Origin of the sequence: Xanthomonas albilineans (assembly GCF_002939705.1) — a bacterium.
GTDB classification, from domain to species: Bacteria; Pseudomonadota; Gammaproteobacteria; order Xanthomonadales; family Xanthomonadaceae; genus Xanthomonas_A; species Xanthomonas_A albilineans.
In genome coordinates this window covers 1-57,249 of record NZ_MDCB01000011.1, presented here as the reverse complement: position 1 = coordinate 57,249, position 57,249 = coordinate 1, and the positions used below count along the sequence as shown (strand labels likewise).

At 63.5% G+C, this 57,249-nt stretch carries 50 protein-coding genes and 2 tRNA genes (1 of these 52 only partly in view); 33 read left to right on the top strand and 19 right to left on the bottom strand.

From position 1 onward, the window contains the following. The 3 genes from XalbCFBP2523_RS10930 to parE all read right to left on the bottom strand — a co-directional run. Positions 1-401: the 5' end (the start) of a glycosyltransferase gene (locus tag XalbCFBP2523_RS10930; protein WP_045765558.1), read on the bottom strand. The gene continues 937 nt to the left of window position 1, outside the view; only the first 401 of its 1,338 coding nucleotides appear in the window; it begins with the start codon at positions 399-401; the stop codon falls past the left edge of the window. Beyond that, complete coding sequence (locus XalbCFBP2523_RS10925) at positions 394-4,398, bottom strand: non-ribosomal peptide synthetase (RefSeq protein ID WP_045765559.1); 4,005 nt, start codon at positions 4,396-4,398, stop codon at positions 394-396. The genes XalbCFBP2523_RS10930 and XalbCFBP2523_RS10925 overlap by 8 nt, the downstream gene beginning before the upstream one ends. 1,238 nt (positions 4,399-5,636) lie before the next feature. Next, positions 5,637-7,526: a DNA topoisomerase IV subunit B gene (gene parE, locus XalbCFBP2523_RS10920; RefSeq protein ID WP_045765560.1), complete on the bottom strand. Its 1,890-nt coding sequence runs from the start codon at positions 7,524-7,526 to the stop codon at positions 5,637-5,639. A 168-nt stretch (positions 7,527-7,694) separates the two neighbouring features. On the opposite strand from parE, the gene XalbCFBP2523_RS10915 reads away from it, so the two are divergent. The 8 genes from XalbCFBP2523_RS10915 to truD all read left to right on the top strand — a co-directional run bounded on the left by XalbCFBP2523_RS10915 (position 7,695) and on the right by truD (position 14,947). After that, complete coding sequence (locus XalbCFBP2523_RS10915) at positions 7,695-7,949, top strand: hypothetical protein (RefSeq protein WP_012915667.1); 255 nt, start codon at positions 7,695-7,697, stop codon at positions 7,947-7,949. Positions 7,950-8,085: 136 nt separating this feature from the next. After that, positions 8,086-9,750 carry a CTP synthase gene (gene pyrG / locus XalbCFBP2523_RS10910; RefSeq protein WP_012915668.1) on the top strand — a complete coding sequence of 555 codons (1,665 nt, stop codon included), beginning with the start codon at positions 8,086-8,088 and terminating at the stop codon, positions 9,748-9,750. Positions 9,751-9,962: 212 nt separating this feature from the next. Further along, on the top strand, positions 9,963-10,799 hold the full coding sequence (gene kdsA, locus XalbCFBP2523_RS10905) for a 3-deoxy-8-phosphooctulonate synthase (protein ID WP_045765561.1): 837 nt from the start codon (positions 9,963-9,965) through the stop codon (positions 10,797-10,799). Between the two features lie 158 nt (positions 10,800-10,957). Continuing rightward, the gene (eno, locus tag XalbCFBP2523_RS10900) at positions 10,958-12,250 is read left to right on the top strand and encodes a phosphopyruvate hydratase (RefSeq protein ID WP_045765562.1); all 1,293 of its coding nucleotides are present in this window, start codon (positions 10,958-10,960) and stop codon (positions 12,248-12,250) included. A gap of 2 nt (positions 12,251-12,252) precedes the next feature. Beyond that, entirely contained in the window at positions 12,253-12,606 is a 354-nt protein-coding gene (ftsB, locus tag XalbCFBP2523_RS10895) for a cell division protein FtsB (protein ID WP_045765563.1), read from the top strand. Continuing rightward, complete coding sequence (ispD, locus tag XalbCFBP2523_RS10890; RefSeq protein ID WP_196296900.1) at positions 12,603-13,307, top strand: 2-C-methyl-D-erythritol 4-phosphate cytidylyltransferase; 705 nt, start codon at positions 12,603-12,605, stop codon at positions 13,305-13,307. Before ftsB ends, ispD begins: the two co-directional genes overlap by 4 nt. An 87-nt stretch (positions 13,308-13,394) precedes the next feature. Next, positions 13,395-13,886 carry a 2-C-methyl-D-erythritol 2,4-cyclodiphosphate synthase gene (gene ispF, locus XalbCFBP2523_RS10885; protein ID WP_407070974.1) on the top strand — a complete coding sequence of 164 codons (492 nt, stop codon included), beginning with the start codon at positions 13,395-13,397 and terminating at the stop codon, positions 13,884-13,886. After that, positions 13,883-14,947, top strand: coding sequence for a tRNA pseudouridine(13) synthase TruD (gene truD, locus XalbCFBP2523_RS10880; RefSeq protein WP_080928069.1), 1,065 nt, complete (start codon positions 13,883-13,885; stop codon positions 14,945-14,947). Before ispF ends, truD begins: the two co-directional genes overlap by 4 nt. Before the next feature lie 10 nt (positions 14,948-14,957). Here truD and XalbCFBP2523_RS10875 read toward each other — a convergent pair whose 3' ends face one another. Then, entirely contained in the window at positions 14,958-15,491 is a 534-nt protein-coding gene (locus XalbCFBP2523_RS10875) for a Smr/MutS family protein (protein WP_045766681.1), read from the bottom strand. Between the two features lie 226 nt (positions 15,492-15,717). Here XalbCFBP2523_RS10875 and surE point away from each other — a divergent pair, with 226 nt between their 5' ends. From surE to XalbCFBP2523_RS10855, 4 genes are read left to right on the top strand one after another with little or no spacing between them, the layout of a single operon-like run. Then, positions 15,718-16,497 (top strand): 5'/3'-nucleotidase SurE, encoded by a 780-nt coding sequence (gene surE / locus XalbCFBP2523_RS10870; protein WP_045765566.1) that lies wholly within the window; start codon positions 15,718-15,720, stop codon positions 16,495-16,497. Beyond that, the gene (locus XalbCFBP2523_RS10865) at positions 16,494-17,171 is read left to right on the top strand and encodes a protein-L-isoaspartate(D-aspartate) O-methyltransferase (protein ID WP_012915677.1); all 678 of its coding nucleotides are present in this window, start codon (positions 16,494-16,496) and stop codon (positions 17,169-17,171) included. The genes surE and XalbCFBP2523_RS10865 overlap by 4 nt, the downstream gene beginning before the upstream one ends. 19 nt (positions 17,172-17,190) lie before the next feature. After that, on the top strand, positions 17,191-17,805 hold the full coding sequence (locus tag XalbCFBP2523_RS10860) for a YqaA family protein (protein WP_012915678.1): 615 nt from the start codon (positions 17,191-17,193) through the stop codon (positions 17,803-17,805). After that, on the top strand, positions 17,784-18,605 hold the full coding sequence (locus XalbCFBP2523_RS10855; protein WP_045765567.1) for a peptidoglycan DD-metalloendopeptidase family protein: 822 nt from the start codon (positions 17,784-17,786) through the stop codon (positions 18,603-18,605). The genes XalbCFBP2523_RS10860 and XalbCFBP2523_RS10855 overlap by 22 nt, the downstream gene beginning before the upstream one ends. A 232-nt stretch (positions 18,606-18,837) precedes the next feature. Here XalbCFBP2523_RS10855 and XalbCFBP2523_RS10850 read toward each other — a convergent pair whose 3' ends face one another. Together XalbCFBP2523_RS10850 and yhbY are read right to left on the bottom strand one after the other, a co-directional pair. Continuing rightward, complete coding sequence (locus tag XalbCFBP2523_RS10850) at positions 18,838-19,212, bottom strand: Mth938-like domain-containing protein (RefSeq protein WP_045765568.1); 375 nt, start codon at positions 19,210-19,212, stop codon at positions 18,838-18,840. 18 nt (positions 19,213-19,230) lie between these two features. Next, complete coding sequence (gene yhbY / locus XalbCFBP2523_RS10845; RefSeq protein WP_012915681.1) at positions 19,231-19,536, bottom strand: ribosome assembly RNA-binding protein YhbY; 306 nt, start codon at positions 19,534-19,536, stop codon at positions 19,231-19,233. Between the two features lie 66 nt (positions 19,537-19,602). Here yhbY and rlmE point away from each other — a divergent pair, with 66 nt between their 5' ends. From rlmE to XalbCFBP2523_RS10775, 14 genes are all read left to right on the top strand, one after another. Beyond that, positions 19,603-20,235: a 23S rRNA (uridine(2552)-2'-O)-methyltransferase RlmE gene (gene rlmE / locus XalbCFBP2523_RS10840; protein ID WP_045756790.1), complete on the top strand. Its 633-nt coding sequence runs from the start codon at positions 19,603-19,605 to the stop codon at positions 20,233-20,235. A gap of 59 nt (positions 20,236-20,294) precedes the next feature. After that, complete coding sequence (ftsH, locus tag XalbCFBP2523_RS10835; RefSeq protein WP_045760589.1) at positions 20,295-22,229, top strand: ATP-dependent zinc metalloprotease FtsH; 1,935 nt, start codon at positions 20,295-20,297, stop codon at positions 22,227-22,229. A gap of 274 nt (positions 22,230-22,503) precedes the next feature. Beyond that, positions 22,504-23,406 (top strand): dihydropteroate synthase, encoded by a 903-nt coding sequence (folP, locus tag XalbCFBP2523_RS10830; protein ID WP_045757923.1) that lies wholly within the window; start codon positions 22,504-22,506, stop codon positions 23,404-23,406. Continuing rightward, the gene (miaA, locus tag XalbCFBP2523_RS10825; protein WP_045757924.1) at positions 23,406-24,356 is read left to right on the top strand and encodes a tRNA (adenosine(37)-N6)-dimethylallyltransferase MiaA; all 951 of its coding nucleotides are present in this window, start codon (positions 23,406-23,408) and stop codon (positions 24,354-24,356) included. The genes folP and miaA overlap by 1 nt, the downstream gene beginning before the upstream one ends. A gap of 120 nt (positions 24,357-24,476) precedes the next feature. Then, the gene (gene hfq, locus XalbCFBP2523_RS10820; protein ID WP_012915686.1) at positions 24,477-24,752 is read left to right on the top strand and encodes an RNA chaperone Hfq; all 276 of its coding nucleotides are present in this window, start codon (positions 24,477-24,479) and stop codon (positions 24,750-24,752) included. 26 nt (positions 24,753-24,778) lie between these two features. Next, positions 24,779-26,104, top strand: a complete 1,326-nt coding sequence (gene hflX, locus XalbCFBP2523_RS10815) for a ribosome rescue GTPase HflX (protein ID WP_045766682.1) — start codon at positions 24,779-24,781, stop codon at positions 26,102-26,104. Between the two features lie 180 nt (positions 26,105-26,284). Beyond that, positions 26,285-26,779: a CinA family protein gene (locus tag XalbCFBP2523_RS10810; protein WP_045757925.1), complete on the top strand. Its 495-nt coding sequence runs from the start codon at positions 26,285-26,287 to the stop codon at positions 26,777-26,779. Positions 26,780-27,217: 438 nt separating this feature from the next. Further along, on the top strand, positions 27,218-27,853 hold the full coding sequence (lexA, locus tag XalbCFBP2523_RS10805; RefSeq protein WP_045765569.1) for a transcriptional repressor LexA: 636 nt from the start codon (positions 27,218-27,220) through the stop codon (positions 27,851-27,853). A 192-nt stretch (positions 27,854-28,045) separates the two neighbouring features. Continuing rightward, positions 28,046-29,083, top strand: coding sequence for a recombinase RecA (gene recA / locus XalbCFBP2523_RS10800; protein WP_045757927.1), 1,038 nt, complete (start codon positions 28,046-28,048; stop codon positions 29,081-29,083). A gap of 113 nt (positions 29,084-29,196) precedes the next feature. Then, a complete protein-coding gene (gene recX / locus XalbCFBP2523_RS10795) occupies positions 29,197-29,688 on the top strand; it encodes a recombination regulator RecX (protein ID WP_012915691.1) in 492 nt (163 codons plus the stop codon). A gap of 105 nt (positions 29,689-29,793) precedes the next feature. Then, positions 29,794-32,445, top strand: coding sequence for an alanine--tRNA ligase (gene alaS / locus XalbCFBP2523_RS10790; protein WP_045765570.1), 2,652 nt, complete (start codon positions 29,794-29,796; stop codon positions 32,443-32,445). A 129-nt stretch (positions 32,446-32,574) separates the two neighbouring features. After that, positions 32,575-32,790, top strand: coding sequence for a carbon storage regulator CsrA (gene csrA, locus XalbCFBP2523_RS10785; RefSeq protein ID WP_012915693.1), 216 nt, complete (start codon positions 32,575-32,577; stop codon positions 32,788-32,790). A gap of 81 nt (positions 32,791-32,871) precedes the next feature. After that, positions 32,872-32,964 (top strand) — tRNA-Ser (locus XalbCFBP2523_RS10780). 783 nt (positions 32,965-33,747) lie between these two features. Further along, entirely contained in the window at positions 33,748-34,737 is a 990-nt protein-coding gene (locus tag XalbCFBP2523_RS10775; RefSeq protein WP_045765571.1) for a DedA family protein/thiosulfate sulfurtransferase GlpE, read from the top strand. Between the two features lie 164 nt (positions 34,738-34,901). Here XalbCFBP2523_RS10775 and XalbCFBP2523_RS10770 read toward each other — a convergent pair. The 7 genes from XalbCFBP2523_RS10770 to XalbCFBP2523_RS10740 form a co-directional block, all read right to left on the bottom strand. Then, positions 34,902-34,978: transfer RNA gene (locus XalbCFBP2523_RS10770), tRNA-Arg, on the bottom strand. 201 nt (positions 34,979-35,179) lie between these two features. Next, on the bottom strand, positions 35,180-35,989 hold the full coding sequence (thiD, locus tag XalbCFBP2523_RS10765) for a bifunctional hydroxymethylpyrimidine kinase/phosphomethylpyrimidine kinase (RefSeq protein ID WP_045766683.1): 810 nt from the start codon (positions 35,987-35,989) through the stop codon (positions 35,180-35,182). Between the two features lie 146 nt (positions 35,990-36,135). Continuing rightward, complete coding sequence (locus tag XalbCFBP2523_RS10760) at positions 36,136-36,810, bottom strand: YoaK family protein (protein ID WP_012915696.1); 675 nt, start codon at positions 36,808-36,810, stop codon at positions 36,136-36,138. Positions 36,811-36,861: 51 nt separating this feature from the next. Next, positions 36,862-37,311, bottom strand: coding sequence for an ABC transporter C-terminal domain-containing protein (locus XalbCFBP2523_RS10755; RefSeq protein ID WP_045757233.1), 450 nt, complete (start codon positions 37,309-37,311; stop codon positions 36,862-36,864). 38 nt (positions 37,312-37,349) lie between these two features. Then, entirely contained in the window at positions 37,350-38,750 is a 1,401-nt protein-coding gene (locus XalbCFBP2523_RS10750; protein ID WP_045765572.1) for a PhoH family protein, read from the bottom strand. 82 nt (positions 38,751-38,832) lie between these two features. After that, on the bottom strand, positions 38,833-39,312 hold the full coding sequence (locus XalbCFBP2523_RS10745) for a peroxiredoxin (protein WP_012915699.1): 480 nt from the start codon (positions 39,310-39,312) through the stop codon (positions 38,833-38,835). A gap of 61 nt (positions 39,313-39,373) precedes the next feature. Further along, entirely contained in the window at positions 39,374-39,949 is a 576-nt protein-coding gene (locus XalbCFBP2523_RS10740) for a glycine cleavage system transcriptional repressor (RefSeq protein ID WP_104629953.1), read from the bottom strand. Between the two features lie 144 nt (positions 39,950-40,093). On the opposite strand from XalbCFBP2523_RS10740, the gene dapA reads away from it, so the two are divergent. Continuing rightward, entirely contained in the window at positions 40,094-41,002 is a 909-nt protein-coding gene (dapA, locus tag XalbCFBP2523_RS10735; RefSeq protein WP_045766684.1) for a 4-hydroxy-tetrahydrodipicolinate synthase, read from the top strand. Positions 41,003-41,019: 17 nt separating this feature from the next. Further along, entirely contained in the window at positions 41,020-41,538 is a 519-nt protein-coding gene (locus XalbCFBP2523_RS10730; protein ID WP_045765573.1) for a hypothetical protein, read from the top strand. Between the two features lie 186 nt (positions 41,539-41,724). Here the strand turns inward: XalbCFBP2523_RS10730 and fdxA are convergent, their stop codons facing one another. From fdxA to XalbCFBP2523_RS10705, 5 genes are all read right to left on the bottom strand, one after another. After that, positions 41,725-42,048, bottom strand: coding sequence for a ferredoxin FdxA (gene fdxA, locus XalbCFBP2523_RS10725; RefSeq protein ID WP_012915703.1), 324 nt, complete (start codon positions 42,046-42,048; stop codon positions 41,725-41,727). Between the two features lie 92 nt (positions 42,049-42,140). Then, the gene (locus XalbCFBP2523_RS10720) at positions 42,141-43,040 is read right to left on the bottom strand and encodes a 2-dehydro-3-deoxygalactonokinase (RefSeq protein ID WP_045765574.1); all 900 of its coding nucleotides are present in this window, start codon (positions 43,038-43,040) and stop codon (positions 42,141-42,143) included. Further along, positions 43,037-43,960, bottom strand: a complete 924-nt coding sequence (locus tag XalbCFBP2523_RS10715) for an SMP-30/gluconolactonase/LRE family protein (RefSeq protein ID WP_045765575.1) — start codon at positions 43,958-43,960, stop codon at positions 43,037-43,039. The genes XalbCFBP2523_RS10720 and XalbCFBP2523_RS10715 overlap by 4 nt, the downstream gene beginning before the upstream one ends. Positions 43,961-43,964: 4 nt before the next feature. Next, complete coding sequence (gene dgoD / locus XalbCFBP2523_RS10710) at positions 43,965-45,116, bottom strand: galactonate dehydratase (protein ID WP_045765576.1); 1,152 nt, start codon at positions 45,114-45,116, stop codon at positions 43,965-43,967. Further along, complete coding sequence (locus tag XalbCFBP2523_RS10705; protein WP_045760611.1) at positions 45,113-45,733, bottom strand: 2-dehydro-3-deoxy-6-phosphogalactonate aldolase; 621 nt, start codon at positions 45,731-45,733, stop codon at positions 45,113-45,115. Before XalbCFBP2523_RS10705 ends, dgoD begins: the two co-directional genes overlap by 4 nt. 279 nt (positions 45,734-46,012) lie before the next feature. On the opposite strand from XalbCFBP2523_RS10705, the gene XalbCFBP2523_RS10700 reads away from it, so the two are divergent. Beyond that, positions 46,013-46,975, top strand: coding sequence for a LysR substrate-binding domain-containing protein (locus tag XalbCFBP2523_RS10700; RefSeq protein ID WP_045760612.1), 963 nt, complete (start codon positions 46,013-46,015; stop codon positions 46,973-46,975). 6 nt (positions 46,976-46,981) lie between these two features. On the opposite strand, the gene XalbCFBP2523_RS17340 is transcribed toward XalbCFBP2523_RS10700, so the two are convergent. Then, positions 46,982-47,104 carry a hypothetical protein gene (locus XalbCFBP2523_RS17340; RefSeq protein ID WP_268989559.1) on the bottom strand — a complete coding sequence of 41 codons (123 nt, stop codon included), beginning with the start codon at positions 47,102-47,104 and terminating at the stop codon, positions 46,982-46,984. Positions 47,105-47,397: 293 nt separating this feature from the next. Between XalbCFBP2523_RS17340 and XalbCFBP2523_RS10695 the strand changes: the two genes are divergently transcribed. The 4 genes from XalbCFBP2523_RS10695 to xylB all read left to right on the top strand — a co-directional run bounded on the left by XalbCFBP2523_RS10695 (position 47,398) and on the right by xylB (position 57,106). After that, positions 47,398-50,238, top strand: a complete 2,841-nt coding sequence (locus XalbCFBP2523_RS10695) for a TonB-dependent receptor (RefSeq protein WP_230599252.1) — start codon at positions 47,398-47,400, stop codon at positions 50,236-50,238. A gap of 191 nt (positions 50,239-50,429) precedes the next feature. Next, positions 50,430-52,355 (top strand): sialate O-acetylesterase, encoded by a 1,926-nt coding sequence (locus XalbCFBP2523_RS10690; RefSeq protein WP_045765577.1) that lies wholly within the window; start codon positions 50,430-50,432, stop codon positions 52,353-52,355. Positions 52,356-52,450: 95 nt separating this feature from the next. Beyond that, complete coding sequence (locus XalbCFBP2523_RS10685) at positions 52,451-55,342, top strand: TIM-barrel domain-containing protein (protein ID WP_045766686.1); 2,892 nt, start codon at positions 52,451-52,453, stop codon at positions 55,340-55,342. Between the two features lie 270 nt (positions 55,343-55,612). Beyond that, on the top strand, positions 55,613-57,106 hold the full coding sequence (gene xylB / locus XalbCFBP2523_RS10680; protein WP_045765578.1) for a xylulokinase: 1,494 nt from the start codon (positions 55,613-55,615) through the stop codon (positions 57,104-57,106). The last annotated feature ends 143 nt before the right edge of the window (positions 57,107-57,249 follow it).

The following is a 57,249-nucleotide window of genomic DNA, read 5'->3' as shown; positions in this document are numbered from 1 at the left end:
AACACCACCGGAATTGCAAAGGCTTCGCCAAGTAGCTTGGCCAGCAGGTTGGCATTGCCAACACCGATCAGCAGGTCTGCCCCATTGCACGCCAATTGCCCTTGCGTGGCCCAATCCTTGGCCCAACATGTCATGCGCTCGCGAAACATCCTGGCTACCGCCAGCATCTCCAGCCCGAGATCGCCCAGGTTCGGATTGTCGTTGAGGGTGGACTGAAAATCGCCGCTCAATTCGAAGAAGACAAAACCTGCCGCACGAATCTGCTCGGCGAAGTTGACACTGGTGGCGATACGCACGGTGTGGCCACGTTGTTGTAGTCCCTGGCCCAGCGCCAATAGTGGCTGGAGATCGCCACGCGTACCCAGGGTGAAGATGGTGACGGTTGAGCCGGACTCAGCCATGGGCCAGTATCTCGCTGACGGGGTGCGCTGTGATCACTGGCCTGCCTGCTGCATGCGTGCGTCGATGCAGGCGCGCATCCACGATCCGGGCGATCTGCGCTGCTGTCGCAGGCTGCAGCATCGATTGGTGGTCGCTGTGGATCGAATGCACGTCCAATTCACCAACGAAATCGCGCCAGCTATCGGGACGCTGATCCAGCATCGACGACAGGTCAAGCGCTGGCTTGATTTCCGCATCGAAGAACAGCACATCCACGTCCACGCATTGCGGCCGATAGTGGCTGGCCAGTGCTATTTGCTGATCTGCCAGCACGGCGATGCGGTTCAGCAACTGTGGGTCTTTCTTCAGAAATTGCTCCATCAACGGCAGCGACAGCAAGCCATAGTGTTCGCACACCAGCATCGATAGATCGGTCACATGCACTGGAGCCGGCTGGTCGGGAGATAGGCGGATCCCGAGGAATTCCATGGTGGCTTGTATCCTGGCCGCATCGTCGCCCAGCGCATTGATGTGCTGACGGTAAGGGTATGCATCAAGCATGACCAGCAGTTCCACCTCCTGGCCGTCGGCATGCAATTGAGCGGTCATTGCGTGGGCAATCAACCCGCCCAGCGACCAGCCCAGTAACCGATACGGTCCCTGTGGCTGGATGCCGCGGATGCGTCGCAAGTATTCGCTGGCGATTGTCTCGATGCTGTCCGGCAATGCCACGCCACTACGCAAGGCCGGTGCTTGCAATGCATAGACCGGATAACTTGGATCGAGTTGGCCGAGCAAGGCAAAATACGACCAACCCAGCCCGACCACCGGATGGATACAGAATAGCGGTGGATTGCTCTCATCGCCCTTGCGTAGCCGCAGCAAGGGGGCGAGCGGATCGCTGTGTACGTTGTCGTCACTGACGATCAGCGTCGCCAGCCCGGCCACGGTGGATGCCTGGAACAGGCTGCCCAGCGGTAGTTCGATCCCGAATTGGCTGGGAAACCGCGCCAGTAGTTCGGCTGCGGTCAACGAATTGCCGCCCAGTTCGAAGAAGTTGTCGTGGATGCCGACCCGCTCCACTTTCAGCATGCTCTGCCATAGCGCGACCAGGCGTTGTTCCAGTTCGTTGCGCGGCGCCACGTAGCGCTGTGCGCTGGTCTTTTCCGGTAGCGGCAGTGCCTTGCGGTCGAGCTTGCCGTTCGGAGTCAGCGGCAAGGTCGGCAAGGTTATGCAGGTGGAGGGCATCATGTGGTCCGGCAAACGCCCTTGCAACTGCTTGCGTAGCGCGTCCAGTGCCGGCAGCGTCGCACCGTCGGCCGCCACCAGATAGGCCACCAGGTGCATCGTGCCATTGCTATCGCGGTGGCCTAGGACAGCCGCTGAGGCAATCGCCGGATGGTGCAGCAAGGCCGCTTCCACTTCTCCCGGCTCCACCCGGTATCCGCGGATCTTCAATTGCGCATCGGCGCGGCCGATGAATTCCAGTACCCCATCCTCGCGCCAGCGTCCGAGGTCGCCGGTGCGGTACATGCGTCCGCCATCGGTGGCGAATGGATCGGGCATGAAGCGCGCGTCACTGAGTTCCTTCCGGTTGCGGTAGCCTCTTGCTACGCCGGCGCCGCCGATGTAGATCTCGCCGCTGACGCCGGTGGGCACCGGCTGCTGTTGGGCATCAAGGACATAGATGCGCGTGTTGTACACCGGTCGACCGATCGGCAGTGACCCTGATGCCACATCGTCCAGGGTCAGGGGCATCATGGTGGACCAGACCGTGGTTTCGGTGGGGCCGTACATTTGCGTCAACCGCTCGGCACGCTGCAGTAGTTGGGTCGCCAACGGAGCGTTGAGTGCTTCGCCGCCGATCAGCGCATGCACATGCTGCAACGGTAACTCCACGTTGGCGAGCAGCACTTGCCACATCGAGGGCGTTGCTTCTATCAAGGTGATACGTTCGCTGGCGATTAATCGGGACAGACCGATCGGGTCATGTTGCATATTATCTTCGGCCATGACTAAGCTTGCGCCGCAGATTAGCGGCAAATACAGCTCCAACGCAGCGATATCAAAATTGATCGTGGTTAGTGCCAGCACCCGGTCGCTCGTCTTCAATTGCAGTTCGTGCTGCATCGCGAACAAGAAGTTGGCCAAATTATGATGGCTGATTTCCACGCCCTTCGGGAGTCCGGTGGAGCCGGAGGTGTAAAGCACGTAAGCAGCGCCATCGGCCGAGGTACGCGGCGCGGTCAACGGCGTGATGTCGGTGGTCGCATGTGGGTCGAGCCAGATCAGGCCGGTTTGCGCATAGTGCGGCCAGTGCGTGGACTCGCACACCATGGCGGTCGCGCCGGATTCGCGTAGCATCGTCGCATTGCGCTCGGATGGTCCGGACAGATCCAGTGGCATATAGGTGGCGCCGCTCCACATTACCGCCAATAACACCACCAGCAACTGTTCGGTGCGTGGCAGGGCCACCGCGATGACATGACCAGCCGATATTCCTTCCTTGACCCATAGCGCGGCCAGTTGTGCGCTGCGCTGATGCAAGGTACGGTAATCCAGAATCCTGCCATCGTAGCGCACGGCCGCTGCATTGGGGGTGGCGGCGGCCTGCTGTGCGAACCAGTGCGGCAGGGTGCTCGGTTCGGGCAGTGGGGTATCGGTGCGGTTCCAGTCGTAGAGCAGGCGCGCGCGCTCCTGCTCACCCAGGATGTCCAGCTGGCCTAATGTCTGGCCGGGATCCTCCAGCACCGATTCGATCAGTTGCAGCAGGCGCCGACGGTGTTCGTCCAGCTCCTCTTGCGCATACAGCGCGGGATTGGCATCGAGATCGAAGTAAACGCCGCCATGATCGCCACGATCATAGAAGAAGATGGTCAGATTATGGGCCCCTCCATTGGATAAGTTATGCGGGATCGCCTTGACACCAGCGAAGTCCAATACGTAATCGAATGGCTCGATGTTCACTCCCAGCGCTGCCAGTTGCTGGTTAGTGTAGGCAAGGTCCAGGTCGCGATGGATATCTTCGCCGGAATATTGTTGATGCCGCAACGCTGATTTGACCACCGACGCCACCTGTGGAAACAGGGTATGGAACGGCACCTGTGGTGCCATCGCCAGGCGGATTGGCACCGCATTGGACATCATTCCCGGTATGTCGCGGTGCTGGCGACGGGTGCGTCCGGTCACCGGCATGTTCATGATGAGATCCTCGGCGCCGGTATTGCGATGGTAGAAGGTGGCGACCAAGGCGATCAGTACCTGCGGCAACGAGGCAGCATAGCGCGCGCCGAGTTCGTGCAGACGCGTTATCTGATCACTGGATAGATGCCCCCTGCTGCGTAGTAAGCCTCGGCATTGCGACATGCCGGGACGGCGCGACAGCGTCACTGGTGGCGACGGATTGGCCAGTGCTTGCATCCAGTATTCGCGGTCGCGTTGGTAGCGTTCCGACGCGCGGTAGGAGGCTTCCTGTTCGACCAGGTCACGCATGGTGCCAATGGGATTGGCAGGCGGTTCGATGCCGGCGACATAGCTGCTGTACAGCGTGGCCAGACGCTGCACGCTGATCGCGCTGTTGTAGCCATCGGTTATCAGATGGTGCCCGCCTTGCGCATATAGGTAGTGCGCGTCGTCCAGTCGGAAAAGCACGCACTGCCATAGCGGATCGCGCACTAAATCAAATGGCCGATCGAATTTCTGCATGATCCAATCCTGGGCTGCCTGCCATGGCGAAGCGGCGTCGCGCATATCCACATACGGAAAATCGCCTTGGTATTCGGCCGCAACGTATTGCCGCGGCAAGCCGTTTTCTTCGACAATGGAAGTCCGGCCATTTTCACATTCGCGTACAAGCTGTCGTACTGCCTGGAAAAATAGTTCGGGTTGGATTGGTCCTTGTAACTCCAGTGCCTCGATTAAATTCATCGGATAATAGGGGTGGATTTTTTGCCACACCCATAATGCACGCTGGTTGGTGGTCAAAGGCAGTGAATCGCTGGGGTAGGGGGAGTTCATGAAATATGCATCCTTGTTGGAGTCGCTTGCATAGCATCTCGGTCACAACCGAAATTGCTGCCCGGTAGGGGCGCGAATTGATGGGGATGATGGGTGTTTTTACTTATTTTTAATTAATTGCAGAGCCGCCATTTACATGATTTTGGGTAAGTCACAAGCTAGGCAAATCGGCGCGTTGACGCTGATTGCGCAACACGCCAATCGCACAGTTGAAGGTCAACGTTATCTCATCAAAGTGCATGTAACATGATGAAGATCATTGCGTTGATCGAGAGGCGCTGAGATATACAGCCATCACACATCGCCTCAGGAAAAAAGTCTGTTTCTTGGAGTGCGTGGCTGGTTTTCATGCATCAATGAGAGTTGTCTACCGAAGTCTAGGGCGGCAATCCAAATCTACATGTTGTGCGATGTAGGTGCGTTGATGGATGTGTGAGTTCGCGCACCTTTTTCATCCTTGTGCAAGATTCTGTCCGGCGGATAAGGAATGGTGAACTCTGGATGTTCCAAACTAACGTTGTCCCCTGGTCGGCGCATCTTGTGTTCGTTGGCGTGCGGTTTTCGTTGAACATCGCCTGGATGTTTTGCGGAGTTGTTCCTCGCGTCGGATTGACTTGTCGTTGATCGGATGCGTTCTGCATGACCAGTGTCCGCGATGCGGGCGTGGTATCGTCGTTTTCATGCATGCGTCAGCATGCGGCCGAGCTTGCGTATGAGCATTTGTAATGTGTGATGGTGTTGACTGCGTATACCGCCGTCTTGGGTCTGTGCGAAGCGCATGGGAACTAATTGAGCGACTGTCCCAATGGCCGCCTATAGGCAGATGGGCGCGCGGTACGTTCCACCTCACGGTGCTTTCAATACGCTTCGTTTCGCTGTCGTTTCCTTGACTGTGGCGATGTGGTGGGGCGCTTGAGCGCCTCGCCTCGCCTCGCGCGATACTGTCGTTGGTCTCTACAGTCCTTACCCTCCGTCTCGATGTCCATCCCAATGTGGCACGCGACGATGTCCGCGCTACGGTGGCGTCAGGATCCGTTCCTGCGTTGCGGCTTGTCGCACTTGGGCTTCCTGGAGCGTGCTGTTCCCTGCTGAAGTGCGATGCGTTGGTTGTCGCTGGTGCGCAGGTGGTGTTGCGTGGCGCCGCCCAGGCGGACTCTGCCTGTCTACACAAGATGCGCAACGTCGTTGCTGCGCGCTCCAGGCGACTTGGCATTCACTTCAGTGGTGCATCATGCGGCCTAGACATCCAGCGACGCCAGGTCGCCCTTGGTCTCCAGCCATTGCTTGCGGTCGCTGGCGCGTTTTTTGGCCAGCAGCATGTCCATCAACGCGCGGGTGTCGTCGCCTTCGTCCACGGTCAATTGCACCAGTCGGCGGGTGTCGGGGTGGATGGTGGATTCGCGCAACTGCTGGGGATTCATCTCGCCCAGGCCCTTGAAGCGGGTCACGCTGACTTGGCCCTTGATCTTCTCGCGCGCGATCTTTTCCAGCAGCGAGCGCTTTTCTTCCTCGTCCAGCGCGTAGAACACTTGCTTGCCTACGTCCACGCGGAACAGCGGCGGCATCGCCACGAAGACATGGCCGGCCTTGACCAGTGACGGGAAGTGACGCAGGAACAGTGCCGTCAGCAGCGTGGCGATGTGCAGACCATCGGAGTCGGCGTCGGCCAGAATCACCACCTTGCCATAGCGCAGACCATCGATCTCTTCCTTGCCCGGGTCGCAGCCGATGGCGATGGCCAGATTGTGCACTTCCTCGGAGGCCAGCACGCTACCGGAGGCCACTTCCCAGGTATTGAGGATCTTGCCGCGTAACGGCAGGATCGCTTGGAAGTCCTTGTCGCGCGCCTGTCTGGCGCTGCCGCCTGCGGAGTCGCCTTCCACCAGGAACAATTCGGTGCGCGAGAGGTCCTGGCTGATGCAGTCGGCCAACTTGCCCGGCAGCGCCGGGCCCTGGGTCACTTTTTTGCGGGTGATCTGCTTTTCGGTTTTCAGGCGTGCGCTGGCGCGGTCGATCGCGATCTGCGCGATGCGCGTGCCGGTCTCCACGTTCTGGTTCAGCCATAGGCTGAAGGCATCGTGCGCGGCGCCCTCGATGAAGCCGGCGGCCTGGCGCGAGGACAGGCGTTCCTTGGTTTGCCCGCTGAACTGCGGGTCGGTCATCTTCAGCGACAGCACGAAGGCGACGCGATCCCACACGTCTTCCGGCGCCAGCTTCACCCCGCGCGGTAGTAAGTTGCGGAAATCGCAGAATTCGCGCAGCGCATCGGTCAAGCCGCTGCGCAGGCCGTTGACGTGGGTGCCGTGCTGTGCGGTGGGAATCAGGTTGACGTAGCTCTCCTGCACCAGGTCGCCATCGACCACCCAGGCCGCCGCCCAGTCGACGATTTCGCGGTCCTTCTTGAGGCTGCCAACGAAGAGATCGGCCGGCAGTAGTTCGCGTTCGGCCAGTTCTCCGCGCAGGTAATCGCGCAGACCATCCTCGAAGTGCCAAGTGTCATGCTCGTCTGTCGCCTCGTCGTGCAGCTTGACGGTCAGGCCGGGGCATAGCACGGCCTTGGCGCGCAGCAGGTGGCGCAGCGCGCGCACGGCGAACTTGGGTGTGTCGAAGTAGTTGGGGTCGGGCCAGAAGCGCAAGCGCGTGCCGGTGTTCTTCTTGCCGACGCTGCCGACGATTTCCAGCTTGGAGGCCGCATGGCCGTCGGCGAAGGCCATGCGGTACTCGTTGCCCTCGCGCCGGATGAACAGTTGCACCTGCTTGGACAGGGCGTTGACCACGCTGACACCGACGCCATGCAGGCCGCCGCTGAAGGTGTAGTTGCGGTCGCTGAACTTGCCGCCGGCGTGCAGCCGGGTGAGGATCAGTTCGACACCGGAGATTTTTTCTTCCGGGTGGATGTCCACCGGCATGCCGCGGCCGTCGTCGGAGACTTCGCAACTGCCGTCCTTGTACAGCGTCACCTCGATGTGCCGGGCATGGCCGGCCAGCGCCTCGTCCACGGCGTTGTCGATGACCTCTTGCGCCAGATGATTGGGGCGTGAGGTGTCGGTGTACATGCCGGGCCGGCGTTTGACCGGGTCCAGACCAGAGAGAACTTCGATGTCGGCAGCGTTGTAGCGGGTGTTCATGCGTCTCAACAGGTGGCGCGAAGCAGAGTCGGAAGTGTGCGGGCTGCGGGGTTTTTTTGCACGTGGCCCGGTATTCAGGGCGGGTGTGGCGCTGTTGCGCTAGGCTGACCATGGCAAAAGCGCGACGGCATTCCCATCTCCGTCGCAGGTTTCAAGAGGAGTCCTGCCATGTACATTCGCAAGCTGTTGATCCTGTCAGCCCTCTTCGCCGCTGCGGTCGCCATGCCAGTGGCGATGGCCCAGGCGCAGAGCGCCGATCCGGCCGCCTCCGGTGCCGCCGCCTACGAGGCACAGGTCGCCAAGGAAAAGGCCCAGGCCGACGCCAAGGCCAAGCGGCGCGCCGCTGCGGCCGCCGAACACAACGTCGGTAAGGGCGCGGCGGCGCCAAAGAAAGAGGAAGAGGAAGAAGCGCGCAAGTCCTGATCGCGCATGGCATCGCGCGTGCCCGACGCCTCGGCTGCGGCCGGGGCGTCTGTTTTTGTGTGGCCGATGTCGCCGAAAGCGCTTGGGCAAATCCGCATCAGCCGTTAAACTATGGCTTTCCGGGAGGCCTAGAGCCATGACCCCCCTGATTTTCGTGACTGGCGGCGTAGTGTCCTCGCTTGGCAAGGGCATCGCGGCCGCCTCGCTTGCGTCCATTCTCGAAGCGCGTGGCCTGTCGGTCACGATGATGAAGCTGGACCCCTACATCAATGTGGATCCGGGCACGATGAGCCCGTTTCAGCACGGCGAGGTCTATGTCACCGACGATGGCGCCGAGACCGACCTGGATCTGGGCCATTACGAACGTTTCGTGCGCACCCGCCTGTCGCGCAAGAACTCGGTCACCACCGGGCGCATCTACGAGAACGTGATCCGCAAGGAGCGCCGTGGCGATTACCTCGGCGCCACCGTGCAGGTGATCCCGCATATCACCGATGAGATCCGTCGCTGCGTGGACGAGGCCACCGCCGGCTTCGATGTGGCGCTGGTGGAGATCGGTGGCACCGTCGGCGATATCGAGTCGTTGCCGTTCCTGGAGGCAATCCGTCAGGTGCGCACCGAACGCGGCGCCGAGAAGGCGATGTTCATCCATCTGACCCTGGTGCCGTATATCGCCGCTGCCGGTGAATTGAAGACCAAGCCGACCCAGCACTCGGTCAAGGAATTGCGTTCGATCGGTATCCAGCCGGACGTGTTGCTGTGCCGTTCCGAGCAGGCGATTCCGGATTCGGAGCGGCGCAAGATCGCGCTGTTCACCAATGTCTCCGAGCGCGCGGTGATCAGCGCTGCCGACATCGACGTGCTTTACGGCATGCCGCTGGAATTGCGTCGCCAGGGCCTGGACGAGATCGTCATCGAGCAGTTCAAGCTGCACAACAAGGTCGGCCCGGCCAACTTGTCGGAATGGGAGGCGGTGGTCGATGCCATCCAGCATCCGCTCGATGAGGTCACCATCGCTGTGGTCGGCAAGTACGTCGATCATCAAGACGCGTACAAGTCGGTCGGCGAGGCGCTCAAACATGGCGGTTTGCGCCAGCGCACCAAGGTCACCTTGAAGTGGCTGGAGGCGCAGGATCTGGAAGGTAGCGACATGGCCGCGTTAGCCGATGTCGATGGCATCCTGGTGCCTGGTGGCTTCGGCGACCGTGGCTTCGAAGGCAAGGTGATGACGTCGCGTTACGCGCGTCAACACGGTGTGCCGTACTTCGGCATTTGCTATGGCATGCAGGCGGCGGTGGTCGATTACGCGCGGCATGTTGCCGGCCTGGATGCGGCCAACAGCACCGAAAACGATCGCCAGTCGCCGTATCCGGTGATCGGTTTGATTACCGAATGGCGTACCGCCAGCGGCGACGTCGAGAAGCGCGACGAGAAGTCCGAACTCGGTGGCACCATGCGCCTGGGGTTGCAGGAACAACGGCTCAAGCCGGGCACCCTCGCGCGTGAACTGTATGGCAAGGATGTCGTGGCCGAGCGCCACCGCCACCGTTACGAGTTCAACAACCGTTACCGTACCCAGCTTGAGGACGCCGGCTTGGTGATCTCGGCCAAGTCCATGGACGACACCCTGGTGGAGATGGTCGAACTGCCGCGCGACACGCATCCCTGGTTCCTGGCCTGCCAGGCGCATCCGGAATTTTTGTCCACGCCGCGCGACGGCCATCCGCTGTTCATCGGATTCGTCCGTGCTGCGCGCGAGCGCAAGGCGGGTGGCAAGCTGTTGAAGGAAGCGCGTGCCTGAGTGTTCGTCGGCGCATGACTCCCTTTTCGCGGACAGTAAACGCCAGTTGCCGAGTGCGCGCACATGTGCCGTCTTGCGCCTTCGCCTTCACCGGGCTGCGCCCGCGTTTCCACGCCATCCCTTCTTCCGGCGGGAGGGGGGAGTGATTTCGCGGTGCTTCGCGCCCGCATCCCTCTCCCGTTGGGAGTAGGGTTCAACCGATAGGTGATCTGATGAAACTGTGTGGCTTCGATGTCGGTCTGGATCAGCCGTTGTTTCTGATCGCCGGCCCATGCGTGATCGAGTCGATGCAGCTGCAGCTCGACGTCGCCGGCAAGCTCAAGGAAATCACCGACAAGCTGGGCATCCATTTCGTGTTCAAGTCCAGCTTCGACAAGGCCAACCGCACTTCCGGTACCAGCTTCCGTGGCCCCGGCCTGGAGCAGGGGCTCAAGGTGCTGGAGGCGGTGAAGCGCCAGATCGGCGTGCCGGTGTTGACCGACGTACACGAATACACCCCGCTGCACGAAGTGGCGGCGGTGGTGGATGTGTTGCAGACCCCGGCGTTCCTGGTGCGGCAGACCGATTTCATCAAGAACGTGTGCGCCGCCGGCAAGCCGGTCAACATCAAGAAGGGCCAGTTCCTGTCGCCATGGGACATGAAGCCGGTGGTGGAAAAGGCCAAGTCCACCGGTAACGCGCAGATCATGGTCTGCGAGCGCGGTGCCAGCTTCGGTTACAACAACCTGGTCAGCGACATGCGCTCGCTCAGCGTGATGCGCGAGACCGGCTGTCCGGTGGTGTTCGATGCCACCCATTCGGTGCAGTTGCCTGGCGGGCAGGGCAGCAGTTCCGGCGGCCAGCGCGAGTTCGTGCCGGTGCTGGCGCGCGCGGCGGTCGCGGTGGGCGTGGCCGGCGTGTTCGCCGAGACCCATCCCGATCCGGCGAAGGCCCTGTCCGATGGCCCCAATGCCTGGCCGCTGGAGCGGATGGAAGGCTTGCTGGAAACCTTGCTGGCGCTGGATGCCATCGCCAAGCGCAGTGGCTTTCCCGAACACGACCTGGGCTGACCCGGTGCGCCGCACACTGGGCGCCTGCGCTGTCGAGCCTCGCCCCTGCATGGGTCACGTTGCAGCAACGCGTGACGTATTTGGCAAGCTGCGGCACTACGGCGATAATCCGATGGTTTGCCGCCTTCCCCCTTTATTCCTGGTAACCGACTGCACTTATGACCACTATCGCCAAGATCCACGCCCGCGAGATCCTCGACTCGCGCGGCAATCCCACGCTTGAAGCGGAGGTGACGCTGGCTGACGGCTCCCTGGGCCGCGCCGCAGTGCCCTCGGGCGCATCCACCGGCACCAAGGAAGCGGTCGAACTGCGCGATGGCGACAAGACCCGCTATTTGGGCAAGGGTGTGCGCAAGGCGGTGGAGAACGTCAATACGATCATCGCCAACGCACTGCAGGGCTTCGACGCGGCTGATCAGCAAGGCCTGGACCGGCGCCTGATCGATCTGGACGGCACCGAGAACAAGGGACGCCTGGGCGCCAATGCGCTGCTCGGGGTGTCGCTGGCCAATGCCCATGCGGTCGCCGCCTCACGCAAACAGGCGCTGTGGCAGTCGTTGTCCGTCGCTCACCCGGAAAACGTGGCGCTGCCGGTACCGATGATGAACATCATCAATGGCGGCGCGCATGCCGACAACAACGTCGACTTCCAGGAGTTCATGGTGCTGCCGGTCGGCGCCGGCTCCTTCTCCGAGGCGCTGCGCGCCGGCACCGAGATCTTCCACGCGCTGAAGTCGGTGCTGAAGGGTCATGGCCTGTCCACCGCGGTCGGCGACGAGGGCGGTTTCGCTCCGGATTTTCGCAGCAACGTCGAGGCGCTGGACACCATCCTCGAAGCCATCGGCAAGGCCGGCTACACCGCCGGCGACGATGTGCTGCTGGGCTTGGACGTGGCTTCCAGCGAGTTCTACGACAACGGTAAATACCACTTGGTGGGCGAGGGCAAGCGCCTGACCAGCGAGCAGTTCGTCGATTTCCTTGCCGACTGGGCCGCGCAGTATCCCATCGTCAGCATCGAAGACGGCCTGGCCGAGGACGACTGGGCTGGTTGGAAGTTGCTCACCGATCGCATCGGCGGCAAGGTGCAACTGGTCGGCGATGACTTGTTCGTGACCAACCCGAAGATCTTCAAGCAGGGGATCGCGTCCGGCACCGCCAACGCGATTCTGATCAAGGTCAATCAGATCGGTACGCTGACCGAGACGCTGGAAGCCATCGCCATGGCCGACAAGGCGGGCTATGCGGCCATCGTGTCGCACCGCTCCGGCGAGACCGAGGACACCACCATCGCCGACATCGCGGTGGCGACCACCGCTACCCAGATCAAGACCGGCTCGTTGTGCCGCAGTGACCGTGTTGCCAAATACAACCAGTTGTTGCGGATCGAGGAAGTGCTGGGGAGCGCGGCGCGCTATGCGGGGCGTCGCGCGTTCGTCTCGCTCAAGCGATAGTCGTGCGCAACTGGCGCTGGCTGTTGCTGGTGCTGGCGGGACTGCTGGCGTGGTTGCAGTACCGCTTCTGGTTCGGTCCGGGAAATTCCGGCGAGGTGCTGGTGCTCGAGAGTCAGGTCGAGCACCAGAAGCGCGATAACGAAGGATTGCAACAACGCAACGCCGCGCTCGCCGCCGAGGTCAAGGATCTCAAGGACGGCGAGGCGGCCATCGAGGAGCGCGCGCGCAGCGAACTGGGCATGATCAAACCTGGCGAGAAGTTCTACCGCGTGGTTGAGAACGCGCCGGTGCCCAATGCGCCGGACGCTGCCGCGCCCGCTTCGCCGGAGTCCCCGGCCCCAGGCGAGCAACCCTGATGGCGGCGGTCTGGGCGGTGGTGCCGGCGGCTGGTCGTAGCACTCGATTCGGGGGTGTCACACCCAAACAGTATCTGCAGGCGGGTGGGCGTCCTTTGCTCGCGCACGCGCTGGAGGCGCTGTTGGTGCATCCGGCGGTGGCGGGGGCGATGGTCGCGCTCGGCGTCGACGATGTGCAGTGGCCCGGCTGGACCGAAATGGCCGGCAAGCCGGTGCTGACCTGCCTCGGCGCGGGCAGTCGGGCCGGCTCGGTGCTGGCCGCGCTGCATGCCTTGCCGGAGACGGTCAAGCCGGACGATTTCGTGCTGGTGCACGACGCGGCGCGTCCCAATCTGGCGCTGGCCGATCTGGACCGCTTGCTGGAGACCGGGCGCGGGGATCCCGTCGGTGCGATTCTGGCCGCGCCGGTGCGCGACACGCTCAAGCGCGCTGGCGACGATGGTGGCATCGACGGGACCGAGCCGCGCGAGCGCCTGTGGCGCGCGCTGACCCCGCAATTGTTTCGTCGTTTGCAGTTGAGTCGTGCGCTGGAGCAGGCCGAAGCGACTGGGGTGGAGGTCACCGACGACGCGATGGCAATGGAATTGCTGGGGCTGCGGCCGCTTCTGATCGAGGGGGCGGAGGACAACTTCAAGATCACCACCCCGGCCGATCTGGCGCGCTTCGAATTCGCGCTGTTCCAGCGCGAAGGGCAACCGTGACCGGCCCGTTGTGCACGACCGGCGCTGCGCTCCGGTGCGGCGTGCGAACTTCTCTCTTTTCCGGACGACGTTTCCATCTCTATGTCGATGTCTGACTTGCCTCCCTTCCGTATCGGCCAGGGTTACGATGTCCATGCCTTCGGCGATGGCGACCACGTGATGCTGGGCGGCGTGCGCGTCCCCCACGCGCACGGCGTGCTGGCCCACAGTGACGGCGACGTGGTGATACATGCGTTGTGCGATGCCTTGCTCGGTGCATTGGCGCTGGGCGATATCGGCCAGCATTTCCCGCCTTCCGATCCGCGTTGGAAAGGTGCCGACAGCGCGCAGTTCCTAGTCCATTGCGACAGCCTGTTGCGCGAGCGCGGCTGGCGCCTGGGCAATGCCGACATCACCGTGGTCTGCGAGTTGCCGAAGGTCGGCCCGCATGCGCTGGCGATGCGCACGCGTCTGGCCGGCTTGCTCCAGGTCGAGGTGGATTGCGTCAGCGTCAAGGCCACCACCAGCGAAAAGCTCGGCTTCACCGGTCGCGGTGAAGGCATCGCGGCCCAGGCGGTGGTGCTGCTGGTGGCGCGGTGAGCGCATTGCCGCGCGCGTTCGGCGTGGCGTCGCTGCAGGCGCGCATGCGTTGTGCGGCGGAAGACTTTCAGGTTGACGAAATGCCCGCATTCGCGCCGAGCGGCGAGGGCGAGCACTTGCTGCTGCGCGTGCGCAAGCGCGGCATGAACACCGCGTTTGTCGTGCGCCGCCTGGCGCAGTGGGCCGGCGTGGCAGAGATGGCGATCGGCTATGCGGGCATGAAGGATCGTCATGCGGTCACCACCCAGCGTTTCTCGGTGCATTTGCCCAAACGCGTGGCTCCAGCACTGGAGACGTTGCACGATGCCGACCTGCAAGTGCTGGAAACGCACTGGCACAATCGCAAGTTGCCGCGTGGCGCGCTGGCCGGCAATGCCTTTATTTTGGTGTTACGCGAAGTGCGTGGCGCGCGCGCCGCGATCGATGCGCGGCTGGCGCAGATTGCCGCGCGCGGCATTCCCAACTGGTTCGGCGAGCAGCGCTTCGGCCGCGACGGTGGCAACGTCGCGGCCGCGCTGGCAATGTTCGGCGGGCGTCGGGTGCGTCGCGAGCAGCGTGCGCTGCTGCTGTCCGCGGCGCGTTCGGAATTGTTCAATCGGGTGCTGTCGGCGCGCGTGAGCGCTGGCAACTGGGATGGCCCGCTCGACGGCGAGGTGTGGATGCTCGATGGCAGTCGCAGCGTGTTCGGTCCGGAGCCATGGACCGAGGCGCTGGCCGCGCGGTTGCAGTGCTTCGATATCCATCCCTCGGCGCCACTGTGGGGAAGCGGCGCACTGCGCAGCGCCGATGCGGCGCAAGCACTGGAACTGGCGGCATTGGACGATACGCTTGCGCTGCGCCTACGCGAGGGGCTGGAACGTGAGGGATTGAAACAGGAACGGCGTGCGACTCGTTTACGTGTGGCCGATCTGCATTGGCGTTGGCTGGACGGGCACGATGATGTGCTGGAGTTACGCTTCGCACTGCCACCGGGCAGTTACGCCACGGCGCTGCTGCACGAACTGGGCGAGGTCGTCGACGCCGGCCAGACGCGCGACGACTCGCCCGCTGCATTGCCGTGACCGCGCGGTGTCAGCGCCGCGCCAGCAGCACCAGCAGCGCGCCGGTGCCGCCCTGGGCCGGTGGCGCGGAATGGAACGCCAACACGTCGTTGCGCTGGCGCAACAGGCGGTCCACCAGGTTCTTCAACAAAGGCGTGCTGCCCGATTGCAGACCCTTGCCATGCACGATGCGCACGCAACCCAATTCGTGCGCGTGCGCTTCGATCAGGAACTGGCGTAGCAGCGCCTCGGCTTGCGTGGTGGTGGCGCCGTGCAGGTCCAGCTCGTCCTGGACCGAGAACTGGCCCTTGCGCAGGCGTTGGAACAGCCGCGCCGGCAGATGCGCGCGGCGATAGCTGGCGATGTCGCCGGCCTCCAGCGGCGCACGTTCGCGCAGCAGCGTGTGGAACTCACTTTGCGCTTGGGCATCGTCGTGTTCGGCCATGCGCGCACGCGGTTTGGGCCGTGGCTTGGTATTGGCCGGCGGCGTCGCGTTGAGCGGCGTTACCGGCCCGATCGCCGCGCGGAACAAGGCGGTGGAGTCTTGGTCTTCGGGGTGCGACATGCGCACAGCTTAGAGTGTGTCGTGTAGGTTGAGGGGAAATGGCGCCGTCCGGGGGCAAGCTGGTGCGCCAACGCTAGCGCGAAGGTGGCGCTGGGGGGCCGCTAACGGGCATTATGTGCGACTTGCCGACGCATTCATTTCATCGAAACAAGGTGTTGGTACCAGCGTTGGTACGCTCAGGTTTCGTCTGTATGTGTTGCTTTAGAATCAATTAGTTAGAGGTGAAATGCGCGTTCTAGTCAGCAACGACGATGGCGTCGACGCTCCCGGCATCCGCATGCTGGCCGAGCATCTGCGCAGTGCCGGCCATCAGTTGACGGTGGTCGCGCCCGACCGCGATCGCTCCGGCGCGAGCAACTCGCTGACCCTGGATCTGCCGATCCGACTCAAGCGCATCGACCGCGACACGTACAGCGTTGCCGGGACGCCGACCGACTGCGTGCATCTGGCGCTGACCGGCATGCTCGACTTCGAGCCGGACATGGTGGTCTCCGGGATCAACAATGCGCCCAACCTCGGCGACGACGTGATCTATTCCGGGACGGTGTCGGCGGCGATGGAAGGCCGCTTTCTGGGTCTGCCCGCGGTGGCGGTGTCGCTGGCCGCGCGTAACCACGCACCGCAGCATTTTCAGACCGCCGCGCGGGCCGCCATTGAGATCGTGGCGCGACTGAAGGCCGATCCGCTACCGGCGGACACCATCCTCAACGTCAACGTGCCCGACCTGCCGTGGCAGGAAATCAAAGGGTTCGAGGTCACCCGGCTCGGCAATCGCCACCGTTCCGAAGCGTGCCTGCCGCAATCGGACCCGCGCGGTTGCACCGTGTATTGGATCGGCCCCGCCGGACGTGAGCAGGATGCTGGCCCGGGCACCGATTTCCATGCGGTGCGCACGGGCTTCATCTCGATCACCCCGATTCAGGTCGATCTCACTCGCTATCAGGCGCTGGAAACGCTCGCCGGTTGGGTTGGTGGCCTCAGCGCGGCGTTGGGTCAGCCGACATGACCCCACGGTTGCGTCTGCAATCGGAAGCGATCGGTATTGGCATGACCTCGCAGCGTGTGCGCGACCGTCTGGTCGCGCGTCTGCGCGAGTCGGGCATTGGCGACGAGCGCGTCCTCAACGCCTTGCGCACCGTGCCGCGGCATCTGTTCATCGATGAGGCGCTGGCGTCGCGGGCTTACGAGGACACCGCCTTGCCGATCGGTCACGGGCAGACCATTTCCCAGCCCTGGGTGGTCGCACGAATGACCGAGGCCGTGCTCCACGTCGCGCCGAAGAAGGTGCTGGAAGTCGGTACCGGCTCCGGCTATCAGGCGGCGGTTCTGGCCGCGCTGGGGCTGGAGGTGCATACGGTCGAGCGCATCGGCGACTTGCTGCGGCAGGCGCGCAAGCGTTTCCGCCAGCTCGGCATGAACGTGCGCAGCAAGCACGACGATGGCCGTATCGGTTGGCCCGAGCACGGCCCCTACGATGCGATCGTGGTCACCGCGGCGGCACCGGCGCTGGTGGATGCGCTGGTCGAGCAACTGGCTCCGCGTGGCTGCCTGGTGGCGCCGGTGGGTGAGGCATCAGCGCAGTCGCTGGTGCGCCTGCGCCGCGATGCCGAAGGCGTCATCGAACACGACGTGCTGGCGCCGGTGACCTTCGTCCCGTTGCTGTCTGGCATGCTGGATTGAACCGTCGGAGCCACGCTGCATGAAAATATTCGGGCCGCTGTACGAACGTGCCATCCTCTGGTCGCGGCATCGTCACGCACCGGTGCTGCTGACCGGGCTCAGCTTCGCCGAAGCCATCGTGTTTCCGGTGTTGCCGGAAGTCATGCTGGCGCCGATGTCGCTGGCGCAGCCGCGGCGTGCATTGTGGTTTGCCACGTTGAGTCTGATCGGTTCGATCGCCGGTGCCATGATCGGGTACCTGCTTGGTCACTTCGCGTTCGCCGCAGTGCAGCCGCTGATCGATTGGCTGGGATGGAGGCAGAAAATCGATGCGCAGGTCAGCCACTTGCGCGAGGTGATCGTCGCCTCGCCCTGGCAGGCGTTCTGGCTGTTGGTCCTGGCCGGCTTTATGCCCATTCCGCTGAAGATATTCACCTGGGCCTCAGGCATTGTCGGAGTGCCGCTGCTACCGTTTCTGGCGAGCATGCTGGTTGGGCGCGGCAAACGCGTCTATCTGTTGGCAGGCGCGATCCGTCTCGGCGGGCCGCGCGCGGAAGCTGCGTTGCGCCGCTGGATCGAGCCGCTGGGCTGGGGCGCGATGGCGATTCTGGTGCTTTTGTTCCTGTGCGTCCTATGGAGAGCGAAATACGGATGAGCGTTGATCGGATCGTGGGGAACGGCCTGCGCGGTGGTGCCGTGGTGCTGGTCGCTTTAGCGCTCGGTGCCTGCAGTAGCGCCACGGTGGTGCGGACTTCCTCCTCTGCTGAGACATCCGTGCGCTCCAGCGTCGCGACGCCACGCGTGTCCGCCGTCAAGCCCGGTGTGAGCGCGACCGTGCGCCACGGCGACACCCTGTACGCGATCGCCCGCGCCAACAACGTCACTCCGCAGGATCTGGCCGGCTGGAACCGATTGTCGCCGCCGTACACGATCTATCCTGGGCAGTCGTTGAAGCTGTATCCACCCGGGGCGACGATTGCGGCACAGCCCGGGAGTGCGTCGGTGGTATCGACGTCGACGGGAGCCACGGCCCCGGAGGCTCGGTCTGCGAGCGCGTCCCCGGTTGCGACCCCGGCGAGCAGCGCTTTCAATTGGCGCTGGCCGGCCGATGGTGCGATCGTCAGCCGTTTCGTCGGTGGCGAGGCGACCAGGCAGGGTGTGGATATCGCCGGCAGCAGCGGTCAACCGGTGCGGGCCGCCGCCGACGGCGTGGTGGTGTACTCCGGTGCCGGCCTGGTCGGCTATGGCGAGCTGATCATCGTCAAGCATAACGAGCAATGGCTGTCGGCCTACGGCCATAACCGCAAGCGTCTGGTCAACGAAGGCCAGAACGTGAAGGCCGGCCAACAGATCGCCGAAATGGGCCGTAGCGGCGCGGCGCGCGACATGCTGCACTTCGAGATTCGCTACAACGGCAAACCGGTGGACCCGCTGCTGTACTTGCCGCCCAGGTAGCTGCTGCTGTCTCGCGCTGCCTGCTCTCAGCCCAGTTCAAGCTATGCCGGCTGTGCTCGAACGGTGCAACCCAATGAGTCGCCGTGCGCTTGCGCCTCGATCAAACCCTATCGGTTTAGGCGCAAGTGTGTCGTGCTGGTCGCCAATGCGTCAGCCGCAAAGGGGGATCGCAGAGCAGCGTGGGACGCCGCCGCGCGCCGCCGGACGATGTCCTGGCGTGCAAGGTTTGCGCTCAGCCTTCGAGTAGGAAACCGACCGCCACGCGCCGACCCTCGGCGGCGAGGACGTTGTAGGTGCGAGCGGCGGCGGCGTTGCTCATCGCCTCGATGCCGATGCCGCGGGTGAGGAACAGGGCCATCACCGCCGCTGAGGGAAACACCTGGTGTTCGCCGGTGCCGAGAATGACCAGGGTCGGGTTCAATGCCAGCACAGGTTGCAGATGCCGCGGGTGCAATTCGCTTGCCGCCGGCGTATCCCAGTCCTCGACAAGGGTGTCCGGGGCCAAGATGAAGCTGCGGGTCAGCAGGCGTTCGTTCACCTTGGCCTGGTGGCCATCGGCCATGCGCAGGGCGTAGCTGTAATCGGGCAGCTCCTGGGTCAGTTGCATGACGTCACCGTGCTGCGGTCAGCCGCGCGGCAGCACGATCTGGCGGTCTTCCTTGGCCGGGCGGTACAGGATGGCGGTGTGGCCGATCCGCTGCACCAGTGCGCTGTGCGACTGCTCGATCAAGCTGCCGATGGCGCTGTCGCGGGTCTCGCGGTCGTCGCTGCCGACTTTCACCTTGACCAGTTCGTGACGTTCCAGAACCTCGTCCAGTTCCGCCAGGAACGCCGTGGTGACGCCTTTGCTACCGATCTGCAACAGGGGTTTGAGGTCGTGCGCCAGGCCGCGCAGGAAGCGGTTCTGGGACGGGGTCAGACGGATCGACATGCAAGTGGCAGCAGGGTTGGCAGGGGCGATCAGGGTATCATGGTCACCCTTTCCGTCCGCCCGTCCATGGCCACCCGCAGCAAAAGCAGCCAACGTTGGCTCCGCGAACATTTCGCCGACCCCTTCGTGAAGAAGGCCCAGGCCGAAGGCATGCGTTCGCGCGCTGCCTACAAGCTCGAAGAGCTCTTGCAACGCGACAGGCTACTGAAGCCGGACATGGTCGTGGTCGATCTTGGCGCAGCCCCCGGTGGCTGGTCGCAGCAGGTGCGCAAGTCGATGGGCGATCGCGGTCGAGTGCTGGCGCTGGACATCCTGGAGATGCCGCCGTTGGCCGGTGTGGAATTCCTTCATGGCGACTTCAGGGAGGAAGCCGTGCTATCGCAATTGGAGGCCATGCTGGGCGAGACTGCGGTGGACCTTGTGCTGTCGGATATGGCCCCAAATAAGAGTGGAATGGATGCGGTGGATCAGCCGCGCATGATGCATCTGGCGGAATTGGCGATGGCGTTCGCCGATAGCCACCTGAAACCGAACGGTGTGTTCCTGATCAAGCTGTTCCAGGGTGTCGGGTTCGATGACTACATTCGCGCGATGCGCCGCCGCTATGAGAAGGTGACCATCCGCAAACCGGCCGCGTCGCGCAAGCGCTCGCCGGAGGTTTATGCCCTGGGACAGGGTAAGCGCACCCAAATTAAGTAAGCTGAACACGCTATGTTACGCATCGAGACAGAGTTGAAGGGGCACCGGAGCCAATGAGGATGAACGACTTGACCAAAAATCTGCTGTTGTGGGTAGTCGTTGCCGTCGTGCTGATGGTGGTGTTCCAGAGTTTCTCGCCGCGGCTGGCCGGTGGCGGGGGCAACGACACCGTGACCTACACGCAGTTCCTGAAGGACGTGGATGCCGGCCGGGTGAAGTCGGTCGATTTCACCGACGACACTGGGCTGTCGGTCACGGCGATCCGCTTCAAGCGCGACGACAACAGCGAGGCCACGGTCTATGGCCCACGCGACGACAAGCTGGTCGACGTGCTGTACAGCAAGAATGTGGAAATGACCCGGCAGAAGCCGACCAGCGGGCCGGGCTTTTGGTCGTTGGTGCTGAATTTCCTGCCGGTCATTCTGATCATCGGCTTCTGGTTGTTCATCATGCGCCAGATGCAGGGCGGCGGCGGCGGTGCCAAGGGGGCGATGTCCTTTGGTAAATCGCGGGCCAAGCTGCAGGGCGAGGACCAGGTCAAGATCACCTTCGCCGACGTCGCCGGGTGCGACGAGGCCAAGGAGGAGGTCGGTGAACTGGTCGACTTCCTGCGCGACCCGACCAAATTCACTAAGCTCGGCGGCAAGATTCCGCGCGGCGTGCTGATGGTGGGCCCGCCCGGCACCGGCAAGACCCTGCTGGCTAGGGCAATCGCGGGCGAGGCCAAGGTGCCGTTCTTCAGCATCTCCGGTTCGGACTTCGTGGAGATGTTCGTTGGTGTCGGCGCCAGCCGCGTGCGCGATATGTTCGAGCAGGCCAAGAAGCACGCGCCGTGCATCATCTTCATCGACGAGATCGACGCGGTCGGCCGTCATCGCGGCGCCGGCTTGGGTGGCGGTCACGACGAGCGTGAGCAGACCCTCAACCAGTTGCTGGTGGAAATGGACGGGTTCGAGGGGGGCGAGGGCGTGATCGTGATCGCCGCGACCAACCGTCCCGACGTGCTGGATCCGGCGTTGCTGCGTCCGGGCCGTTTCGACCGCCAGGTGGTGGTGGGCTTGCCCGATGTGCGTGGTCGCGAACAGATCCTCAAGGTACACATGCGCAAGCTGCCATTGGCCGACGACGTCGAGCCGATGGTGATCGCGCGTGGGACACCGGGGTTTTCCGGCGCGGACCTGGCCAACTTGTGCAACGAGGCGGCGTTGTTCGCCGCGCGCGAGTCGGTCAAGGAGGTGCGCATGGACCATTTCGACCGCGCGCGCGACAAGATCCTGATGGGTGCCGAGCGCCGCTCGCTGGCGATGAGCGAGGACGAAAAGACGCTCACCGCCTACCACGAAGCCGGCCATGCCATCGTCGGCCGATTGGTGCCCGAGCACGACCCAGTCTACAAAGTCACCATCATCCCGCGCGGGCGTGCGCTGGGCGTGACCATGTACCTGCCGGAAGGCGACAAGTACTCGATGAATCGTGTCGCGATCGAGTCGCAGCTGTGCTCGCTGTACGGCGGTCGCGTGGCCGAAGAATTGATCTTCGGCACCGACAAGGTCACCACCGGCGCTTCCAATGACATCGAGCGCGCGACCAAGATGGCGCGCAACATGGTCACCAAGTGGGGGCTGTCCGACGAACTGGGGCCGATCGCCTATGGCGAAGAAGACGACGAAGTGTTCCTGGGGCGTTCGGTGACCCAGCACAAGAGCGTCTCCGACGACACCGCGCGGCGTATCGATGAAGTGGTGCGTTCGATCCTCGACAAGGCGTATGCGAAGACCACGCAGATCCTGACCGAAAACCTCGACAAGCTGCACACCATGTCGCAGTTGCTGCTGCAGTACGAAACCATCGACGCACCGCAGATCGACGCGATCATGGAAGGCCGCGATCCGCCGCCGCCGATGGGCTGGGGTAAGTCCGGCAAAGATGGTGGCAACGATCAGGGCAATTCGCGGCCATTACCGCCGATCGCCGGGCCCGCCGAGCAGTTGTAGGGTGTGACGCCGACAGTCGCGTCCGCAGACGAGCCGGGGAGCGATCCCCGGCTTTTTTGTCGTCAGTGGGAGTCTGATCGGGGCGCGCAAACACCATGCTCGTCGCGTGGCTGTGTTCTGCGCGACAATGATGTTTTCGCGGTGCGTCCATTGCCATGCTGCTGTCCCATTCGACGCGACCGTTCCCGGTAGCCGTTTTTGCCGTCTTGCGCGCCGTTATCGGTGTAACCGTCGCGGCGTGTTCCGGCTGCACAGATGACCAGGAGATCTGTTGATGTTCGATACCTCGCCTCGCCTGGATTGCGCTGGCCGCATCCTGACGCTGGACCGCCCGCGGGTCATGGGCATCGTCAACGTTACTCCCGACTCGTTCTCCGATGGCGGCGCGCATGCGACGGTCGAAGCGGCGGTCGCGCATGGCCTGCGTCTGGCCGAGGAGGGCGCGGACCTGCTCGATATCGGTGGCGAATCGACCCGGCCTGGAGCCGCGCCGGTGCCGGTGGAGGAAGAACTGCGTCGGGTGATTCCGGTGATCGAGCGACTGGTCGCGCAGACCGCGCTGCCGCTGAGTGTGGACACCTTCAAGCCGGAGGTGATGCGCGCGGCGGTGGCGGCTGGTGCCGGCATGATCAACGACGTGCAGGCCCTACGTCAGCCCGATGCGCTGGATGCGGCCGCGGACCTGCGCGTGCCGGTGGTGCTGATGCATATGCCTGGCGATGCCTACGCCGCTGGCAGTGCGCCGCACTACGACGACGTGGTCGCCGAGGTACATCGATTTCTGGTCGAGCGTGTTTTCGCTGCGGAGATGGCCGGCATCGACAAGCGCCGCTTGCTGATCGATCCGGGCTTCGGGTTCGGCAAGAGCACCGCCGACAATGTGCAGTTGCTTGCGCATCTGCCGCGTCTGTGCGAGTTGGGCGTCCCGGTGCTGGCGGGCTTGTCGCGTAAGCGCAGCATCGGCGAGCTGACCGGACGCGAGTCGCCGGAACAGCGCGTGGCCGGTTCTGTCGCCGCACACTTGCTGGCCGCGCAGCGCGGCGCATTGCTGTTGCGTGTGCATGACGTCGCCGCGACCGTGGACGCACTGACGGTCTGGCAGGCGGTACAGGCCGTGCCGTCGCCGCGTGTTGCGACGGGGACGGCAATGCCGATCCGCTGGCCGGACGAGGACTGATGCCGGCCGACCAGCGCCCGCGCGCGATCGCGTTGATGGGCCCGACCGCTTCGGGCAAGACCGCGGTGGCCATCGCCCTCGCCGAGCGTTACGGTGGCGAGATCGTCAGCGTCGATTCGGCGCTGGTGTACCGAAATCTGGAGATCGGCGCGGCCAAGCCCGATTCCGCGCAGCGGGCACGGGTGCCCCACCATATGCTAGACCTGCGCGATCCCTGGCAGACCTATTCGGCGGCCGAATTCGCGCTGGATGCGCGCGCCGCATTGGAGGGGATCGTCGCCCGTGGTCGCCTGCCGATCCTTGCCGGCGGGACTGGCCTGTACTTTCAGGCCCTGCTCGAAGGTCTGGCGCCGATGCCACCAGCCGACCCGCAGTTTCGGGCCGCATTGGCCGCGCGGGCACGTGCCGAAGGCTGGGCCGCATTGCATGCGCAATTGCAGCGGATCGACCCGGTGGCGGCTGAGCGGATCCGCTCGGGCGATGCGCAGCGCATCCAGCGCGCGCTGGAGGTGTACCAGCACAGTGGTCGCCCGATCAGTGCTTGGCAGGCCCAGCCCAGGCCGCCTCGGTTGCCGCTGCGCGTACTCAAGCTGGTCTTGGCGCCTACCGATCGCAGTGTGCTGCATCGGCGCATCGAAGCGCGTTTCGATGCGATGCTGGCGCAAGGGTTTCTCGACGAGGTGCGTACATTGCGCGCTTTGCCCGGCATGCGCGCGGTGGAACAGCCGCTGCAACTGCCAGCGGTGCGCGCGGTCGGCTATCGTCAGGCATGGGAGCACCTGGACGGCGAGACTGACGCGCCGACCTTCCGCGCACGTGGCATCGCCGCCACCCGTCAGCTTGCCAAGCGTCAATTGACTTGGCTACGCGGTGAACTGGATGCGCGCTGGTTCGATCCGCAGGGCGATGCCGGGCGTTTGCAGGCGGCGCTGGAGTCCTTCCTCATCTGATCCGCATTCCTGTCGCGCTGTGCTTGCGCTCGCGGTTGTGTACCATCAGCGTTCCGGACCACGGCAGGGGAGCTGCATTGCCGTGCCGGCCAATAAAAACAATAAGTTCGGGAGTGAAGCATGTCCAAGGGGCAATCCTTGCAAGATCCTTTCCTCAACGCGTTGCGGCGCGAGCGGGTGCCTGTGTCGGTGTATTTGGTCAACGGGATCAAGTTGCAGGGGACGATCGAGTCGTTCGACCAGTTCGTGGTGCTGTTGCGCAACACCGTGAGCCAGATGGTCTACAAACACGCCATTTCCACCGTGGTACCGGCACGCAACGTGCGTGTGGGGCCGGGCGGCGGTTATGTGCAACAGAATGAAGGTGGCAGTGCGATCGATGACGAAGCCGAGTAGCGGGTTGTTGAAGGCTGGAGTTGCAAGTGTTTGATCGGTCGCGTCGCGGCGAACACGCACTGTTGATCCAGCCCTACGCGGGCGGTCCATTGCAAGACGACGTGTTGGAAGAGTTCGCCGATCTGGCGCGCTCGGCTGGTGCCAGCATCGCCGCGACCGTGACCGCGCGCATCGACAAGCCCAGCCCGTCCACGCTGATCGGTAGCGGCAAGCTCGAGGAAGTGAAGGCGGCGGCCGATGCCAGCGGCGCCGATCTGATACTGGTGAACCACGCGCTCAGCCCGGGCCAGGAGCGTAACCTGGAGAAATACTTGGAGCGGCGCGTGATCGACCGCACCGGGCTGATTCTGGACATCTTCGCCCAGCGCGCACGGAGCCATGAAGGCAAGCTGCAGGTCGAGCTGGCGCAATTACGGCACATGGCCACGCGCCTGGTGCGCGGTTGGACCCACCTGGAGCGTCAGCGCGGTGGGTCGATCGGCTTGCGCGGTCCTGGCGAAACCCAGCTGGAAACCGACCGACGCCTGTTGCAGAAGCGGGTGGAGCAGTTGCAGAAGCGCTTGGAAAAGGTCGAAGTTCAGCACACCCAGATGCGTCGCGCGCGGGTACGCAGCGAACTGCCACGGATCGCCGTGGTCGGCTATACCAACGCGGGTAAGTCGACCCTGTTCAATGCGCTGACCGGCGCCGAGGCATATGCCGCCGATCAGTTGTTCGCGACCTTGGATCCGACCGTGCGCCGTATCGCCTTGCCCGGTGGCAATGCCATGCTCGCCGACACCGTCGGCTTCGTGCGCGACCTGCCGCACGAACTGGTCGCCGCGTTCCGTTCCACCCTGTCCGAGGCGCGCGAGGCCGACTTCCTGCTGCATGTCGTCGATGCTGCCGATCCACTGCGCGAGGAGCGCATCGCCCAGGTCGACGAGGTGCTGCACGCAGTCGGTGCTGGCGAGTTGCCGCAGTTGCTGGTGTTCAACAAGATTGATCGCATCGAGGGCGCCCAAGCGCGCCACGACGCCCAGGACGGCGCCCCGGACGCGGCGCGGCGCGAGCGCGTGTGGATCTCGGCACGCGACGGACGTGGCCAGGATCTGCTGCAGCAAGTGCTCGGCCAGCGTCTGGGACTGCGTCATGTGCAGGGACGTTTGCGCCTTCCGCCGAGCGCTGGGCGCCTGCGCTCGCAGTTGCACCAGTTGCAAGTGATCCGCAGCGAACAGGGCGACGAGGATGGCTGGTTGTTGCAGGTGGACATCCCGATCACCGAAGCCGAACGCCTTGCCGCCACCGCCGATGGCGCGCCGATCCGCGCGCTGTTGCCGCCGCGCGAGCAGGAGGAATGGCAGCAGCGCTGAGCCCTCTGCTTGGTGCAGTCTTGTAGGCACGACATCGATCGGGCGTGGCGCGCCATCCGCGTCGATCTGGCACAGGCGCGCCTGTCGCTGACCGCCAGGACCAGTCATCCGCTGGCACACGCATGCGCGACAGCCACGGCGAATTGGGCTACAAAGCGCATTGGTTTTCCGAGTTGCGCCATGACCCTGCCCGCCGATCAAGACCTGCTGCATCTGGCCACTGCGCTCAGCGAGCGCCTGCGCTCCGCGCGCGAACGGTTGGTGACCGCCGAGAGTTGCAGTGGCGGCTGGATCGCCAAGGTGATGACCGACGTCGCCGGCTCGTCGACTTGGTTCGATTGCGGCATCGTCGCTTACAGCTACGAAGCCAAGCAGGCGTTGCTTGGTGTACGTCCGCAGACGCTGGAGCAGCATGGTGCGGTCAGCCGCGAGACGGTGATCGAAATGGTGTCTGGCGCGCTGGTCAGTTCCGGGGCCAGCATCGCGGTGGCGGTCACCGGCATCGCCGGACCAAGTGGCGGTTCGGCGGATAAGCCCGTGGGCAGCGTCTGGCTGGGCTGGAAGCGGCGCGGTGGCTATGCCAGTGCACAACTGTTCCACTTCCCCGGCGACCGCGATGCGGTGCGTCGGCAGACCGTGGCCGCGGCACTATGCGGTCTGGACGCGCTGCTGTGAACGTTGCCGAGCGCATGCGATAGCAGAGTGCGCGATGTGGGAAACGTTGATCGTGGCGCCGACGTTGGATTGCCTGCCATTCTGCGTTAACTCATCGATGCCCTGGGCGAGGGAGGAGCCGACACGGCGATTTTCAATCCTGTTGGCGTACTTCTCCTGCCTGCCGTGTCGTGCTTGGCGCACTGCAATTGCTCGGCGATATCTGCCGCGCGATACTCGTTGGGTCGAGCCTGCGACATCCTCTTCTGGATCCGACGCAGCTGGCGCTGAGCATGCTGCTGGCGTCAGTCCGAGGGGGCGACCGTTGCGGGCCGGGCTGTCATGCGCTCAGCCGCGCTGGCCGAAAGATGGGATTGGAGTCGCTGTGTCGAGTGCTTGGAGCATAGCGGCGGTAAGGGCAGTTGCCTTTTGGAGATTTTAGTAGTATTACTACTAATCATGGAGATAACCGAAACCCAACAGGCGATCCTCGACTTGATCGCCGAGCGCATCGAACACGAAGGCGTCCCGCCTTCCCAGACTGAAATTGCCCGTGCCCTCGGCTTCAAGGGCGTGCGCGCCGCGCAATATCATCTGGAGGCATTGGAGCAGGCAGGCGCGATCCGGCGTGTGCCGGGGCAGGCACGCGGAATCCGCTTGCTGGGCGGAGGAGGCACGCCGACGGCGCCGCCGCAGATCGACAAGGCCGACATCCTGCGCTTACCCGTGCTGGGGCGGGTCGCGGCCGGTTTGCCGATCGGTGCGGACATCGGCTCCGACGATTTCGTGGTGCTGGACCGGGTGTTCTTCTCGCCGGCGCCGGATTACCTGCTGAAAGTGCAGGGCGACTCGATGCGCGACGAAGGCATCTTCGATGGCGACCTGATCGGTGTGCACCGTACCCGCGATGCGCGTTCGGGGCAGATTGTGGTGGCACGGATCGAAGAAGAAATCACCGTCAAGCTGCTCAAGATCGGCAAGGACCGTATTCGTCTGTTACCACGGAATCCGGATTACGCGCCGATCGAAGTGTTGCCCGATCAGGATTTCGCCATCGAAGGCCTATATTGCGGCCTGCTGCGTCCAAACCGCTGATGCGGTGGGGTGGGGCATGCACGACACCGTTCTTAGGACTTTCCCGACCTTGCACATCGCCATTCGCCGCTGTCGTAGACATGCTCGCGCACATTATTTTGGCTTCGCCACGCGTCGTCTCAGCCTGTGCGATACCAAGTCATTACATTGAACCCACTCCGCACATCCTCCTCACTTTCCAAGGAAACAACAATGGACGAGAACAAGAAGCGCGCGCTCGCGGCCGCCCTGAGTCAGATCGAAAAGCAGTTCGGCAAGGGCTCGGTGATGCGGATGGGCGATCGTGTCATCGAAGCCGTGGAAGTGATTCCGACCGGTTCGCTGATGCTGGATATCGCGCTCGGCATCGGTGGCCTGCCGAAGGGCCGCGTGGTCGAGATTTACGGTCCGGAATCCTCGGGCAAGACCACCCTGACCCTGCAGGCCATCGCTCAGTGTCAGAAGAACGGCGGCACCGCTGCGTTCATTGATGCCGAACATGCGCTGGACCCGGTCTACGCTGCCAAGCTGGGCGTCAATGTCGACGAATTGCTGCTGTCGCAGCCGGATACCGGCGAACAAGCGCTGGAAATCGCCGATATGCTGGTGCGCTCGGGGTCGGTGGACATCGTGGTGATTGACTCGGTCGCCGCGTTGACCCCAAAGGCCGAAATCGAGGGTGAAATGGGCGATCAACTGCCCGGCCTGCAGGCGCGTCTGATGAGCCAGGCGCTGCGTAAGCTCACCGGCAACATCAAGCGCTCCAACACCCTGGTCGTCTTCATCAACCAGTTGCGCATGAAGATCGGTGTGATGATGCCGGGGCAGAGCCCGGAAACCACCACCGGCGGTAACGCACTGAAGTTTTACGCATCGGTGCGGTTGGATATCCGCCGCATCGGCGCGATCAAGAAGGGCGATGAAATCATCGGCAACCAGACCAAAATCAAGGTGGTCAAGAACAAGTTGGCTCCCCCGTTCAAACAGGTCGTCACCGAGATCCTCTACGGCGAAGGCATCAGTCGCGAGGGCGAACTGATCGACATGGGCGTGGAGGCCAAGCTGGTTGAAAAGGCCGGCGCCTGGTATAGCTACGGCAGTGAGCGCATCGGCCAGGGCAAGGACAACGCTCGCGGCTACCTGCGCGACAACCCTCAGGTTGCCGCCAAGTTGGAAAGCGAACTGCGCGAGAAGTTCCAGCCCACGGAAATCGCGCCCAGCCCCGCCGACGCCGAAGACCTCGACGCTTAAGGGTTTTCTGCCGGGGGAGCGGTGGAGTCAGTGCCGCTCGTCTCCCTCGGCGGTCTTGATCAAGCTAAGGAGCACACGTGCCAGGGATGGCGCATGACTGGTGGTGGATTTCCATGAGCGAAGAGCCTGCACAGGAGCGCCATCGGCGTCGCCGACAACCGGAGCAGACGCCGCTGCAAAAGGCTTTGGGATTGTTAGTGCGGCGCGAGCATTCACGCAAGGAATTGACCCGCAAGTTGTTGGCGCGCGGTGTGGAGGTAGAGGCTGCCAATGCGGCAGTGGATCGCCTCAGTGACGATGGCTGGCAGGACGATGGCCGATTTGCTGAACTGTTGGTCCGCAGCCGTGCCAGCCTGGGCTATGGACCGCTGTACATCCGCGCAATGCTATGCACGCATGGGTTCGATAGCGATGCCATCGCGATGGCCATGGCGACCTTCGAAGGCGATTGGGCCGAAAATGCCCGCGACTTGGTGATGCGGCGTTTCGGCGCGGAAGCGTCAAGAGATCTGCAACAACGGCGCAAGGCTGCCGACTTGCTGGCGCGGCGGGGTTTCGATGGCGATAGCATCCGCGCAGCTATGCGCGATGCCACGGAGGACTGAGCGGGTCGGGCCTGTTACCCTTGGTGGCTATCTTGTCGGGTTTCTATGCGTCTTCATCGTTGATGGCACGCGTGAAAAACCCGCCCGCTCGTCTACAGCCAGCCCATGAACGCACCCGCCAAATTTTCTACCTCCCAGATTCGCAGTGACTTCCTCGAGTTCTTCAAGGGGAAGGGCCATACCATCGTTCCCTCCGCCCCACTAATACCCGGTAACGATCCGACCCTGCTGTTCACCAATTCCGGCATGGTCCAGTTCAAGGACGTATTCCTTGGCGCCGAGAAGCGCAGCTACGTACGCGCGGCGGATGTGCAGCGCTGTCTGCGCGCTGGCGGCAAGCACAACGATCTGGACTCGGTCGGTTATACCGCCCGCCATCACACGTTCTTCGAGATGCTCGGTAACTGGTCCTTCGGCGATTATTTCAAAAAAGATGCGATCGCCTGGGCCTGGGAGTTGCTGACCCAGGTGTGGAAATTACCGGCCGAGCGCTTGTTGGTCACGGTCTACCACACTGACGATGAGGCATATGGCCTGTGGCGCGATATGGTTGGTGTGCCGGAGGAGCGCATCGTGCGCATCGGCGACAACAAGGGTGCGCCTTACGCCTCGGACAACTTCTGGCAGATGGCCGACACCGGCCCCTGCGGTCCCTGTACCGAGATCTTCTACGACCATGGCGCACATATCGCGGGCGGCCCGCCGGGATCGCCGGAGGAGGATGGCGACCGTTTCATCGAAATTTGGAACCTGGTGTTCATGCAATTCGATCGCCAGCCCGATGGGACCCTGGTGCCGCTGCCGGCGCCCTGCGTGGATACCGGGATGGGATTGGAGCGCCTAGCGGCAATCCTGCAGCATGTGCACACCAACTATGAGATCGACCTGTTCCAGGCACTGATTCGCAAGGCCTCCGAACTGACCGTCACCACCGACCTGGAAAACAAGTCGTTACGCGTGATTGCCGATCACATTCGTGCATGCGCATTCTTGATCGTCGATGGTGTGTTGCCGTCCAACGAGGGGCGCGGCTATGTTCTGCGCCGGATCATCCGCCGTGCCTTGCGCCATGGTTGGATGCTCGGCGTGCGGCAGGCGTTCTTCAGCAAGCTCGTGCCGACCCTGGTTACGCTGATGGGCGAGGCCTATCCCGAACTGGTCGCGGCGCAGGACATCGTGTTGCGCGCCTTGCAGGCTGAGGAAGAGCGTTTTGCCGAGACCCTCGACGCCGGGATGAAGATCTTCGAAGACGTTGCTGCGAAGGCACAGGGAGGCGTGATCGCTGGCGAAGATGCCTTCCGTTTGTACGACACTTACGGCTTCCCACTGGATTTGACTCAGGACATCGCCCGCGAGCGCGCTTTGTGCGTGGACGAGCAGGGTTTTGAGACGGCAATGGAAGAGCAGCGCAGGCGTGCACGCGAGGCCGGCAAGTTCGGTGGTGGCGTGCAGTTGCCGGCCGACTTGGTCGCGACGCTGGCGCCGACCGTGTTCCTGGGCTACGACAGCTTGCAGGCCGATGGCTTGCGTGTGGTCGCATTGCTCAAGGATGGGCGGCCCGTGAAGTCCGTGCAGTCCGGCGATGCGGTGATCATACTGACCGATAAGACGCCATTCTATGCGGAATCTGGCGGTCAAGTCGGTGATATCGGCATATTGCTCCAGGGCAGTACGCGCTTTGCAGTGACCGATACGCAGAAGTTCGCTGGCCAGTTCCATGGCCATGTCGGTACGTTGATCGAGGGTACTCTGAAGATCGGCGATGTGCTCGCCGCTCAGGTCGATGCTGAACGCCGTCGTGCGACTATCCTCAACCATTCTGCTACTCATTTGTTGCATGCTGCGCTCCGCGAGGTCTTGGGAACGCATGTCCAGCAGAAAGGCTCGCTGGTGGCGCCGGATCGCCTGCGCTTCGATTTTTCGCACTTCCAGCCGATCGCTGCCAAGGAACTGGCCTTGATCGAACGCAAGGTCAATCAGCAAGTGCGCGCCAACCACGCCGTCGAAGTGCATCAGATGGGGATGCAGGAAGCGCTGGACTTCGGTGCGATGGCGCTGTTCGGCGAAAAATACGGCGAGCGCGTGCGGGTACTGAAGATGGGCGATTACTCCACTGAACTATGCGGCGGTACGCATGTAACGCGGACAGGCGACATCGGCCTGTTCAAGATGACCAGCGAAGGCGGCGTATCCGCCGGCGTACGTCGCATCGAGGCGGTGACAGGTCAGGGAGCCCTGGATTACGTGTCGGCCGAAGAAGCCATGTTGCACGAGGCTGCCGAGTTAGTCGGTGGCAGCGCGAATGACATGGTAGACAAGATTCGTCAGCTTGGTGACAAGTACAAGCGCCTGGAGCGCGAAATGGAGGCATTAAAGGCCAAGTTGGCCTCCAGCGCTACGGCCGACCTAGCCGGTTCGGCGGTCGATGTGGGCGGGGTGAAGGTGCTTGCGGTACGGTTGGAGGGATTCGATGCCAAGGCATTGCGCGAGGCGATGGATCGCTTGAAGCAGCAGCTTGGCGAGAGTGTGATCGTGTTGGCTGGTGCTAGCGAAGGCAAGGTTGCACTGGTTTCAGGGGTGAATGGCAGCCCAATGGGACGGGTCAAGGCCGGGGAACTGTTGAGCCACATCGCCAGTCAGATATCGGGCAAGGGCGGCGGCCGCCCGGACCTCGCCCAGGGTGGTGGCGAGGACGGGCCCGCCCTTGTTCATGCTTTGGCAGGCGTCACCGAATGGGTCAAGCAACATCTCTCCTGAATATTCATACATGAAGCCTTGCTGGCAGGGCACGTCTTCGCTAACATACATAAGCGTATTGGTTATGGTGACGCTCCGCATGGAGTGTTGTGTCGGTGGGAGTGCTGGTTTCTTTGGAGAATTCTAAAAATGTTGATCTTGACTCGCCGGGGAGGCGAAACCTTGATGATCGGCGATTCGGTCACCGTGACGGTGCTTGGGGTCAAGGGCAACCAAGTGCGTATCGGCATCACCGCGCCTAAGGACGTGGCTGTGCATCGCGAAGAAATTTATCAACGCATCCGGCGCGGTGATGAGCAGAACTCGCATGGTGCGATACCTCATGACGATCAATCTGACGATTGATGTGAGGAAAGGGTTTACCTGAGATAGTCGAACCCTGTATCCTTCGCGGCCGGTCGCGGAATACCCGCAACGCGTAAATCCGGAGTGATGCCCGAGCGGCTGAAGGGGCTCCCCTGCTAAGGGAGTATAGGGTCAAAAGCTCTATCGAGGGTTCGAATCCCTCTCACTCCGCCAGTAGTCAAGAAACGCCTGCAAAGCAATGATTTGCAGGCGTTTCTTTTTTATCTGGCCGGTGAGCTGGCAGGCTAGGACGGGATGCTTGTATGCGATTTCGGACGGCCTTCCGTGAGGCGGCCATCGGTCGCGACGACGTTCGTTTGTGCATCCCAACCCACTGCGAGTTTGGTGGCGCGTAAGCTCATCAACGGTATCGCTGTGAAGGATTTTCCAGGCAATGACGAGAAGGTGGATGGATGGAAGTCCGCTGCCCTATGGGGGCCGATCCTTGCTGCGACACAGGTAGGCCCTGTGCCGGTTGGTGCAATGGCGCGCCGTGTTCGGTCGTCCCTGGTTGCGTGTGCATCGCGCGAGCGTGTTGGCGAACTCGGCGCGGCGCAAGGTTGGCGGATTGTTCGCTCAGGATGCCCTGAGCATGTTGGCTATGCGTGGCATGCGCGGGCTGTAGTGGGGCGGCTTGGGCTTGGTTGGCCTGCCGGAGATCTGTTGCGCGGACTCCCGCCACGCGCTGCTGAGCAAGTGGTTCCGCAGGGAGGTGGGCTAAAGCCATTGATGAGCAATTTCAGGTTGCTTGGCGCAGTGGCAAGGAGTGGGCCACTTGGCGCGATTGACTGTGCTTGACGTGGTCTGGGCGAAGTGTGGTTGGTGCGGGTCGTCGTGCGCATGTGCTGCGCGACGATGGATGGATGTGTCCGGCCGGTGATGCGTCGGCGCGGACACGCGCCGTCGGTGTTGGGAGGATAATGGCCTCGGTTGTTTTCGTCTTGGGTGCAGCATGACATGCAGGAACTGATCGCGCGTTATGGGCTGGCTCTGCTCTTCGTCAACGTGTTGGCGTTGTCGTTGGGTTTGCCTGTGCCAGCATTGCCAACCCTGATTCTGGTTGGTGCGACGTATGCGTTGCTCCACGGTGTGGAGATGTGGGTTGCACTGTTGAGCGCGTTGTCGGTTTCGATCCTGGCTAGTCTGCTCGGTGATCTGCTCTGGTTCTGGGCTGGTCGCCGTTATGGCAATCGCACGTTGCAGTCGCTGTGTCGGCTGTCGTTGTCGCGCGACAGCTGCATGAGGCAAACCGAGCGCTTCTATGCGCGCTGGGGAGTACGCCTGCTGATGCTCGCAAAGTTCGTGCCTGGTTTGTCCATGGTCTCGGTGCCGATGGCCGGTGCGATGCGGGTACGGTTGGCTATGTTTCTGCGCTACGACACCTTGGGCGCCGCGTTGTGGGCTGTCTGTGGTCTGTTGCTCGGTCTATGCTTTGCCGGCCAACTCCAGGCATTGCTGGATTGGTTGAGTTTGTTAGGCGCGCGCGCGTCGCTGTTGCTAGGCGGTCTGCTGGCCTTCTATGTGGGTTATAGGGCTTGGCGCCGGTACAGATTGATGAAGTCGATGGAGTCCTCGCGCATCGACGTGGACGAACTCTACGCGTTGATGCAGGGTGAGGAGGTACCAGTTGTGTTGGATATTCGCGCTCCGGGCTATCGCACGCTGGAGTCGTATGTCATTCCGGGGGCGATGCCTGTGGACGACCGACGTATCGACGAGATTGTCGCGGCGTTGCCGCGCGAGCGCAAAATCGTCATTTACTGTGCGTGTCCGAATGAGGTGTCTGCTGCCGTGCTGGCTAGGCGGCTGCGCCAGCGGCATTACGATGACGTGGTGCCGTTGCGGGGTGGGTTGGAGGCATGGCAGATGGCCGGTTACCCGGTGATAGAGGTCGGCGACGCCGGTGTTCCGCCTGTAGCGCCGCACGAAGGTGTGGGTGCTGCGTAAGCGTGCGGTCAGGAGGACGATGCGTGCTGCATGCTTTACGTGCAGAAGGTTTTATATGCAGGCAGCCATAGCGCTTATGCGCCGCAGGCGGCTTGTTTGTCCCGCCGATGAGTTGGCTGAAAACAAAAAACGACAAGCAACGGCTTGTCGTTTTTTTATCTGACTGGTGCGCCCGGAGAGATTCGAACTCCCGACCGCCTGGTTCGTAGCCAGGTACTCTATCCAACTGAGCTACGGGCGCGTTGTCAGGAGCGGAATTATGCGTGAGGTGGTTGGAGGCGTCAATCCTTCCTTCAAAAAATTCAGTCGATCTCGTTCAGCGAGGTCCTGTGTCACGATTACCGCTTGCTCGGTTCAAGGGGGCGTGGCCTGTCCGCTTGGCTCAGGCTGTGCTCATATAGGCAGTGGCGCAATGTGTTTTCTACGCGATGTGTCAGCTTGCTCATCCGCTGCGTGCGGCGCCGAAATGGTCCAGTACAACCACTGCGCTGCGGCCAGGACGGTAGCCGCCGCGCAGTGCGCGAGCCACGTAGTCGACCGCCGCTGCGCAAGCGGCTGGCAATGACATGCCCAGGCATAGTTGCGCGGCGATCGCCGCCGCGAGGGTGCAGCCAGTGCCGTGTGCGTCCAGCGCCAGCCGTGCATGGCTGAATTCGCTGCGGCTGGCGCCATCGTCGTAGCGGTCGATTACCCTCTGTCCTTCGTGTAGATGGCCGCCTTTTAGCAGTACTGCGCGCGCCCCAGCTTCCAGCAAGGCGGTGATCGCGTGCTCGGCATCGTCGGCGTTCTCGATCGGGCGACGCAGCAGTAACTGCGCTTCCGGAATGTTCGGCGTGACCAGGGTCGCCAACGGCAGTAGGCGCTGGCGCAGTGCGTCCAGCGCGTCGTCTTCCAGCAGGGTGGCGCCGCTGGTCGCCACCATCACCGGGTCCAGAATCACGTAAGGTGGACGGTGGTGTTCCAAGACATCGGCCACCAGGTCGATCACCGCGGCATTGGCGAGCATGCCGAGCTTGACCGCGGCGATGTCGAAATCGGCGAAACACGCCTCGATCTGCGCGCGCAGGAATGGCAATGGCGGAATATGCACGGCGGTCACGCCACGGGTGTGTTGCGCGGTGAGTGCGGCCGCCGCAGACAGGCCGTGTACGCGGTGCGCGGCGAAGGTTTTCAGATCGGCCTGGATTCCTGCACCGCCGCCGGAATCGGTGCCGGCGATGCTCAGCGCGGAGACGGAGATGGGGTCGGTCATGCGCAGATTGTGCAGTCCTGGCGACGCCTTGGCGATGGTGTCGCTTAGAGTGGCTAACAAAACTGCTGTGTCGCCGCTGGCTGGGCGCGGGCAGTGCTCGGAATCCTCATGCGCCGGCTGCACACGACTGGCGAAGCTTTTGTTGATCACTCATAGCGCTTGCGGTGATGGGATTGAATGAGCAGGGTGTACAGCGTGCCGACCGTGCCAGTCAGCAGCGCTGGCGCCAACAGTGCATTGAAACCGATGCGGCGGTACGCCAATGCACCCATCACGCCGCCGAGCAGGAATCCGCCGATGATCAGCAGGCTCAGGCGAATGCGCCGACGTTGCAGCGGCAGGCCGCTTAGCGCTTGGCCCAGACCGATCCCCAGATCAGTGAACATGCCGGTGAGATGGGTCGTGCGTACCACGGCGCCGCTGTAGATCGTGGTGGTGGCGTTCTGCAGGCCGCAGGCCATCGCGGCGAGCAGAGCGCCAGAGAGCTGCTGTTGTTTGAACACCTGCATCGCCGCGAGCAACAGCAGCGCTTCCAGCGCAAGCGCCAGACCGTAGCGCCGGCCCAGATGCAGACAGCTATCCTGCACGATGCTACCGGCTAGTATGGCGCCGCCCAGGAACGCGAGCACCACGCCGGTCAGTTGGCCGATCGCGCGAGTATCACCGTCAGCCAGTGCCGCCCCGAGCAAGGTCGTGGTGCCGGTGAGGTGGGTCACCGCCTGGTGCTCGAAACCGAGATAGCCGACCACGTTGACCATGCCGGCGACGCCGGCCAGTGCCCCGGCGAGAATCCATGCCCAGCGCGGCAACGTGAAGCTCATGCCGTATGGTGATGTGTACGCATCTGGTAGCGGTGGATACCAGTTGCCAACTTAGTGGGCGCCGTTGACCGCGATTTCGGAGAAGCTGCCGCTAGCCGGATCGTAGACAGCGCCCCAGAAGCGGGCGCCGCCGCCGCAGGTGCGTACCGCATCGATGGCGGGGTTGCGATCGCGGTTGTCGTCCGGGGCGAAAGCGTTGACGTAGATCGCTTGCTTGCCGTGATACACGATGCCTACGTACTGGTGATCGGAGCTCGATGGATCGGCGATCTGCGGCTGTAGTTGCGCCAGATGCGCTTCTAGTTGTGCGATCTGTTCCGGCGTCGGAATCCAATAGCCGTTCACCGCGCCGTCGTGGTGTGCCGGGCTGTCGCGCGCGCAGGTGTCCAGCACCTGCGCGGCGGTGCTGTTGCGCGTGACCACCCACGATTGCCCGACTTTGAGCGCGGTCGGTACGCTGGCCGGACCGGGTGCGGTGGCGCAGGCGCCAAGCAAGGCCATGACCAGTGCCGCACCGCTCAGGCGTGCGCCCCCGGTACTCACAGAACCTCCGAGGCATAGTCGGCCAGACGCGAGCGCTCGCCACGGCGCAGAGTGATGTGTGCGCTGTGCGGCCAGGCTTTGAAGCGGTCCACCGCATAGGTGAGACCGGAGGTGGTTTCGGTGAGATAGGGGGTGTCGATCTGTTCGACGTTGCCCAGACAGACGATTTTGGTGCCGGGGCCGGCACGGGTGATGAGCGTTTTCATCTGCTTCGGCGTCAGGTTCTGCGCTTCGTCCAGGATCAGATAGCGCGACAGGAACGTGCGCCCACGCATGAAGTTCATCGAACGGATCTTGATCCGGCTGGCGAGCAGGTCGTTGGTCGCCGCGCGGCCCCAGGCGCCGCCTTCCTGGGTGTGCGTGAGCACTTCCAGGTTGTCGGTCAGCGCCCCCATCCATGGCGTCATCTTTTCCTCCTCGGTGCCTGGCAGGAAGCCGATATCTTCGCCGACGCTGACCGTGGCGCGGGTCATGATGATTTCGCGGTAACGCTGCTGGTCCATGGTCTGCGCAAGACCGGCGGCCAGCGCCAGCAAGGTCTTGCCGGTGCCGGCGGTGCCGAGCAGGGTGACGAAGTCGATTTCCGGGTCCATCAGGGCGTTGAGCGCGAAGTTCTGCTCGCGGTTACGCGCGGCAACGCCCCACACCGCGTGCTGACCACTGCGAAAGTCGTCCACCAGCGCCAGCGTGGCCTTGCGCTCGGCGTTGACCTTGACCACGCGTAGTTCCACTTCGTCCTCGCCGGGCAGATACAGGTACTGGTTCGGATACCAGTCCTCGTCGGCGGCCAGCGTAATTTCGTAACAGGTGCGACCCTTGTCGCTCCAACTGCGCAGGTCCTGGTTATGTTTTTGCCAGAAATGCTCCGGCAGTTCGATCGCGCCGGTGTAGAGCAGGCTGAAATCGTCGAGCGCGCGGTCGTTCTCGTAGTCTTCGGCGACCATGCCGCTGATCGCCGCCTTGATCCGCAGGTTGATGTCCTTGGAGACCAGGATCACCGGCGTTTCCGGGCGCTGTTCGCACAGCGCCAGCACCGAGGCCAGAATCTTGTTGTCCGGGGCGACGCTGCCGAAGCTGCGCCCGGGCTCGACCGGCTGAATCTGGAAGTACAGCCGGCCGATGCTGCTGTTGCTCTTGAGCTGGATGCCTTGTGGGTGGCTCAGCGGGATGCCGGAGGCGATCTGCTCGGCGCCGGCGCCTTCTATCAATTCGTTGAGGAAGCGGCTGACCTGTCGTGCGTTGCGACTGACTTCGGACATGCCCTTCTTGGCGTTGTCCAGTTCCTCGATCACCTGCATCGGCAGGAACACGTCGTGTTCTTCGAACTTGAACAGCGCGGTCGGATCGTGCATGAGCACATTGGTATCCAACACGTAGATGCGCTTGCCTCGGGTCATCGTGGATTCCTGGAAAAGGGGCAGGGGAAAACCATCGCCGCCTGCGGGGCAGGGGGATGCGATGTGCTGGGAACCAGGGTTGTCACTGCTGGCTGGCGGTCTGCAGTGCGTCGAGAACGGCCTGGGCGTGGCCGGGAACCTTGACCTTGCGCCAGCTGTGCAGCACCTGGCCCGAGGGCGAGATGAGGAAGGTGCTGCGTTCTATCCCCAGCACTTGACGGCCGTACATGTTCTTTTCCTTGATCACGTCGAAGGCGCGGCACAGCGCCTCGTCGGCATCGCTGACCAACGGGAAGCGGAAGCCTTGCTTGTCGCAAAAGTTGTCGTGCGACTTCACCGAGTCGCGCGACACGCCTAGAACCACGGCCCCGGCTTTCTGGAACTGCGGCAACAGCGCGTTGAAATCGATCCCTTCGGTGGTGCAACCGGGGGTGCTGTCCTTGGGATAGAAATACAGGACCAGCCAGCGGCCGGCATAGTCGCCGAGCGTGGCGCTGGCGCCGCCGGACAGGGCCAGCGGCAAGGTCAGCGTGCTGCGATCCAGGGTGTCGCCATCCTTCATGGGGTGTCCTCTGCGTGCATCGCCATCATCGGCGTTCGGTTGCGTGGCTGTCCAGCGCGTCTCAGAACTTCATCGGGTCCATGATCGCGTCCAGGTTGAGGTGGTCGCAGAATTCCAGGAAGTCGTCGCGCAGCGCAGCGATGTGCATATTCGCCGGCACCCCGATCGTCACCTGGGCCGAGAACATCTCCGCACCGGTCTGCATTGCGCGGTAGCGCGTGCTTTGCAGGTTTTCGATAGTGATGCCCTGGCGGTCGAAGAAATCGGCCAACTGGAACAGGATGCCCGGTTTATCGGCGGCGATGACCTCGACGATGTAGGGCAGCAGGTTGGACTGCGCTTGTTTGGGGCCGGTGCGGTACCACACCAGCTTCATGCCTTCCTCGCGGTCGAGCCGGGTGAGCATGGCTTCCAGCTTGGCCACCGCGTCCCACGAACCGGTCGCCAGGGCGGTCACCGACACGTCGCGCCCGACAGTGGCCAGACGCGCATCGACGAGATTGCAACCGCTGTCGGTGATACGACGTGTGACCTGCAATAATGGTGACTCCGGATGCGTCGTGTAGGCGTTGATCAGGAGGTGGTTTTCGGTCGGCGCGGGCCGGGGTGTGGTGTCTGTCAAAGGGGCTTCCGGCATTGCGTATGGCTGAACGGCGTCAGGGCAGTCGCCCGACATGAGGTGCAGCATACTTGCCCGCGCTTTCGGGCCGCAAGTAACATGCACTGGAAACCCGTCGGCGCAGGCCGCGCGGCCCTCATCTCCCAACGAGCATCCGGCATCTTGTCTTTCTCCGGCATCATCACCGCTCTGGCCACGCCCTTTCAGGCCAATGGCGATCTCGACCTCGACGCCTGGCAGCGGCTGCTCAAACGTCAGATCGAGGGCGGCGTGCAGGGTGTCGTGGTGGCGGGATCGACCGGCGAAGCGGCCACGCTGCTGGACGATGAATACGATCTGCTGATGCGCGAGGCGGTCGGCGCCATCGGTGGGCGCGTGCCGGTGCTGGCCGGGGCGGGCTTGTCCGGTACCGCCAAGACCGTGGCGCTGACGCGCCGCGCGGCGGCCAACGGTGCCCAGTACGCGCTGGTGGTGACGCCGCCTTATGTGCGTCCGACGCAGGCCGGTTTGCTGGCGCACTACACGCAAGTGGCCGAGCAAGGTGGTCTGCCGGTGGTGCTGTACAACGTGCCAGGCCGCACCGGTTGCGATTTGCTGCCGGAGACCGTGGCACGGCTGGCGCAGCACCCCGCGATCGTCGGCATCAAGGAGGCCAGTAGCGACCCGCAGCGTATCGCTGCGCTCGTGGCTTTGCGCAGTGAGCACTTTGCCGTGTTGAGCGGTGACGACGGTAGCGCTGCGCAGGCCATGCTGAGCGGCTTCGACGGACTGATTTCGGTCGCGTCCAATGCGTTGCCGGGAGCCTATCGCCATTTGTGCGATCTGGCGCGGGCGCAGCAGGCCGAGCCGACCCAGGCCTGGGATGCGCGTCTGCGCCCCTTTCATGCTTTTTGCGGCATCGAATCCAACCCGATTCCGGTCAAAGCGCTGTTGCAGCGTGCCGGGATCGGTCATGGCCTGCGGCTGCCGCTGCTGCCCTTGTCGGCGGCGCACCATGCCACGGCCGACCGTCTCGCCGCCGACGCCGTCGCGTTGGAACATTTATCCAGCCGCGAAACACTCGCGGCCTGACCCCAGGAGATTGATTGATGCGTGCTTCCGTTCCCTACGTCCGCGTGCTATCGGCCGCCGTTCTGGCGACCACCATGGTCGCGGCCACCAGCGGTTGCAGCTGGTTCCACAAGGGCAAGCCGCGTGGCGATTACCTGTTGCCGCCCGCCATGCGGCCGCTGGAAGTGCCGCCTGACCTGACCGCGCCGGATACCTCGGCGGCGATGAAGATCCCGGCGCTGGCTTCGGCCCAACGCCCGGCGCCGGCCCAGGCGCCGGCCGCGTCGAACAGCGGTTTTGTGGTGCCGGGTACGCGCGATCAGGTGTTCGGCCAGGTCGGCGATGCGCTGGGTGGTATCCCGGGTGTCACCATCGCCAGCAGTGCGCAACTGCTTGGTTCCTACGACGTGGGCTATGAAGGCAGCAATTTCCTGATTCGTGTGGTGGCTGTGGACGCCGGTGTGTCCGTCTCGGCGGTCGATGCGCGTGGCCTGCCGATGTCGGGTGAGGCCCCGGTCAAGCTGATCGCCGCGTTGAAGGCCAAGCTCGTCCATTGAACCCGATCAGGCGTTGGCAGTACGGCGTTCGCGCCGGCTGCGGCCACCAAAAAACGAACGGGCGCCGCAGGGCGCCCGTTCGTTTATGTGTCTGCGGAAGGGCTCAGTCGTAACCGGATTTTCCTGGGCCGCTTGCTGGTCGCTGCCCGGCGTGTGTCCGGAGCCGCCGCGCATGTTCCGGGCGGCCTACTTTTGCAGCAGCGACAGCTTGTTCGGCTTGCCGTCCCACTCGGCGGCGTCGGCCAGCGGTTCCTGGCGCGTGGTCAGGACCGGCCACGCTTTGGCCAGTTCCGCGTTCAACGCGACGAAAGCCTCCTGGCCAGCCGGCACGTCATCCTCCGGATAGATGGCGTTGGCCGGGCATTCCGGTTCGCACAGGGTGCAATCGATGCACTCGTCCGGATCGATCACCAGGAAGTTCGGACCGGCGTGGAAACAGTCTACGGGGCACACCTCCACGCAGTCGGTGTATTTGCATTTGATGCAGTTTTCGGTGACGACGAAAGGCATGGTTCGATCCGGGGATTAACTGTGCAATTCTAAAACAGTCGATGTCGTGGAGTGGAGAATGGGTCGGTAGCCGCGTGCTCGACGAGCGCCGATCAACTGGCGATACCGCCGTGCTGCCGCGCCAGCCGGTACAGCCCGCGTGCGGCCAGATCCTCCGGGTGGGTGTGGACGCTGCTGCCGAGTGCGCGCAAGGCGTGCGCGTAGCGCGTCAGCAGGCTACTGCCGCCGACTAGATGCACCACCGGCGCAAGCGGCAGGCGTGCGCGCAGTTCGTGGCCGATCAGCAGCCCGGACAGGTACGAGGGCGCTGCTGCCGCGCTCAGGCGTTCGAACAGGCCCAGGCTGCGCACGCCGAACAGGTGATGTAGTAATCCCCCGGGGTCGCCGCTGCGCTGCACGCCGGCGGCGAAGCCGAGTGCATCGAAGGTGGCGTCGTCGCTTTCCATCAACCGCGCCAGCAGGCTGTGTTGGCGCAGCAGTGCGTAGAGTTCGCCGGTCATCATCGTCGCCAGGGCGGCGATGCGGCCGTGTTCCAGGTCGACCCATTTGCTGTGGGTGCCAGGCAGGCAAACGGTGTGGTGGGCGCTGTCCTGTCGCTCCTGCGCCAGGGTGTCGAGCAGGCCGATCAATTGGGTTTCCTCACCGCGCATCACGTCCGGCACGGGGGCATTCGTGCTGGCGACGCCGGGCACGAACCACAGCGTGCGTCCGGGCAGTGCCGGGTCCCGCAGCGAGCGCATCGCCTTAGCCAGCGCGGTGGTGTCGGCGGGGCAGGGCGCGTAGGGTAGCTCGATCCAGCCATTGCGGCTGCCGATCATGCCGCAGAGCACGACGTCGCCCGGCCAGGTGTCGATCAATGCGGCCAGGGTCGCCGCGAAATGGCCTTGGCAGACCGCGATGCCTTGGTCGCTGCGGCGCTGTTCGAGGATGCCGCCATCGGCGTCGAGCCGATAGCCGCGCAGGCTGCTGGTCCCCCAATCGACGACGATCATGCTTTGGCGATGCGTCCTTCGGGCAGGCCGGCAATGCCGACCGCGGCCATGAACACGCCACCGGCCTGCGGTGTGCGCGCCAGTTCGGCCTCGCTGTGGTCCTGACGCGAGGTGCTCAGGTACAGCGTGGTGCCGTCGACACCGCCCAGTGCGGGGCAACTGGGATGCTTGACTGGCAGTGCGACACGCCGCTCGATGCTGCCATCGGGGCGGTAGCGCACCACCTGCCAGGCGCGCCATTGCGCGTTCCACACATGGCCTTCGGCATCGACGATGGCGCCATCCGGCTCGCCGCCGTCGCGCTCTAGTTCGACGAATACACGGCTGTTGCTGGTGTGGGCGCTGGCGGCGTCGTAGTCGCAGCACAGGATGCGCGGGTGCACCGAATCGCAGTAATACATGGTGCGGCCATCGGCGCTGAAGCAGATGGCGTTGGGAATGGCCACGCCGGGCAAGGGCAATCGGCGTAGGCCGTGGCGCGCGGACCATTGGTAGAAGCTGCCGACCGGCGCTCGATCAGCGCGCTCGCTCATGGTGCCGAACACGAAGTTGCCGTGGCGGTCGCTGCGGCCATCGTTGCTGCGAGTATCGTCGCGCTCGGGTTCGAGTTCGGCGAGTTGTTGCAGCGACAAGATGCTGGCCGTGTCGGTGGCCGCATCCGGGTCGGCGGCGTACACGCCCTTGACCATCGCCAGCAGCAGCCGACCATCGTCGAACAGGCCCAGACAGCCGGGACGGTCGGGTAGATCCCAGTGCCGGGTCGCGCCGCTGGCCGGGGCGTGCCGCCACAATCGGCGGCCAGTGATGTCGACCCAGAACAGCACCTGGCGATGCTCGCACCACAGGATGCTTTCGCCGTGCGCGCAGCGGCTATCCACGGCCAGCGTCGCGCTATCTTGGGCAGAGGCGTGTGCGTTCATGGAATCACCATTCGGCGATGCTACCGTCGGCGTGGCGCCAGACCGGGTTGTGCCAGTCGGGTGGATTGGCGCTGGCATGGCGCAGGCGTTCTTCGTCGATTTCCACGCCCAGGCCCGGTTTGGGCAATGCGGCGATGCTGCCGCTAGCGTCGCAGGCGAAGTCGTCCTTGTTGAGCACGTAGTCGAGCAGGTCGGCGCCTTCGTTGTAGTGGATGCCGATGCTCTGTTCCTGTAGCACCGCGTTGTGCGAGACGAAGTCGACCTGCAGGCAGGCGGCCAGGGCGACCGGGCCGAGCGGGCAGTGCGGGGCCAGGCCGACGTCGTAGGCCTCGGCCATGCTGGCGATCTTCAGGCATTCGGTAATGCCGCCGGCGTGCGACAGATCCGGTTGCAACAGCGACAGGCCACCGGCGTGCAGTACCGGCTTGAAGTCGAAGCGCGAGAACATGCGCTCGCCCGCAGCCAGCGGGATCGGTGTGGCGGCGGCCAGGCGCGGGTAGTACTCGGCGAGTTCCGGCAGCACCGGCTCTTCGACGAAGAGTGGCTTGAACGGTTCCAGCTCGCGCAGCAGCACGCGCGCCATAGGTGCGGCGACCCGGCCATGGAAATCGATCCCGAAGTCGATGCTGGTGCCGAAGGCCTCGCGGATCTGTGCGACCTTGGCGATCGCCGCGTCGACCGCACGTGGTCCGTCGATTAGCTTCATTTCCTCGGTACCGTTGAATTTGAACGTGTCGAAACCGAGGTCGCGGTAGTTCTGGATCTGCGCAATGGTCGCCGCGGGGCGGTCGCCGCCGACCCAGCGGTAGGTCTTCATGCGCTCGCGCACCAGTCCGCCCAGCAGTTCGTAGACCGGCACGCCGAGTGTTTTGCCCTTGATGTCCCACAAGGCCTGGTCGATCCCCGCGATGGCGCTCATCAGGATCGGGCCGCCGCGATAGAAGCCGCTGCGATAAAGCAGCTGCCACAGATCGTTGATCCGCGCCGGATCCTTCCCGATCAAATAGCCGCTGAGTTCGTGTACCGCGGTCTCGACGCTGCGTGCGCGGCCCTCGATGACCGGTTCGCCCCAGCCGGTAATGCCTTCGTCGGTTTCGACCTTCAAAAACAGCCAGCGCGGCGCCGCGTGGTAGGTGGTGAGGCGGACGATTTTCATGCGCGATCCAGATAGGCGTGGCGGAAGGCGGCGGCATGTGCCTGAGTCTGCGCGAGCGCCTGCCCAGGTCGATATAGTTCGCCGCCGATGCCGGCGCCGATCGCGCCAGCGGCGAGGTAGTCGTGCAGGGTGTCGATGGTGACGCCACCGACCACGAACACCGGCACCTGCGCCGGCAGTACCGCACGCAATGCGCGCACATGGCCGGGGCCATAGGTGGCGGCGGGGAACAGTTTGAGCATCTGCGCGCCGGCGTCCAGGGCGGCGAACGCCTCGGTCGCGGTGGCGAAGCCGGCCACCACCTGCAGGCCGCGCGTCAGTGCATGACGGATCAGCGCTGGGCAGGTGTTGGGGGTGACGATGAAGCGCGCGCCCAGTTCGGCGAGGGTGTCGACGTCGTCGGTGTGCAGCACCGTGCCGCCGCCGATCCAGCAACGCTGGCCGAACGCCTGCGCTACGGAGCCGATGCTGTCGGCCCAGCGTGGTGAATTGAGCGGGATCTCGATCGCGTCGTAACCGGTGTCGACCAGCGTGCCGACGTGCGCCAGCGCGTCCTCGGGTGTGAGGCCGCGCAGGATCGCAATCAGGGGGAGTTGGAACACGGAGGTGGCGGACATCGGCTTACCTGGCAGGGGAATACACGGCGTGCGCCGCGATCGGGTCAGAGAAGGGACGAGCCATCGATACCGCAATATGCAGGGCGTCCAGCGCATCCGCGTTGACGTTGACCCGCAAACGGGTCCGTCGGTCGTGAGCACGCGGTGCAACGGCATTGCGACAAGAGCCGCCGCGAGTGATTAGCGTGCGCGTGCGAGCTATGTGCTGCAAATGAAATTTTAGGCATATTCTATTCTCCTTGCGAATACAAAATCTCCTGTTCAGGATGTTCGTCCACGATGATCGCTTCCACCAACCCCTGGTTCAATGCGTCGCGCTTGAAGACCCGGCATCTGCTGCTGTTGCTGCAGTTGCACGAGCACCGTTCCGTGTTGCGCGCCGCCGAGGCGGCGAGCATGACCCAGCCGGCGGCATCCAAGCTGCTGGCGGAGATGGAAGACTTGTTGGGGGTGCGGCTGTTCGAGCGGCATGCGCGTGGGGTGGAGCCGACCTCTTATGGGCAGGTGCTGATCCGCCGCGCCCGCGCGGCGATGTCGGAGATCGGCCGTGCCCACGAGGAGATCGCCGCGCTGTGCCAGGGGCGCGTGGGTCAGGTTTTGATCGGCACGGTGGTCAACCCAGGGACCAATTTGGTGCCGCAGGCGATCATCGAGGTCAAGCGCGAGTTTCCGGGCATCCTGGTACGGGTGGAGATGGATTACAGCCGGCCGCTGGTGGCCAGGCTGCTGGATGGTCAGCTCGATATCGTGATCGGTCGCATCCTGGGCCCATACGGTGGCGAGGAACTGGACTTCGAGCCGTTGGCGGACGAGCCGCATTCGGTGGTGGCGCGTGCCGGTCATCCGTTATCCGCCCGCGCGGAGCTGCGTCATGCCGACTTGGCGCGGTACGGCTGGGTGTTGCCGCCGCTGGACAGCGTGTTGCGCGCACGCCTGGATGCGATGTTTCTGGAACATGCGGTGCCGGTGCCGCAGAACGTGATCGAAACCTCGTCGTTGCCGGTAATGACCAGTTTGCTGCGTGGCAGCGATCTACTGGCCGCGTTGCCGGCGGAGGCGGTGGCGCCCTACGTGCAGGCCAAACTGCTGACGGTGCTGCCGATTGCGCTGGGCGTGCGCATGGAGTCGTTCGGGATCATCCGTCGTCGCGATTATCTGCTGCCGCCGGGCGCCGAGCGCGTGTTGTTGGCGTTGCGCAACGCGGCCAAGCGTTTGTATCCGGAGCATGTATCGCTGGCGTGAGCCGTGTCACGCTGCTTGCGGGCGCGGATCGTCGCGCACGGTACCGGAGACGTGCCGGTGCGTGGAGACAGCGTGGGTGCGGGCGAGGTGCACGTGTCGGTTCAGATAGTCCAAACGCACATAGCTCATCCTGAAACTTTCATTTGTTCGTTTGGGGGTTCGTTCCTAGTCTCGCTCCATCGCGATTGCGATTAACGGGGGGTGAGCGCCGTGTGCGGCGCGCGTGTGGTGATCGATCCGATGTGCTTTTTGTCACGCTTTGTATCTTTACAACTTATCTGACGGGGCGTTCGCGCGCATCCGTCGCCTGTGTCGGTGTGCGTGTTTCCTGGGAGGGATTCGTCATGTCATCGCAGTACCCACGCGGTTCGGCTCGGCCGACCGCACGGCCATGTGCAACGCACATTCTGGCCCGCTCCGTCATCGCTGTAAGTATCGGTTTATTGCTCAGTGCTCAGGCACTGGCACAGCAGGCCGAGGATAGCGGCAATAAAAAAAATGCGTCCGTCACCGAACTCGATACGGTGCAAGTCAAAGGCGTGCGTGGCAGTTTGATCAAATCGCAGTCGATCAAACACGATGCCGAACAGGTCGTCGATTCGGTCAGCGCCGAGGATATCGGTGCGTTACCCGACCGCAGCGTGACCGAAAGCCTGCAGCGGGTCAGCGGCGTGACCATCGATCACTTCATGGCGCGCAACGATCCTGACCATTTCTCCGCCGAAGGCAGCGGAGTGATGATCCGCGGCATGACCCAGGTCCGCGGCGAGCTCAATGGTCGCGATAGCTTCAGCGCCGCCAGCGGCCGTGGCCTCAGCTTCGAGGATGTCCCGGCCGAACTGATGGCCGGTGTGGACGTCTACAAGAATCCATCGGCAGAGATCATCGAGGGCGGACTCGGCGGCACGGTCAACCTGCGTACGCGCATGCCGTTCGACCAGCCGGGCCGGAGCATCGCTTTCAACGCCGACGCCAACTACGGCGACCTCAGCAAGACTTACAAGCCGTCTGGCTCGTTCCTGTTCAGTAACCGCTGGAACACTGACCTGGGCGAAATGGGGTTGATGTTGGATGCGGCGTATTCGTCGATGGCCACGCGTAGCGATGGCGTCCAGGTCGAACCGTTCGTGCGCCGCACCGATCCGGCGCTGCTGGCTGGGACCAATTTTTCCAAGGTCTATGTGCCGGGTGGGGTCAATTGGCGGCAAATGGATTCCGAACGCAAGCGCAAGGGCATTGCGGCTGCATTCCAGTGGCGACCCAGTGATGACACCGACATCTATGTGCAGTACTTGCGTTCGACGTACGACATGAACTGGCAGGAGCACGCGGCGTTTTTCAACGATCAGAGCAATGCGGTCGGTCCTGCGCCGGGAACCATGTTCACCTACAACGATGAAGGCCGCTTCGTCAGTGGTGAGCCGGTGTCCAGTTCCTCGCGCGGCAATATTACCGGCAATGACGGCGTGCGCTTCTATACCCAGAATCGCTACGCGCAGCAGACCACCACGACCGCGGACCTGTCCGGTGGTTTCACCCAACGCCTGACCGACCGCTTGAACCTGCGCGGCGACATGCAATTGGTGCAGTCGCACAGCGATGCGCTGGATTTCACTCTGTTCGATTCGATCTACATGCCGGGCCTGACCTTCGATCTGAGCGGCAGTTACCCGTCGGTGACGCTTGCCAATCCCAGTTATCTCTCCGCTCCTGCCAATTATTTCTGGAGCGCGGCGATGGATCACCTGGGGCAGAACAGTGGCAGGGAGCTGGCCACACGCTTCGATCTGGACTACAGCTACGACGATAATCCGTGGTTGCGCAGTTTCCGCGCCGGCATTCGCGGCACTTCCCGTACCCAGACCAACAAGAACACCCGCTACAACTGGGGCGTGATTTCCGACAATTGGGCGCCCATTCCCGGCACGGCCACCGGGCTGGCTGATCTGGCCGATTACATGACCCAATCCTCGTCGTGGTACACCTTGTCGAACCTGTTCCGGGGCAAGGTGAACGTGCCAAAACAGTTGTATTTCCCCAGCGACGCGGCGGTCAAGGACTATGCCGGCACCACCAAGCTGATCGAGCAGATCGTCGCATTGCGCGGCACCGGTTGGTCGCCGGAGCATTACCAGTTGCAGGATATCAATCGCCAGTTCGAGCGCACCCAGGCCGCGTACATGATGCTGTACTTCGGCAACGATACGGCTTTGGGTGTCCCGGTGGACGGCAATGTCGGCGTGCGTGTGGTGCAGACCAAGACCAGTGCCACCGGCTACGGGCAATTTCCCGATCTGTCTGCGAGTACTTCCTCGGCCGCATTGGCGGCGGAGTACACCGGCCAGTATTTTCCCAATAATGCCAAGGGGAGCTACACCAACGTATTGCCAAGCTTCAATATGCGTTTCAAGTTCTCCGACGCGCTGCAATGGCGCATTGCCGCCTCCAAGGCCATCGCGCGTCCGGATTACAGCCAGCTACAACCGTATCTGTTGCTCGCCGCGACGATCCAAGATGGCGTGGTGACCCAATGGACCGGCACCGCCGGCAACCCGAACCTGAAACCGATGAAGGCCAACCAGTACGACACCGCGCTGGAATGGTATTTCGGCAAGAGCGACATGATGTATCTGACGTTGTTCTATAAAGACGTCAGGGACTACTTCTCCAATCAGACCGTCACCGAGATCTACAACGGCCAGCCGTGGCTGGTGACGCGTCCCTACAACATGGACAAGGGCCACATCGGCGGCTTCGAATATGGTTATACCCAGTTCTTCGATTTCCTGCCGGGCTGGATGAGCGGCTTTGGCGTCAATGCTAATTTTACCTTCGTCGATAGCAACGGCGGGGTCAATACTGCGACCGATCCCTACACCAAGACGACCGTTACCGGCGTGCGCCTGCCGTTGGAAGGGTTGTCGCGGCGTAGCTACAACCTGGCCGGCATCTACGAGAAAGGACCGTTGTCGGTTCGTCTGGCCTACAACTGGCGCTCGCGCTACCTGTTGAGCGCCAGCGACGTCATCACCAAGTTGCCGGCGTGGTCGGACGATTTCGGGCAACTGGATGCCTCCTTGTTCTATCGATTCACGCCGCACCTGCAACTGGGAGTGCAGGCCAACAACCTCACCAATACGGTGACCAAGGTGCTGATGGGGCCGACGTCCTATAGCGACGGCGAGGTCGATCCACACTTGTACACCCGCAGTTGGTTCGTCAACGACCGGCGCTATTCGCTGGTGCTGCGCGCCAATTGGTAGTGGCGATCCTGCCGTGGGTGCAGCGGGCCGCTGACGGCCAACCTCGCGGGACGTGATCTGGAGTGCGCCGAAACGGTGGTGCGCGCCTTGCCCTGGCGGCAATAGCCTGGGCAAGGCGCACGCCTTGTCGCAATGTAATCCACGGTTTCGCACGTATTTCAATCTAAATAACACGCTCTAGGATCCACACCATGCCCGTTTCCAGGTTTTCCTCCGTTCGCTGGCTGACTCTGTTGGCGATGGCAGCGTTGTCGTGGCCGGCGGCGGCCGCGTTGCAGTTGCCCTTGCTGTTCACCGAGGGTGCGGTGTTGCAGCGCGATGTGCCAATACCAGTGTGGGGATGGGCCACCCCGGGGGCGCGTATTCAGGTGCGCCTGGACGATGCGCAGGCGAACGCGGTCGCTGCGCCGGATGGACGCTGGCAGGCACAGTTGCCGGCGCATGCGGCGGGCGGTCCCTATGTGCTGGAGGTGCAGGGTGACGGCAGCCGGCAGCGTATCGGCGATGTGTTGATCGGCGATGTTTGGCTGGCCAGCGGTCAGTCCAATATGGAAATGCCGCTGGTGATGGCCCGCGACGGTGCGCGCGAAATCGCGGCTGCGACGGACTCGCAGTTGCGCGATTTCAAAGTGCCGCATACCTGGTCGCCGCAGCCGCAGCCGCGCTTGACCGGCGGAACATGGCAAGCCACCACGCCGGAGCATGCCCACGCGTTTTCCGCAGTAGCTTATTTTTTCGCGCGTGAGCTGCGCGAGCACATTGGCGTGCCAATAGGCATCATCGACAGCACGTGGAGTGGCAGTGCCATCGAGGCATGGATGGACCGGTCGGCGCTGGATATCGACGCGGCGCAGAGTGCGCGGCGCCAAGCCGAGCAGCAGGCCAAGGACGCGCGCACCTTGGCCGCGGTGCGTCAGCGCATCGCGCGCTGGCCGGCGGTGCAGGACAGCGCGAAGGCGTGGCGCGCGGCCGACCTGGACGACAGTCAGTGGGACAGCATTTCGGTCGAGCGCACGTGGGAAAGTAGCGGTTACGAGGGCATGGATGGCATCGCCTGGTATCGCACCTCCTTTACCCTCAGCGCCGCCGAAGCCAAGGCCGGTATTGTGCTGGGCGTGGGCAAGGTTGACGACTCCGACGTGACCTATGTCAATGGCCAGCAGGTCGGCAGCACCGAGAATCGCTGGAATCAGGCGCGCGTGTATCCAGTGCCGGCGACGGTGCTGAAGCCGGGCGTCAACCGGATTGCGGTGCAGGTGACCGATCTCGGCGGCGGCGGTGGTCTGCATGGCGAGGACAGCGAGCGCTTCGTCGAAGTCGCCGGTGGCGCCAGACGCCCATTGCAGGGCTGGAAGTTCCGTCCGGCCAAGGTCACGGTGAACTTGAACGATGACAAGAACCATGAGCCGACGCTGCTCTACAACGCGATGATCCATCCGTTGCAGCCGTTTCCGGTGCGAGGCGTGATCTGGTACCAGGGCGAGAGTAATGCCACCGCGCTCGGCGCGCTGCGTTATCGCGAACAGTTCGCCGCGATGATCCGGCACTGGCGCGAGGAACGTGGGCAGCCGCAATTGCCCTTCCTGTGGGTGCAACTGGCCAATTTCCGCGCTGGTGCCGACACGGACGACCTGAGTCCATGGGCGCTGCTGCGCGAGTCGCAGTCCAAAGCGCTGGCGCTGCCAGCGACGGCGCAGGTGGTGACCATCGATATCGGTACGCCTGGCGACATCCATCCGCCCGACAAGCAGGATGTCGCCCATCGTCTGGCGCTTGCCGCGCGCCACGTCGCCTACGGTGAAACGTTGATCTACACGGCGCCGGTGCTGGCCGATGCTCACTTCGATCACGGCCAGGCGAGGCTGCGTTTCGATCTGCTGGGCAGCGCGCTGGCGGTACGCGGTGGCGGGGAATTGCATGGTTTTGCTATTGCCGGGGCCGATCGCCGTTTTCATCCTGCACAAGCGCGCATCGAGGGCGACCACGTGCTGGTGCGTAGCGCGGCGGTGCCGCAGCCGCAGGCGGTGCGTTACGCTTGGAGCGAGAACCCGGCCGACGCCAACCTTGTTAACCGCGAGCAATTGCCGGTGTCTCCGTTCCGTACCGATACCTGGTGAGCGACGGTGGCTGCCGCCGTTTTTTACCATGCAGTCAGTGTGCTGTGCCGGTTGCCGACATCTGTTGCAGGCATGCGTGCCGGGAAGGAACGATGATGCACATTTCGAGCCACACCGTTCGTTCGGCCATGACGCTGCGGAGGCGTCTGTTCGCCTTGGTCTTGGCGTTGAGTGCATGCATCGCCGGCGCTGCGCTCGCGCAGCAGGTGACCCAGCAAGCCGATGGCATCATCGTGCGGCCCAGCGCGGAGGGAAGCGTGCCGGTTCGGCTGCAGGTGGTGGACAGCAATCTGTTGCGGGTCAGCGCCGATCCGCATGGCACCTTCCAACGCACGTCGAGTTTGATGCGCGTGCCGGTGCAGGGCGATAACAGCTTTCGTTTCGAGCGCCAGGGCGATGCGGTGTGGGTCCGGACCGCCAGATTGAGCGCGCGGGTTTCCATGATCGATGGCCACGTCAGTGTTGTCGATGCGCATGGCCGACCGTTGTTGTCCGAAGTGCCGGGTGGGCGCAGCTTCGTCCCGTTGACGGTGGAGGGCAAGGCGTACTTCAGCGTGCGTCAGCGCTTCGCCTCGCCGGCCGACGAGGCCTTTTATGGCTTCGGTCAGCACCAGCAAGGCTGGATGAATCAGAAAGGGCACAACGTCGAACTGCTGCAGAGCAATCTGGACATGGCGGTGCCGTTTTTGCTGTCCAGCCGCCACTACGGCATTTTGTGGGATAACAACGCGATCACCCGCATGGGCGATCCGCGCGGTCTGCAACCGCTACCGGCATCGCTGACCCTGTACGACGCGCAGGGCAAGCTTGGCGCGTTGACGGCGCGCTATGCGCTCGACGGCAAGCCGGTGCTGGAGCGGCGCGAGAACGAGATCGACTACCAGTACATCAAAGACCTCGCCAAGTTTCCGAAACAGGCCAAGCCCGGCGACACGCGCCGCATGCAGGTGGTCTGGGAGGGCGCGTTCGAAGCCCGCAGGGGCGGCGAGCATACGTTCTCGCTGTATGCCAGCGAATACACCAAGCTGTGGATCGACGGCAGGCTGGTGCTCGACCGCTGGCGACAGAACTGGAATCCCTGGCATCACGAATTCGCGTTGCACCTGCAGCCAGGCCAGCGGCATACGCTGAAGCTGGAATGGAGCCTGATCGATCCCAGCTACATCGCCCTGCTGCATCGCGATCCCTTGCCTGCTGCCGAGGCCAAGGAGCTATCGCTGTGGTCCGAGGTCGGGCAGATGATCGACTACTACGTCGTTGCCGGCGACAACGCCGATCAAGTCATCGCCGGTTACCGTGCGCTCACCGGCAAGGCGGTGCTGCTGCCGAAGTGGGCCTACGGGTTTTGGCAGAGCCGCGAACGCTACAAGCGCCAGGACGAATTGCTCGCGGTACTGGCGGAGTATCGCCGACGCAGGTTGCCCATCGACAACATCGTGCAGGACTGGTCGTACTGGCCCGAGGATGCCTGGGGGGCACACACCTTCGACAAGAGCCGTTTTCCAGATCCCGATGGCATGGTCAAGACGGTGCACGACCTGCACGCGCAGATCATGATCTCGGTATGGCCCAAGTTCTATCCGAGTACCGCCCACTACAAAGAACTGGATGCGGCCGGCTACATCTACAGACGCAATGTCCAGGTCGGTGAACGCGACTGGATCGGCAAGGGCTACAAAAATGCCTTCTACGATCCATACGCGGCGCAGGCGCAGGCGATCTACTGGCGCCAGATCGAGGAGACGCTCAACCGCAAGGGCTTCGACGCCTGGTGGCTGGACGCCGACGAACCCGATGTGCATTCCAACCTGGACATCGCCGAGCGCAAGGCCCGTACCACGCCGACCGCGCTGGGGCCTTCGACGGAGTTCTTCAATTCCTATCCGTTGCCGCATACCCACGGCATCTACGTCGGCGACCGTGCCGCCGACGGCAAACGCGTATTCATCCTCTCGCGCAAGGGCTACGCCGGCACGCAGCGCAATGCGGTGGCGGTGTGGAGCGGCGACATCGCATCGCGCTGGGACGATTTGCGCGAGCAGATTTCCGCCGGCGTCAACCTGTCGATGTCGGGCCTGCCGAACTGGACTTTCGACATCGGCGGTTTTGCGGTGGAGACGCGTTACGCACACCAGGATCCGGCGCATCTGCGGGAATGGCGCGAACTCAATACGCGTTGGTTCCAGTTCGGCGCGTTCGTGCCGCTGTTCCGTTCGCACGGGCAGTTCCCGTACCGCGAGATCTGGAACATTGCCCCGGAAGGCACGCCGTACTACGCCAGCATGGCGTACTACAGTCGTCTGCGTTACACCTTGCTGCCCTACATCTACACCCTCGCTGGCGATACCTACCACCATGACGGGGTGATCATGCGCGGTTTGCCGATGGACTTTCCGGACGATCCCAAGGTCGCCGACATCAACGATCAGTACCTGTTCGGGCCGGCGTTCCTGGTCGCGCCGGTGACCCGTTTCGGCGCGACCTCGCGTCAGGTGTACCTGCCGGCCGGGACCAGTTGGATCGACTTCAACAGCGGCAAGCGCTACGACGGTGGCCAGACCATCGAGGCGGCCGCGCCGCTGGAGCGCATGCCGTTGTTCGTGCGCGCCGGCGCGATCGTGCCGACCGCGCATGTGCAGCAGTATGTCGACGAAACGCCGGATGCGCCGCTGACCCTCGTGGTCTATACCGGCACCGACGGCCGTTTCTCGCTGTACGAGGACGATGGCAAGGGCTATGGCTACGAGCAGGGCGAATTCAGCCGGATTCCATTGGCCTGGGACCAGCGTACAGGCGTGTTGACCATCGGGGCGCGCGTGGGCCGCTGGCCGGGCATGCAGACTAGGCGCAGCTTCAACGTGCGCTTCGTCGATGGCCCACGTGCCGATGCTGGCGCACTTGAGCCCATGGCCGACATCCAAGTGCAGTACCACGGCCAGGCTGTGCGTGTGGCAAAGCCTGTCCTTTCGTCTGATGCGCCGCGCTGATCTCGGTCAACCCGGCGCGAAGCCGTCTGCAGTGCGCTGAGACGGCGGTGCAGGCCTTGTTTCAATGCGCTCCAACGGGCTTCGCACTCACTGCAACGTCGATCATAGGCACGATGGCAACCTGAAGCGATGCGTGCCCGATGTCGGTGGGGCTGAGCAACCGGCGTCGGGCGGACTACACTGTGTCGATGGTGGCCAGCCCCCTGCTGCCGCTTTTTCTCCTGGAGCGACGATGGATCTGTGTGTGTGCAACGAGCGGCGGGTGCGGCGATGAGCCTGTATATCGGTCTGGATGTGGGCACTCAGAGCGTCAAACTGCTCGCCTATGATGCGGACAGTCGTCGTGTGGTCGCCATGCACGGACATACGCTGGAGCTCATCAGTCGCGACGATGGCACCCGCGAACAAGAGGCGCAGTGGTGGATCGACGGCATCCTCGCCTGCTTTGCCGCCCTTGGCGCCGAACGCCGTGCGCAGGTTCGGGCGATCGCGGTCTCCGGGCAGCAGCATGGCTTCGTGCCGCTGGACGCGCAGGGGCAGGTCACCGCGCCGGTCAAGCTGTGGTGCGATACCAGTACCCAGCGCGAGTGCGAGGAGATCATGCAGGCGGTCGGTGGTGCGCAGCGCTGCGTGGAGTTGGCCGGTAACCCGATCCTGGCCGGCTACACCGCTTCCAAGCTGCCGTGGACGCGCAAGCACCGTCACCCGGCCTATGCCGCGATGACCTCGGTGCTGTTGCCGCACGACTACGTCAACTTCTGGCTCACCGGTGAGCGTTACACCGAGTTCGGCGATGCGTCCGGCAGCGGCTGGCTGGATGTGCGCCGTCGGCAGTGGTCGGCGCCGCTGTTGCAGGCGATCGATCCGCAGCGGGATCTGGCCGCGGCGTTGCCGCCGTTGGTGCCCACCGAGACCACCTTCGCCCTGTCCGCCACGGCGGCGCAGGCACTGGGATTGCCGCGCGAGGTTCGCGTGGCCACCGGTGGCGGCGACAACATGATGGCCGCGATCGGCACCGGCAATGTCGTGCCTGGACGCCTCACCATGAGCCTGGGTACCTCCGGCACCCTGTTCGCTTACGCCGACCGCCCGGTGGTGGATGCCGATGCGCGTTGGGCCGCGTTCTGCTCCTCCAGTGGCGGTTGGTTGCCGCTGATCTGCACCATGAACTGCACCGTTGCCACCGAGACCATCGCACGTCTGTTCGGGATCAAGACCGGGCAGGGCGAGGCCTTGCTCGACGCGACCACGCCCGGCGCCGGTGGCTTGGTGCTGCTGCCGTTCTTCAACGGCGAGCGCACCCCCAATCTACCGGCGGCGCGTGGTTGCCTGACTGGTATGGATCTGCACAACACCACGCCGGCACATTTCTATCGCGCGGCGATGGAGGGGGCCAGTTACAGCTTGCGCAATGGCTTCGATGCGTTTGTCGATGCCGGCCTGCGTTTCGATTCGATCTACGTCACCGGCGGTGGCAGCAAGAGCGCCGGTTGGCGTCAGCTCATCGCCGATCTGTTCGCGCTGCCGGTGCATGTGCCGGCGCAGGCCGAGGGGGCCGCGTTCGGCGCCGCCCTGCAGGCGCTGTGGGCCGATGCCCACGCCCAAGGCGAGCGCGCCAGCTTGGCCGAGGTCGTGCTGCAGCATCAACAGGACGATGCGGCGCTCTCCGCGCAGCCGGATGCGCAACGCGGCGAACAGTACCAGGCGCATTACCGTACTTTCGCGCAGCATCTGCAGGCCATCGGCCCGCTCTACGCCGGTTGATCCTTTTTCCCACGTCATGCCTATCAGGACTTTGTAATGAGCAATTCCGTCTATATCGGCGCCAAGGAATATTTTCCGGGCATCGGCCGCATTCCATTCGAAGGCAAGGCCTCGGACAACCCGCTGGCGTTCAAGGTCTACGA

Bases quoted from the DNA above. Each gene is read 5' to 3' on its own strand.
- XalbCFBP2523_RS10925 (WP_045765559.1), bottom strand. From the start codon at position 4,398: ATGAACTCCCCCTACCCCAGCGATTCACTGCCTTTGACCACCAACCAG.
- parE (WP_045765560.1), bottom strand. From the start codon at position 7,526: ATGAACACCCGCTACAACGCTGCCGACATCGAAGTTCTCTCTGGTCTG.
- XalbCFBP2523_RS10915 (WP_012915667.1), top strand. From the start codon at position 7,695: ATGTACATTCGCAAGCTGTTGATCCTGTCAGCCCTCTTCGCCGCTGCG.
- pyrG (WP_012915668.1), top strand. From the start codon at position 8,086: ATGACCCCCCTGATTTTCGTGACTGGCGGCGTAGTGTCCTCGCTTGGC.
- kdsA (WP_045765561.1), top strand. From the start codon at position 9,963: ATGAAACTGTGTGGCTTCGATGTCGGTCTGGATCAGCCGTTGTTTCTG.
- eno (WP_045765562.1), top strand. From the start codon at position 10,958: ATGACCACTATCGCCAAGATCCACGCCCGCGAGATCCTCGACTCGCGC.
- ispF (WP_407070974.1), top strand. From the start codon at position 13,395: ATGTCTGACTTGCCTCCCTTCCGTATCGGCCAGGGTTACGATGTCCAT.
- XalbCFBP2523_RS10875 (WP_045766681.1), bottom strand. From the start codon at position 15,491: ATGTCGCACCCCGAAGACCAAGACTCCACCGCCTTGTTCCGCGCGGCG.
- surE (WP_045765566.1), top strand. From the start codon at position 15,718: ATGCGCGTTCTAGTCAGCAACGACGATGGCGTCGACGCTCCCGGCATC.
- XalbCFBP2523_RS10865 (WP_012915677.1), top strand. From the start codon at position 16,494: ATGACCCCACGGTTGCGTCTGCAATCGGAAGCGATCGGTATTGGCATG.
- XalbCFBP2523_RS10860 (WP_012915678.1), top strand. From the start codon at position 17,191: ATGAAAATATTCGGGCCGCTGTACGAACGTGCCATCCTCTGGTCGCGG.
- XalbCFBP2523_RS10855 (WP_045765567.1), top strand. From the start codon at position 17,784: ATGGAGAGCGAAATACGGATGAGCGTTGATCGGATCGTGGGGAACGGC.
- XalbCFBP2523_RS10850 (WP_045765568.1), bottom strand. From the start codon at position 19,212: ATGCAACTGACCCAGGAGCTGCCCGATTACAGCTACGCCCTGCGCATG.
- yhbY (WP_012915681.1), bottom strand. From the start codon at position 19,536: ATGTCGATCCGTCTGACCCCGTCCCAGAACCGCTTCCTGCGCGGCCTG.
- rlmE (WP_045756790.1), top strand. From the start codon at position 19,603: ATGGCCACCCGCAGCAAAAGCAGCCAACGTTGGCTCCGCGAACATTTC.
- ftsH (WP_045760589.1), top strand. From the start codon at position 20,295: ATGAACGACTTGACCAAAAATCTGCTGTTGTGGGTAGTCGTTGCCGTC.
- folP (WP_045757923.1), top strand. From the start codon at position 22,504: ATGTTCGATACCTCGCCTCGCCTGGATTGCGCTGGCCGCATCCTGACG.
- miaA (WP_045757924.1), top strand. From the start codon at position 23,406: ATGCCGGCCGACCAGCGCCCGCGCGCGATCGCGTTGATGGGCCCGACC.
- hfq (WP_012915686.1), top strand. From the start codon at position 24,477: ATGTCCAAGGGGCAATCCTTGCAAGATCCTTTCCTCAACGCGTTGCGG.
- XalbCFBP2523_RS10810 (WP_045757925.1), top strand. From the start codon at position 26,285: ATGACCCTGCCCGCCGATCAAGACCTGCTGCATCTGGCCACTGCGCTC.
- lexA (WP_045765569.1), top strand. From the start codon at position 27,218: ATGGAGATAACCGAAACCCAACAGGCGATCCTCGACTTGATCGCCGAG.
- recA (WP_045757927.1), top strand. From the start codon at position 28,046: ATGGACGAGAACAAGAAGCGCGCGCTCGCGGCCGCCCTGAGTCAGATC.
- recX (WP_012915691.1), top strand. From the start codon at position 29,197: ATGAGCGAAGAGCCTGCACAGGAGCGCCATCGGCGTCGCCGACAACCG.
- alaS (WP_045765570.1), top strand. From the start codon at position 29,794: ATGAACGCACCCGCCAAATTTTCTACCTCCCAGATTCGCAGTGACTTC.
- csrA (WP_012915693.1), top strand. From the start codon at position 32,575: ATGTTGATCTTGACTCGCCGGGGAGGCGAAACCTTGATGATCGGCGAT.
- XalbCFBP2523_RS10775 (WP_045765571.1), top strand. From the start codon at position 33,748: ATGCAGGAACTGATCGCGCGTTATGGGCTGGCTCTGCTCTTCGTCAAC.
- thiD (WP_045766683.1), bottom strand. From the start codon at position 35,989: ATGACCGACCCCATCTCCGTCTCCGCGCTGAGCATCGCCGGCACCGAT.
- XalbCFBP2523_RS10760 (WP_012915696.1), bottom strand. From the start codon at position 36,810: ATGAGCTTCACGTTGCCGCGCTGGGCATGGATTCTCGCCGGGGCACTG.
- XalbCFBP2523_RS10755 (WP_045757233.1), bottom strand. From the start codon at position 37,311: ATGGCCTTGCTTGGCGCCTGCGCCACCGCACCCGGTCCGGCCAGCGTA.
- XalbCFBP2523_RS10750 (WP_045765572.1), bottom strand. From the start codon at position 38,750: ATGACCCGAGGCAAGCGCATCTACGTGTTGGATACCAATGTGCTCATG.
- XalbCFBP2523_RS10745 (WP_012915699.1), bottom strand. From the start codon at position 39,312: ATGAAGGATGGCGACACCCTGGATCGCAGCACGCTGACCTTGCCGCTG.
- XalbCFBP2523_RS10740 (WP_104629953.1), bottom strand. From the start codon at position 39,949: ATGCCGGAAGCCCCTTTGACAGACACCACACCCCGGCCCGCGCCGACC.
- XalbCFBP2523_RS10730 (WP_045765573.1), top strand. From the start codon at position 41,020: ATGCGTGCTTCCGTTCCCTACGTCCGCGTGCTATCGGCCGCCGTTCTG.
- fdxA (WP_012915703.1), bottom strand. From the start codon at position 42,048: ATGCCTTTCGTCGTCACCGAAAACTGCATCAAATGCAAATACACCGAC.
- XalbCFBP2523_RS10720 (WP_045765574.1), bottom strand. From the start codon at position 43,040: ATGATCGTCGTCGATTGGGGGACCAGCAGCCTGCGCGGCTATCGGCTC.
- XalbCFBP2523_RS10715 (WP_045765575.1), bottom strand. From the start codon at position 43,960: ATGAACGCACACGCCTCTGCCCAAGATAGCGCGACGCTGGCCGTGGAT.
- dgoD (WP_045765576.1), bottom strand. From the start codon at position 45,116: ATGAAAATCGTCCGCCTCACCACCTACCACGCGGCGCCGCGCTGGCTG.
- XalbCFBP2523_RS10705 (WP_045760611.1), bottom strand. From the start codon at position 45,733: ATGTCCGCCACCTCCGTGTTCCAACTCCCCCTGATTGCGATCCTGCGC.
- XalbCFBP2523_RS10700 (WP_045760612.1), top strand. From the start codon at position 46,013: ATGATCGCTTCCACCAACCCCTGGTTCAATGCGTCGCGCTTGAAGACC.
- XalbCFBP2523_RS17340 (WP_268989559.1), bottom strand. From the start codon at position 47,104: ATGAGCTATGTGCGTTTGGACTATCTGAACCGACACGTGCACCTCGCC.
- XalbCFBP2523_RS10690 (WP_045765577.1), top strand. From the start codon at position 50,430: ATGCCCGTTTCCAGGTTTTCCTCCGTTCGCTGGCTGACTCTGTTGGCG.
- XalbCFBP2523_RS10685 (WP_045766686.1), top strand. From the start codon at position 52,451: ATGCACATTTCGAGCCACACCGTTCGTTCGGCCATGACGCTGCGGAGG.
- xylB (WP_045765578.1), top strand. From the start codon at position 55,613: ATGAGCCTGTATATCGGTCTGGATGTGGGCACTCAGAGCGTCAAACTG.